The organism is Mucilaginibacter sp. KACC 22063 (genome assembly GCF_028736115.1).
In the GTDB taxonomy this organism is placed as follows: Bacteria; Bacteroidota; Bacteroidia; order Sphingobacteriales; family Sphingobacteriaceae; genus Mucilaginibacter.
Genome location: NZ_CP117877.1, coordinates 1,268,502 through 1,326,172, shown reverse-complemented (window position 1 = coordinate 1,326,172; position 57,671 = coordinate 1,268,502). Strand labels below are relative to the sequence as shown.

General features: G+C 42.2%; 55 protein-coding genes (1 of these 55 only partly in view). 22 read left to right on the top strand and 33 right to left on the bottom strand.

Going from position 1 to position 57,671, the window contains the following annotated elements; all coding sequences use genetic code 11:
- Positions 1-62 precede the first annotated feature (62 nt).
- Positions 63-1,448: a M16 family metallopeptidase gene (locus PQ461_RS05910; protein WP_274302442.1), complete on the top strand. Its 1,386-nt coding sequence runs from the start codon at positions 63-65 to the stop codon at positions 1,446-1,448.
- A gap of 95 nt (positions 1,449-1,543) precedes the next feature.
- A complete protein-coding gene (locus PQ461_RS05905) occupies positions 1,544-2,854 on the top strand; it encodes a M16 family metallopeptidase (protein ID WP_274302441.1) in 1,311 nt (436 codons plus the stop codon).
- Here the strand turns inward: PQ461_RS05905 and PQ461_RS05900 are convergent.
- From PQ461_RS05900 to PQ461_RS05885, 4 genes are all read right to left on the bottom strand, one after another.
- Entirely contained in the window at positions 2,848-3,312 is a 465-nt protein-coding gene (locus PQ461_RS05900; RefSeq protein ID WP_274302440.1) for a DoxX family protein, read from the bottom strand. The genes PQ461_RS05905 and PQ461_RS05900 overlap by 7 nt on opposite strands.
- 88 nt (positions 3,313-3,400) lie before the next feature.
- On the bottom strand, positions 3,401-4,258 hold the full coding sequence (locus tag PQ461_RS05895) for an SDR family oxidoreductase (protein WP_274302439.1): 858 nt from the start codon (positions 4,256-4,258) through the stop codon (positions 3,401-3,403).
- Between the two features lie 151 nt (positions 4,259-4,409).
- Positions 4,410-4,988, bottom strand: coding sequence for a Crp/Fnr family transcriptional regulator (locus PQ461_RS05890; protein ID WP_274302438.1), 579 nt, complete (start codon positions 4,986-4,988; stop codon positions 4,410-4,412).
- Positions 4,989-5,002: 14 nt separating this feature from the next.
- Positions 5,003-6,622, bottom strand: a complete 1,620-nt coding sequence (locus PQ461_RS05885; protein ID WP_274302437.1) for a M28 family metallopeptidase — start codon at positions 6,620-6,622, stop codon at positions 5,003-5,005.
- Between the two features lie 52 nt (positions 6,623-6,674).
- On the opposite strand from PQ461_RS05885, the gene PQ461_RS05880 reads away from it, so the two are divergent.
- Positions 6,675-8,489 (top strand): UbiD family decarboxylase, encoded by a 1,815-nt coding sequence (locus tag PQ461_RS05880; protein WP_274302436.1) that lies wholly within the window; start codon positions 6,675-6,677, stop codon positions 8,487-8,489.
- 333 nt (positions 8,490-8,822) lie between these two features.
- Positions 8,823-9,704: a 4-hydroxy-tetrahydrodipicolinate synthase gene (dapA, locus tag PQ461_RS05875; protein ID WP_274302435.1), complete on the top strand. Its 882-nt coding sequence runs from the start codon at positions 8,823-8,825 to the stop codon at positions 9,702-9,704.
- 199 nt (positions 9,705-9,903) lie between these two features.
- On the opposite strand, the gene PQ461_RS05870 is transcribed toward dapA, so the two are convergent.
- Positions 9,904-10,089 carry a CsbD family protein gene (locus tag PQ461_RS05870; RefSeq protein WP_274302434.1) on the bottom strand — a complete coding sequence of 62 codons (186 nt, stop codon included), beginning with the start codon at positions 10,087-10,089 and terminating at the stop codon, positions 9,904-9,906.
- 74 nt (positions 10,090-10,163) lie between these two features.
- Positions 10,164-12,074 carry an acetate--CoA ligase gene (acs, locus tag PQ461_RS05865; RefSeq protein ID WP_274302433.1) on the bottom strand — a complete coding sequence of 637 codons (1,911 nt, stop codon included), beginning with the start codon at positions 12,072-12,074 and terminating at the stop codon, positions 10,164-10,166.
- Between the two features lie 268 nt (positions 12,075-12,342).
- Here acs and rpmB point away from each other — a divergent pair, with 268 nt between their 5' ends.
- The 7 genes from rpmB to PQ461_RS05830 all read left to right on the top strand — a co-directional run bounded on the left by rpmB (position 12,343) and on the right by PQ461_RS05830 (position 18,633).
- On the top strand, positions 12,343-12,576 hold the full coding sequence (gene rpmB, locus PQ461_RS05860) for a 50S ribosomal protein L28 (protein WP_274302432.1): 234 nt from the start codon (positions 12,343-12,345) through the stop codon (positions 12,574-12,576).
- A gap of 106 nt (positions 12,577-12,682) precedes the next feature.
- Positions 12,683-12,865: a 50S ribosomal protein L33 gene (rpmG, locus tag PQ461_RS05855; RefSeq protein ID WP_074490316.1), complete on the top strand. Its 183-nt coding sequence runs from the start codon at positions 12,683-12,685 to the stop codon at positions 12,863-12,865.
- A gap of 102 nt (positions 12,866-12,967) precedes the next feature.
- A complete protein-coding gene (locus PQ461_RS05850) occupies positions 12,968-13,129 on the top strand; it encodes a DUF4295 domain-containing protein (protein ID WP_274302431.1) in 162 nt (53 codons plus the stop codon).
- 181 nt (positions 13,130-13,310) lie between these two features.
- Positions 13,311-14,276 (top strand): signal recognition particle-docking protein FtsY, encoded by a 966-nt coding sequence (ftsY, locus tag PQ461_RS05845; protein ID WP_274302430.1) that lies wholly within the window; start codon positions 13,311-13,313, stop codon positions 14,274-14,276.
- Positions 14,277-14,405: 129 nt separating this feature from the next.
- Entirely contained in the window at positions 14,406-15,740 is a 1,335-nt protein-coding gene (gene rimO / locus PQ461_RS05840) for a 30S ribosomal protein S12 methylthiotransferase RimO (protein ID WP_274302429.1), read from the top strand.
- Between the two features lie 121 nt (positions 15,741-15,861).
- Positions 15,862-17,460 (top strand): bacillithiol biosynthesis cysteine-adding enzyme BshC, encoded by a 1,599-nt coding sequence (gene bshC, locus PQ461_RS05835; protein WP_274302428.1) that lies wholly within the window; start codon positions 15,862-15,864, stop codon positions 17,458-17,460.
- A gap of 96 nt (positions 17,461-17,556) precedes the next feature.
- Positions 17,557-18,633 carry an Ldh family oxidoreductase gene (locus tag PQ461_RS05830; RefSeq protein ID WP_274302427.1) on the top strand — a complete coding sequence of 359 codons (1,077 nt, stop codon included), beginning with the start codon at positions 17,557-17,559 and terminating at the stop codon, positions 18,631-18,633.
- Here the strand turns inward: PQ461_RS05830 and PQ461_RS05825 are convergent.
- The 4 genes from PQ461_RS05825 to PQ461_RS05810 form a co-directional block, all read right to left on the bottom strand.
- Positions 18,630-19,067, bottom strand: a complete 438-nt coding sequence (locus PQ461_RS05825; protein ID WP_274302426.1) for a sterol desaturase family protein — start codon at positions 19,065-19,067, stop codon at positions 18,630-18,632. The genes PQ461_RS05830 and PQ461_RS05825 overlap by 4 nt on opposite strands.
- A 1-nt stretch (position 19,068) precedes the next feature.
- The gene (locus PQ461_RS05820) at positions 19,069-19,710 is read right to left on the bottom strand and encodes a TlpA family protein disulfide reductase (protein WP_274302425.1); all 642 of its coding nucleotides are present in this window, start codon (positions 19,708-19,710) and stop codon (positions 19,069-19,071) included.
- Between the two features lie 75 nt (positions 19,711-19,785).
- The gene (lpdA, locus tag PQ461_RS05815; RefSeq protein WP_274302424.1) at positions 19,786-21,189 is read right to left on the bottom strand and encodes a dihydrolipoyl dehydrogenase; all 1,404 of its coding nucleotides are present in this window, start codon (positions 21,187-21,189) and stop codon (positions 19,786-19,788) included.
- An 87-nt stretch (positions 21,190-21,276) separates the two neighbouring features.
- Complete coding sequence (locus PQ461_RS05810; protein ID WP_274302423.1) at positions 21,277-21,822, bottom strand: pyridoxamine 5'-phosphate oxidase family protein; 546 nt, start codon at positions 21,820-21,822, stop codon at positions 21,277-21,279.
- Between the two features lie 165 nt (positions 21,823-21,987).
- On the opposite strand from PQ461_RS05810, the gene PQ461_RS05805 reads away from it, so the two are divergent.
- The 4 genes from PQ461_RS05805 to PQ461_RS05790 all read left to right on the top strand — a co-directional run bounded on the left by PQ461_RS05805 (position 21,988) and on the right by PQ461_RS05790 (position 27,478).
- The gene (locus PQ461_RS05805; protein WP_274302422.1) at positions 21,988-23,853 is read left to right on the top strand and encodes a CocE/NonD family hydrolase; all 1,866 of its coding nucleotides are present in this window, start codon (positions 21,988-21,990) and stop codon (positions 23,851-23,853) included.
- A gap of 84 nt (positions 23,854-23,937) precedes the next feature.
- Positions 23,938-25,593: a M1 family metallopeptidase gene (locus PQ461_RS05800; RefSeq protein ID WP_274302421.1), complete on the top strand. Its 1,656-nt coding sequence runs from the start codon at positions 23,938-23,940 to the stop codon at positions 25,591-25,593.
- Between the two features lie 45 nt (positions 25,594-25,638).
- On the top strand, positions 25,639-26,655 hold the full coding sequence (gene murB / locus PQ461_RS05795; protein ID WP_274302420.1) for a UDP-N-acetylmuramate dehydrogenase: 1,017 nt from the start codon (positions 25,639-25,641) through the stop codon (positions 26,653-26,655).
- Between the two features lie 283 nt (positions 26,656-26,938).
- Positions 26,939-27,478, top strand: a complete 540-nt coding sequence (locus PQ461_RS05790) for an RNA polymerase sigma factor (RefSeq protein WP_274302419.1) — start codon at positions 26,939-26,941, stop codon at positions 27,476-27,478.
- Positions 27,479-27,558: 80 nt separating this feature from the next.
- Here PQ461_RS05790 and PQ461_RS05785 read toward each other — a convergent pair whose 3' ends face one another.
- Entirely contained in the window at positions 27,559-29,049 is a 1,491-nt protein-coding gene (locus tag PQ461_RS05785) for a phytoene desaturase family protein (RefSeq protein WP_274302418.1), read from the bottom strand.
- 86 nt (positions 29,050-29,135) lie between these two features.
- Between PQ461_RS05785 and PQ461_RS05780 the strand changes: the two genes are divergently transcribed.
- Genes PQ461_RS05780 through PQ461_RS05765 form a run of 4 tightly spaced genes read left to right on the top strand, consistent with a single transcriptional unit; the run spans position 29,136 to position 31,427 of the window.
- Entirely contained in the window at positions 29,136-29,969 is an 834-nt protein-coding gene (locus tag PQ461_RS05780; RefSeq protein WP_274302417.1) for a phytoene/squalene synthase family protein, read from the top strand.
- On the top strand, positions 29,969-30,508 hold the full coding sequence (locus PQ461_RS05775) for a hypothetical protein (protein ID WP_274302416.1): 540 nt from the start codon (positions 29,969-29,971) through the stop codon (positions 30,506-30,508). The genes PQ461_RS05780 and PQ461_RS05775 overlap by 1 nt, the downstream gene beginning before the upstream one ends.
- Complete coding sequence (locus PQ461_RS05770; RefSeq protein WP_274302415.1) at positions 30,505-31,191, top strand: lycopene cyclase domain-containing protein; 687 nt, start codon at positions 30,505-30,507, stop codon at positions 31,189-31,191. Before PQ461_RS05775 ends, PQ461_RS05770 begins: the two co-directional genes overlap by 4 nt.
- Complete coding sequence (locus tag PQ461_RS05765) at positions 31,188-31,427, top strand: cytochrome b5 domain-containing protein (RefSeq protein ID WP_274302414.1); 240 nt, start codon at positions 31,188-31,190, stop codon at positions 31,425-31,427. Before PQ461_RS05770 ends, PQ461_RS05765 begins: the two co-directional genes overlap by 4 nt.
- 84 nt (positions 31,428-31,511) lie before the next feature.
- On the opposite strand, the gene PQ461_RS05760 is transcribed toward PQ461_RS05765, so the two are convergent.
- The 15 genes from PQ461_RS05760 to mraZ form a co-directional block, all read right to left on the bottom strand.
- A complete protein-coding gene (locus PQ461_RS05760) occupies positions 31,512-31,694 on the bottom strand; it encodes a histone H1 (protein WP_274302413.1) in 183 nt (60 codons plus the stop codon).
- 280 nt (positions 31,695-31,974) lie between these two features.
- Positions 31,975-33,222, bottom strand: coding sequence for an aminotransferase class I/II-fold pyridoxal phosphate-dependent enzyme (locus PQ461_RS05755; protein WP_274302412.1), 1,248 nt, complete (start codon positions 33,220-33,222; stop codon positions 31,975-31,977).
- Between the two features lie 144 nt (positions 33,223-33,366).
- Complete coding sequence (gene ftsZ, locus PQ461_RS05750; RefSeq protein ID WP_274302411.1) at positions 33,367-34,980, bottom strand: cell division protein FtsZ; 1,614 nt, start codon at positions 34,978-34,980, stop codon at positions 33,367-33,369.
- 124 nt (positions 34,981-35,104) lie between these two features.
- The gene (gene ftsA / locus PQ461_RS05745) at positions 35,105-36,454 is read right to left on the bottom strand and encodes a cell division protein FtsA (protein WP_274302410.1); all 1,350 of its coding nucleotides are present in this window, start codon (positions 36,452-36,454) and stop codon (positions 35,105-35,107) included.
- Between the two features lie 2 nt (positions 36,455-36,456).
- A complete protein-coding gene (locus tag PQ461_RS05740) occupies positions 36,457-37,317 on the bottom strand; it encodes a cell division protein FtsQ/DivIB (RefSeq protein WP_274302409.1) in 861 nt (286 codons plus the stop codon).
- Complete coding sequence (gene murC / locus PQ461_RS05735; RefSeq protein WP_274302408.1) at positions 37,310-38,665, bottom strand: UDP-N-acetylmuramate--L-alanine ligase; 1,356 nt, start codon at positions 38,663-38,665, stop codon at positions 37,310-37,312. The genes PQ461_RS05740 and murC overlap by 8 nt, the downstream gene beginning before the upstream one ends.
- A gap of 3 nt (positions 38,666-38,668) precedes the next feature.
- A complete protein-coding gene (gene murG, locus PQ461_RS05730) occupies positions 38,669-39,772 on the bottom strand; it encodes an undecaprenyldiphospho-muramoylpentapeptide beta-N-acetylglucosaminyltransferase (protein ID WP_274302407.1) in 1,104 nt (367 codons plus the stop codon).
- Positions 39,773-39,825: 53 nt separating this feature from the next.
- Positions 39,826-40,986 (bottom strand): FtsW/RodA/SpoVE family cell cycle protein, encoded by a 1,161-nt coding sequence (locus PQ461_RS05725; protein WP_274302406.1) that lies wholly within the window; start codon positions 40,984-40,986, stop codon positions 39,826-39,828.
- A gap of 136 nt (positions 40,987-41,122) precedes the next feature.
- Positions 41,123-42,511 (bottom strand): UDP-N-acetylmuramoyl-L-alanine--D-glutamate ligase, encoded by a 1,389-nt coding sequence (murD, locus tag PQ461_RS05720; RefSeq protein ID WP_274302405.1) that lies wholly within the window; start codon positions 42,509-42,511, stop codon positions 41,123-41,125.
- 81 nt (positions 42,512-42,592) lie between these two features.
- A complete protein-coding gene (gene mraY, locus PQ461_RS05715) occupies positions 42,593-43,834 on the bottom strand; it encodes a phospho-N-acetylmuramoyl-pentapeptide-transferase (RefSeq protein ID WP_274302404.1) in 1,242 nt (413 codons plus the stop codon).
- A 24-nt stretch (positions 43,835-43,858) separates the two neighbouring features.
- Entirely contained in the window at positions 43,859-45,322 is a 1,464-nt protein-coding gene (locus PQ461_RS05710) for a UDP-N-acetylmuramoyl-L-alanyl-D-glutamate--2,6-diaminopimelate ligase (RefSeq protein WP_274302403.1), read from the bottom strand.
- On the bottom strand, positions 45,319-47,418 hold the full coding sequence (locus PQ461_RS05705) for a penicillin-binding protein (protein ID WP_274302402.1): 2,100 nt from the start codon (positions 47,416-47,418) through the stop codon (positions 45,319-45,321). The genes PQ461_RS05710 and PQ461_RS05705 overlap by 4 nt, the downstream gene beginning before the upstream one ends.
- On the bottom strand, positions 47,415-47,849 hold the full coding sequence (locus PQ461_RS05700) for an FtsL-like putative cell division protein (RefSeq protein ID WP_274302401.1): 435 nt from the start codon (positions 47,847-47,849) through the stop codon (positions 47,415-47,417). The genes PQ461_RS05705 and PQ461_RS05700 overlap by 4 nt, the downstream gene beginning before the upstream one ends.
- A complete protein-coding gene (rsmH, locus tag PQ461_RS05695; protein ID WP_274302400.1) occupies positions 47,846-48,751 on the bottom strand; it encodes a 16S rRNA (cytosine(1402)-N(4))-methyltransferase RsmH in 906 nt (301 codons plus the stop codon). The genes PQ461_RS05700 and rsmH overlap by 4 nt, the downstream gene beginning before the upstream one ends.
- Positions 48,744-49,208 carry a division/cell wall cluster transcriptional repressor MraZ gene (mraZ, locus tag PQ461_RS05690; RefSeq protein ID WP_274302399.1) on the bottom strand — a complete coding sequence of 155 codons (465 nt, stop codon included), beginning with the start codon at positions 49,206-49,208 and terminating at the stop codon, positions 48,744-48,746. Before mraZ ends, rsmH begins: the two co-directional genes overlap by 8 nt.
- 341 nt (positions 49,209-49,549) lie before the next feature.
- Here mraZ and PQ461_RS05685 point away from each other — a divergent pair, with 341 nt between their 5' ends.
- A complete protein-coding gene (locus tag PQ461_RS05685; protein ID WP_274302398.1) occupies positions 49,550-50,188 on the top strand; it encodes a YceH family protein in 639 nt (212 codons plus the stop codon).
- On the opposite strand, the gene PQ461_RS05680 is transcribed toward PQ461_RS05685, so the two are convergent.
- Both PQ461_RS05680 and PQ461_RS05675 read right to left on the bottom strand, forming a co-directional pair.
- Positions 50,189-50,815, bottom strand: coding sequence for an outer membrane beta-barrel protein (locus tag PQ461_RS05680; protein ID WP_274302397.1), 627 nt, complete (start codon positions 50,813-50,815; stop codon positions 50,189-50,191).
- A 96-nt stretch (positions 50,816-50,911) separates the two neighbouring features.
- Positions 50,912-52,774 carry a CocE/NonD family hydrolase gene (locus PQ461_RS05675; protein ID WP_274302396.1) on the bottom strand — a complete coding sequence of 621 codons (1,863 nt, stop codon included), beginning with the start codon at positions 52,772-52,774 and terminating at the stop codon, positions 50,912-50,914.
- Positions 52,775-53,016: 242 nt separating this feature from the next.
- On the opposite strand from PQ461_RS05675, the gene PQ461_RS05670 reads away from it, so the two are divergent.
- Entirely contained in the window at positions 53,017-53,445 is a 429-nt protein-coding gene (locus PQ461_RS05670; protein ID WP_274302395.1) for a hypothetical protein, read from the top strand.
- 91 nt (positions 53,446-53,536) lie between these two features.
- On the opposite strand, the gene PQ461_RS05665 is transcribed toward PQ461_RS05670, so the two are convergent.
- From PQ461_RS05665 to gap, 5 genes are all read right to left on the bottom strand, one after another.
- On the bottom strand, positions 53,537-53,833 hold the full coding sequence (locus PQ461_RS05665) for a hypothetical protein (RefSeq protein WP_274302394.1): 297 nt from the start codon (positions 53,831-53,833) through the stop codon (positions 53,537-53,539).
- 39 nt (positions 53,834-53,872) lie between these two features.
- Complete coding sequence (locus PQ461_RS05660) at positions 53,873-54,301, bottom strand: GNAT family N-acetyltransferase (protein ID WP_274302393.1); 429 nt, start codon at positions 54,299-54,301, stop codon at positions 53,873-53,875.
- 66 nt (positions 54,302-54,367) lie between these two features.
- Positions 54,368-55,558 carry a phosphoglycerate kinase gene (locus PQ461_RS05655; RefSeq protein WP_274302392.1) on the bottom strand — a complete coding sequence of 397 codons (1,191 nt, stop codon included), beginning with the start codon at positions 55,556-55,558 and terminating at the stop codon, positions 54,368-54,370.
- A 263-nt stretch (positions 55,559-55,821) separates the two neighbouring features.
- On the bottom strand, positions 55,822-56,256 hold the full coding sequence (locus tag PQ461_RS05650; RefSeq protein WP_274302391.1) for a GNAT family N-acetyltransferase: 435 nt from the start codon (positions 56,254-56,256) through the stop codon (positions 55,822-55,824).
- Between the two features lie 26 nt (positions 56,257-56,282).
- Complete coding sequence (gene gap / locus PQ461_RS05645; RefSeq protein WP_274302390.1) at positions 56,283-57,299, bottom strand: type I glyceraldehyde-3-phosphate dehydrogenase; 1,017 nt, start codon at positions 57,297-57,299, stop codon at positions 56,283-56,285.
- Between the two features lie 122 nt (positions 57,300-57,421).
- On the opposite strand from gap, the gene PQ461_RS05640 reads away from it, so the two are divergent.
- A protein-coding gene (locus PQ461_RS05640) for a hypothetical protein (protein WP_274302389.1) crosses the window boundary here: on the top strand, positions 57,422-57,671 show its 5' end (the start). Its footprint extends 1,331 nt past the window's final position; the window shows 250 of its 1,581 coding nt (coding positions 1-250); the start codon lies at positions 57,422-57,424; its stop codon lies off the right edge, out of view.

Below are 57,671 nucleotides of genomic sequence, written 5' to 3'. Positions count from 1 at the left end.
CCATTTTGTAATTTTATAATTTTCTAAACAGAAATACCTACTTTAAGCGTTTATTCTGCTATATGAGATTTAAACACTTATTGCTGCTGGCTTTTTCTTTTTTAACAGTTGCTGCCTTTGCACAAAACAAGCCTAAACCTAAACCGCTGCCATCAAACATTTTTTTACACAAGCTGCCCAACGGGCTTGATGTATTGGTAATTGAAGATAACAGTGTGCCTTTGGCCACGGTAATGATCACCTGCAAAAACGGTTCATTTACCGAAACGCCCAAGTTTAACGGGCTAAGCCACCTTTACGAACACATGTTTTTTAAAGCGAATAAAGACTACCCTTCACAGGATGATTTCATGAACAGGATAAGTGAATTAGGTATTGAGTTTAACGGCTCAACCACTTTTGAAAACGTAAACTATTTTTTCACCCTACCGAGCAAGAATCTTAATGCAGGTCTTAGTCTCATGAATTCGAGTATACGATATCCGCTGTTTACCCCGCAGGAAATGGCAAAGGAAAATATCGTTGTGGACGACGAGTTTCAGCGCCAGGAATCAAACCCGGCTTTTGCTTTGATCAATGCGATGGACCACCACATGTGGGGCAAATTATATAGCCGTAAAAACCCAACCGGCGATCACCAGGTGATCCGCACTGCCACACCTGCCATGATGGATTCTATCAAAAACAAATACTATTATCCTAACAACGCCCTGCTTACCATCGGCGGTGATGTTAAGCACGAACAGGTATTTAAACAGGTGGAAGCTTTATTTGGCAGCTGGAAACGCTCGCCATTTGATCCTTTTAAAAAATGGCCAATATCTGAGTTTAAGCCGCTTACCAAAAACGATTACTTTGTCGTAAAATCTGAACTGGCCAATGTACCTATCATACAAATGAGCTGGTTTGGCCCGGATACCCGTACCGATTTAAAATCGACCTATGCGGCTGATGTATTCTCTTATATACTCGACCAGAACTCTTCTAAATTAAGTAAAGCTCTTATACAATCTGGCTTGGCTTTACAGGTTGATTTTGGCTATTTAACGCTTAGCCACGTAGGCCCAATCACCCTTACTGTGGTGCCTAACCCTGATAAGGTTGAAGCCTGCATGAACGAGATCAAACACCAGATCTCGATGTGGGACAGCCCTGATTATATCACCAACGAGCAACTGGAAACATCTAAACGAAAGCTGGAAATTAAACAGGTACAGGAAGCCGAGGTAACAAGCGACTTTACACAGGTGCTGGCTTTTTGGTGGGCATCAGCATCGTTAAATTATTTCAATACTTATAACGACAACCTGAAGAAAATGACCCGCGCTGACCTACAGGCTTATGTGCGTAAATACATTAAAGACAAACCACATTGCGCAGGGCTGCTGATCAATCCGCAAATGGAGCAGCAAATAGCGCCTGAAAAGTTTTTTACAGCATCTAACTAAGAAGTAAAGACAAGAAACCAGAGAACAGAAACAAGTATCAAGACAAACTTTAAAGATTCTGTTCATTCATAAATTTTGAAAAATTCTGATTTGAAATGAAGAAGATATATAACCTAATACTGCTCACTTTTTTCACGTGTTCAGTTTTTGCACAATCGCCGGGTGCAGCCACATCATTTACGGTAAACGGTTTAAAAGTAATATTTAAGCCAACCGTTAAAGAAGTGATCAGCGTACGCATGTACTTTCGCGGCGGCGTATACAACTACCAGGCACAACAGGCTGGTATAGAAAACCTGACTTTTAAAGCTGCTACAGATTGCGGCACAAAGCAATACACAGCTGATGCATTCAGGGACACCAGCGACACTTATGGCATTTCTATCGGCGGTTCATCCACCTACGACTATGGCAACATCGGCATGGAATGTATTTCAAAATACTTTAACCAGGCATGGAATTTATTTGCCGAAGCCATTAATAACCCTGTGTTTGACGACAGCCAGGTGCAGCTTCTGAAAAGCAAGCTGATTACCCAGGTTACAAGCACCATGAGCGATCCCGACAGGCACTTAGACGATCTGCTTACACAAAATGCTTTTGCGGGTACGCCTTATGCCATAGACCCTGACGGCACGCCGCAAACCTTGCAAGCACTTACAGCTGCTGATCTTAAAAATTACTATTACAAACTGGTTAATAAACAGCGCATGTTTATTGTAGTGGCAGGAAAGATCAGCCGCGAATTACTGGAACAGAAAATCAAAGCGGCTTTTGCCAACCTGCCCGATAAGCCTTACACCGCTCCTGCTAGGCAAACACCAAGCTGGACGGAAAATAAGCTGAATGTAGAGAACCGTGCTTTGGCTACTAACTACATTGCAGCTGCCTTTAACGCGCCACCTGCTGACAGCAAAGACCTTCTGGCATTCCGCATGGGGGTTTCCGCATTAGGCGGCTCATTATTCAGCCAGTTGCGTACAAAAATGAATTTGTCTTATGATCCGGGCGCATCAACATCATTAACATTAATTCCTTACGGCGAAATGCAGGTAAGTACCAATTATCCTAAAGAAGCTGTAACAGCTATGGTTGAGGTAGTAAACCGTGCAAGGGCGCTGGGCATTTCTGCCGATGGGCTTAACTACATTAAAAGCGGTTTTATTACCACCAACTTTATTAAACAACAAGGCTCGGGTGCCGTAACAGCCAACCTGGGTTCGGCAGAGATAAACGGCGGTTGGGAATATGCCGAGAAACTTCCTGAATTGATAAACGCCGTTACCGTTGATGATATTAATAACGCCATGCAAACTTATATCAAAGGCTTGCAATGGACTTACCTTGGTGATGCCAAACTTGCCGAAGCTGCGGCAGAAGCATTTAAGCTAAAAGTTACTCAATAAGGGTGCATAATACAGAAGAACAGCGCCCAAAATATCAATAGTATCTGAAACGGTATACGTATCCAAAGGTAATGTGTACCCGGGCCGCTGTGGTCGCCTTCTTCCAGGTTCACCTTTTGCTGTGCCGCATAAATATTGGCCGGTAAAATGGCAATAAAGAAGGCAATCAGTGCATAACCTGTAATTACACGGGTTGGCTGAAACATAATACCTATAGCACCCGCAATTTCGAGTAAGCCTGTAATCAAAATCACCATCTTTTTAAGTCCGGTAGGCACAAATGGCGGCATCATTAAACACATCCCTTTAATAAAAATAAAGTGCGCTAATGCCGTAAAAAGCAGCATGACGGCAAGCGCTACCCTGCCGCTTATGTAGTATTGCTCCTGCTGGTAAAAGGCATAAGTAACAAGCAGGCACAACAGAAAAGACGATATCAGAACAATTAAAGGTCTCATAGCGTAAGTGTTAATAATTGGTTAACACAAGTTAATTATTATACTTCACACTTACTATCCATTATTTCTTTTTGTGCCCGCCCGATAATTAATTACTATAAGCAGCCAGCCACTTAGCTTTAATATCAGCACGTGCTTTAATAAACTCTTTATCTGTTCCCTGAGCAATGGCATCAAGCGGGTAACGTAATGGCCTTTCTCCTTTTTTCATATTAACCAGGTTGAGTATCCCGTCGGCAATGGTTTGCGGATCCATTTTAAATTGATCCATTTTACCAAATAGTGCCGCACCTAAAGCATTGAATTGTTGTGTGGCAGCATCTCCATAAGCAGCAATAATTTCTGGCTTATCAGCATCAACACCAGTTTTAGCGCCATTAGTCATTTCTGTAGGATATACCCCTGGCTGTATGCTTACATTCTCAATACCATAATCTTTCAGCTCGTCTTGCAAGCCTTCGGTTATGCTTTCAACAGTAAATTTTGAAGCAAGATAAGGAATCATAAATGGTAAAGTATGGCCGCTTGCCCCTGAAGTAATATTAATGATCAGGCCATTTTTAGCTTCACGCATAGCAGGAAGTACAGCCTGGTAGGTACGTAATACCCCATAAAAATTCACTTCAAACATTTTGCGTACCTGCTCTAAAGAGAAAGCTTCAAGTAAACCGAATCCGCTAACCGCTGCATTGTTAATTAACACATCGATATGGCCATATTTATTCAATACTTTCTCAAAAGCGAGTTTAACCGACTCATCACTGGTAACATCAATTTCAACTACTTCTATGTTAGCAATAGCGCCTAATTCTTCTGCTGCAGATTTATTTTTGCCTGTTACGTTACGCATACCGGCAATAACATTGTGCCCTGCCTTGGCCAAGGTAACAGCGGTTAATTTTCCAAATCCTGTACTTGTTCCTGTAATAAAAATTGTTTTTGACATGGTTCCTATTTTAAATGTTTTGTAATTGTTGTTTCGAACATTACAAAAGTGCCTCATCACAGAAACCTGTACATTGATTTAAGATAAGAAAGGAATTGATTTAGATCAATCAGTTACAGTAGACGGCGGCATACACCCCACCCTTTCTGTATTATTTCTTTGCTACCACTCCTCTAATTCGGCTAAGGGTTTCAGGTGTCATTCCCAGGTAAGATGCAATCATACTTTGAGGTATGCGAATAGCAAAGCCCGGATATTTGTTAAGGAAATTAAGGTATTTTTCTTCGGCCGTATAACTTAATGCAGCATGTATACGGCTTTGACCAGTCACAAAACTTCTTTGCAAAATGGTATTTACCATATTATTGAAACTTGGAATTTCTTCACAAAGCTGCTCAAAGTTATTATGCGTAAACAATATCAGTTCGCTGTCCTCAACTGCATCAATATTAAAGCGCGATGGCTGGCCCGACATCAGACTTTCCCTGTCGCCAGTCCACCAGTTCTCAATAGCAAAATTTATAACGTGCTCGCTACCTTTATCATCAACCGAATAAGTACGCAAACAACCTTTAGCTACAAAAGCATCATATTTCCAGATGTCGCCCTCCTGTAACAGGTACTGCTTTTTACGCAGTTTTTTTGCGAAACTTACCGATTTGATTTTCTCACTTTCCTCGGGTGTAAACAACGCTTTGCTGTTAATATAATTCTGAAATATATCGTACACAATACAAATATAACTTACGGCCTTAAATGCTTAAACTCTGATCCCTGTTTCCATTTTGGCCAGGTATCGCTGTAAGCCAATTTCTTACCTACGGCAAAAAGCAATTGCAAGTCCTGCAAGGTTCCGCTTACATCCCACGAGGCATTGTATTGATCGTTGGGTTTATGATAAACCGTCGCCGTATAATTATCGTGCATTTGTTTACCAACTGCTTTTCCTTTGCCAAGCAGATCGGTCCCGGTTTCGATGTATAACGCTGGCACGCCAACTTTCGCAAAATTAAAATGGTCTGAACGGAAATACATGCCTTTCGCCGGGTCTGATTCCGGCTCAATTACCCTGCCCTGTGTTTTTGCCGCTTCTGCCAGGTAATCTTCTAACTCCGACTGCCCCACGCCTACTACCGAAACATCATTGGTTTTACCATAAGGGTAAAACATATCCATATTGATGTCCGCAACAGTTTTCTTGATTGGGTAAACCGGGTTTTCGGCATAATAAGCCGAACCCCATAAGCCCTGCTCTTCGGCAGTTACCGATAAGAAGATGATTGTACGCTCGGGTTTTGTCTTTAAGCTTTTAAATCCTTTGGCAAGCTCCAACAAGGCGGCCGTACCGCTGGCATTATCAACTGCGCCATTGTAAATACTGTCGCCTTTTGCGTCAGGTTTGCTGATACCAAAGTGATCCCAATGCGCCGAATATATCACCGTTTCTTCCGGGTGCTTTGTCCCTGTAATTTTGGCAATCACATTATGCGATTGATTGTACTTAACGGTAGTAGTTAATCCGGTAGAAACTTTTAAAGGCAATGCTTCGCCTTTAAAGCCTGGCTGCAATGCTTTGTTAAGCAATGTTTTATAATCGGTACCGGCAGCAGACAAAAGCTTCTCGGTAGCTGGCAAAGTCAGCCAACCTTCAATAGCACATTTATAACTTTCGTGGCCGCGGCTGTCTAAGTATAATTTAGATGCCTTCCAACTGTTTTGCACTACGGTAAAACCATAAGCAGCCGGGCCTGTATCATGAATAATCAAACACCCTTTTGCACCACGACGGGCAGCCTCATCATATTTATAAACCCACCGGCCGTAATAGGTCATGGTTTTGCCTTTAAACTGCTTTGCATCATAATATCCCGGATCGTTTACCAGTACCACTACAATTTTGCCTTTAACATCAAGCCCTGCATAATCATCATGATGAAATTCCGGAGCAGATATACCAAAGCCGGCAAATACCAGGTCTTCGTTTTTCAACTCAATTTTAGGATCTGTTCGGCGTGTCCATATCACATAATCTTTTAACCCTTCCAAGTCAATGTTTCCTTTAGGCGTTGTTACTTTCATCTGCGCATCTGGATTGGTATAAATTGATACCATTGGCACCGGCTGCAGATAACTGCCTTTATTCCCTGGCTCCAATCCCAATGCTTTAAACTGTTGTTCGAGATAATTGATGGTAGCGGTTTCGCCCTTGCTGAATGGCAATCGCCCCATTAATTGGTCAGAAGCTACCTCGCTTACATATTTACGATAACTGGTTTCGGTCATGCCGTTTTGTGCCTGAGCGGTATTTAACAAGCCGCCGAGTAATGCAGCTATAGAAAGTGTTTTGCAAAGCTTAAAGTCCATACAGCCAAAATACATAATTTAGCTCTCAATATGCTTACTTTTGCACACAGAAATGGGCTATAAAAATTTACACGATTGCATTACCGACCTTGAAAAACATGGTCACCTGATCCGCATTAAAGAAGAGGTTGATCCTTATTTGGAAATGGCAGCCATACACCTGCGCGTTTTCGAAAAGCAAGGACCTGCAATCTATTTCGAGAAAGTAAAAGGAAGCAAGTTCCCGGCGGTATCAAACCTGTTTGGTACGCTTGAACGTTCAGAGTTCATTTTTCGCGATACGTTAGAGAAAATAAAAACACTGGTCGATCTGAAAAATGACCCGATAAAAGCATTCAAAAACCCATTTAAAAATGCTGGTGCAGCGCTTACGGCATTTTCGGCGCTGCCGTTAAAGCTTAGTAACAGCAGCATTAAAAACTTTGCCAAAACCACCATCAGTGAGCTTCCGCAAATTGTAAACTGGCCAATGGATGGCGGCCCTTTTGTGACCATGCCGCAGGTTTACACCGAGGATATTGACAACCCCGGCATTATGAATGCCAATTTGGGTATGTACCGCATTCAGTTAGGTGGAAACGAGTACATACAGAACCAGGAAATTGGTTTGCACTATCAATTGCACCGTGGCATTGGCGTACACCAAAGCAAGGCTAATGCAAAAGGCCAGCCTTTAAAGGTGAGCATATTTGTAGGTGGCCCGCCTTCGCATCCGGTAGCTGCAGTAATGCCTTTGCCCGAAGGCCTATCTGAAATGACCTTCGCGGGAGCATTAGGTAATCGCCGCTTCCGGTACTTTTATGACCCGGAAGGTTTTTGCATTTCTGCCGATGCCGATTTTGTGATCACCGGCACAGTAATGCCGCATGACAACAAACCTGAAGGACCGTTTGGTGATCACTTAGGTTATTACAGTTTAAAGCATCCATTCCCGCTGATGAAGGTGCATAACGTATATCACCGCAAAAATGCGATCTGGTCTTTCACCGTTGTTGGCCGCCCGCCGCAAGAAGACACCAGCTTTGGCGCGTTGATCCATGAGATTACCGGCTCGGCTTTGCCGAAAGAAATTCCCGGACTGCATGCCGTTAATGCGGTGGATGCCGCAGGCGTACACCCGCTACTTTTTGCCATAGGCAGCGAACGCTACACGCCATATATTAAAGAGCGTAAGCCACAGGAAATACTAACTATTGCCAATCATATACTTGGTAAAAACCAGCTTAGCCTGGCTAAATATTTATTTATTGCAGCGAAGGAGGATGATCCGTCGCTTGATGTAAATAATATTGAAGACTTTCTGAAACATATCCTCGAGCGTATTGACCTTACCCGCGACCTGCACTTTTATACTAAAACTACTATTGACACCCTCGACTATAGTGGCGGCGGGTTAAACAGTGGTAGTAAGGTTGCTATCACGGCAGCCGGACCTATAATAAGAGAACTATTGACTAAAGCACCTGCTGGTTTTAACCTGCCAGATATCTTTGCTAATCATAAAATAGCAATGCCCGGTGTGTTAGCCATTACTGCACCCCAATATCAAAATGAGGAGCAGACTAACAGGGAAATTTATCAGCTGAATGAAGCTTTAAAAGATAAAGACCTTAATGGCTTGCCAATGTTGGTCTTGTGTTACGATGCAGACTTTACCGCTGCTAATATTAACAACCTGGTGTGGGTTACTTTCACCCGTAGCAATCCGTCGCATGATATATATGGCATTAACAGCTTTACAGAACACAAACATTGGGGCTGCCGCGGACCAATAATTATTGATGCTCGTAAAAAGCCGCATCATGCGCCTGAGTTAACTAAAGACGCGGAAGTAGAGAAAAGGATAGATAGGATTTTGAGTGCCTGAGGTGCGAGGAATGAGTATCTGAGTTGCGAGCGTTTAGATGTCCGAGTGACTGAGGTATGAATTTCTGATGTGTCTGTTGCATGAATCGTGTGGTTTGAGTATTCAAGGAGTGAGGTAAGAATCACAAATTATAAATAACTTATATATATCTTTTGTCTTTGTTCTTTATTCCACAAAGCTTTTCACTTTAAACTTTCAACTTTTTACTCCATACTTTGAACTTTAGGCTTTAAGCTTTCTGCTTTTACTTTTAACCTTCTACTTTAAACTTTCAACTCCTACCTCTACTCATAATCGGTTTATTCCATTAACTTAGCAGACTTTTTATTTAAAATGAACAGATTTTATGGTACAGGAGTAGCTATGGTTACTCCATTTGACGGAAGCGGGCAGGTAGATTACGCTTCGCTTCGTAAGTTGATTGACCACCTGATTGATGGCGGCATTGATTATTTGGTTTCATTAGGTACTACCGGCGAGAGCGCCACTTTAAATAAAGAAGAAAAGAAGAAGGTTTGGGCTTTTACTGCTGAAGTGAACAACGGCCGCTTGCCATTGGTTGCAGGCATTGCCAGCAATAACACCCACGAAGTAGTAGAGGCCATTCAGCATTTTGAGACTAACGGCTACGATGCTATTTTATCGGCCAGCCCATATTATAACAAACCAAACCAGCGCGGCATTTACGAGCATTACAAAGCAATTGCAGAGGCTGCGCCGCTGCCTGTGTTTTTATATAATGTTCCGGGACGTACGGGCAGTAATATTTCTTCTGAAACTACGGTTAAGCTGGCACACGATTTTAAGAACATCATAGGTACCAAAGAAGCGTCTGGCAACTTTGATCAGTTTAACCACATCATGCGTGATAAACCGGAAGACTTCCTGTTTATCAGCGGTGATGATCCGGTTACTTTACCGATGATTGCTTTAGGCGCCGTAGGTGTGATTTCTGTTGTAGGCAATGCATTGCCGCGCCAGTTTTCAGACATGATTCGTTTATGCCTTGAAGGTAAATTCCAGGAGGCGCAAAAGGCCCATTTTGACCTGATCGAATTTACCCGCCTTATATTTGCAGATGGCAGCCCGGCTGGCGTAAAAACAGCATTAAAGCAGATTGGCATTTGCGAAGAAAAAGTACGCTTACCTTTGGTAAATGTAAACGATGAGGTTGCTGCAAAAATCATTGCAGAAGTAAAAAGGATAGTAGGGTAACACTATAAATCATAAGGTCATGCCGGACTTGTTTCGGCATCTCACAGGATATGCTTATTGCCTAGCACTTGGGATCCTGAAACAAGTTCTCCGAAGGAGTCCATCAGACAGGATGACAGACAATAATAACCAAAGCAGCCCGGCGAAATTCGCCGGGCTGCTTTGGTTATCCGAAATCGGAAATCCGATCTCCGAAATGCTATAAACTGTTAATCCATTTAACCAGTTCGTCGCGGCCTTTGCCTGTTTTCTGCTGTAATTTGCCTAACAGTTCGTCGTCTTTACCTTCTTCGTGGGTTAAATCGTCATCTGTCAGGTCTCCGTAGGCTTGTTTGATCTTTCCTTTCAACTCGTTCCAGCCACCTTTTATTTCTAATTTGTCCATGATATGTTTATTTAATAGATGTATATAAATAACATGCTTTAAATAAAATGGTTTTACATCATGTACAACAGCAGTTATAATGCTCCGTTCTTAATTTCTTCAACCACTCCAGGGTCAAGCAGTGTGCTTGTATCGCCCAGGTTTGAAGTTTCGCCTTCGGCAATCTTTCTCAAGATACGGCGCATAATTTTGCCTGAACGTGTTTTCGGCAAACCACTCACAAACTGAATTTTATCAGGTTTTGCAATGGGACCGATGATGCGCGATACCGTCATGATGATATCTTTACGGGTAAGCTCTTCATCTCCGTGTTTGTTAGGGCTTACCACAAACGCATACACACCCTGCCCTTTAATATCATGCGGATAACCCACCACTGCCGATTCTACTACCCCACTGTGCATGTTAATGGCGTTTTCAACTTCGGCAGTACCCAGGCGGTGGCCCGATACGTTTAACACGTCATCAACACGACCGGTAATTCGGTAATAGCCATCGGCATCACGCAGGGCGCCGTCACCGGTAAAGTACATATTTTCATAAGTGGCAAAATACGCCTGACGGCAACGCTCATGGTCACCATAGGTAGTGCGGATAATGCCCGGCCAAGGGAATTTGATACAAAGGTTACCGCTAACGTCGTTACCCTCTATCTCCTTACCATTTTCATCAACCAACACCGGCTGTATGCCCGGTAACGGTAAACTGGCATAACCAGGTTTAAGCGGTGTAACATTGGCAATAGGTGAAATCATGTGCCCGCCATTTTCCGTCTGCCACCAGGTATCTACAATTGGCGCTTTGTTATGGCCGATGTTATCATCAAACCAGTGCCATGCCTCTTCATTTATTGGCTCCCCTACTGATCCAAGCACCCTGATCGAACTCAAGTCTTTACTTTTCGGAATATCTGTACCAAAACCCATTAGCGAGCGGATGGCTGTAGGCGCCGTATAAAGAATGCTTACTTTATATTTATCAACAATATCCCACATTCTGCCCGCATCAGGCCATGTTGGTATACCTTCAAACATTACTGAAGTAGCTCCTTGCGAAAGCGGTCCGTACAGTATATATGAGTGGCCGGTTATCCACCCAATATCTGCCGTACAGAAATAAATATCGTCGGGTTGATACTGGAATGTGGTTGCAAATGTATAACCGGTGTAAACCATGTAACCACCGCAGGTATGCACCACCCCTTTAGGCTTACCGGTAGAACCTGATGTATAAAGAATGAACAGCATATCCTCTGCATCCATTTCTTCAACCGGGCATTCTGGGTTACCCTGTGTTTCTACCTTTTTAATTTCATCTTCCCACCAAACATCGCGCCCTTTAATCATGGACACCGGTGTATGACTGCGGGTAAGTACAATTACACGTTTAACCGACGGGCATTGCACCAATGCATCATCAATAATTGGTTTTAATGGCAGGTCTTTATTTCCACGGAAACCACCATCCGCGGTAATTACCAAAGCACAATCTGCATCCTTAATACGGTCGGCAATAGATTGCGCCGAAAATCCGCCAAACACTACCGAATGTATAGCGCCTATGCGTGCGCAAGCCAACACAGCGATAGCCAGCTCCGGAAGCATCGGCATATAGATACAAATGCGGTCGCCTTTCTTTACGTCATTATTAATCAGCACATTGGCAAACTGGCATACTTTATCATGTAGTTGCTTATAAGTAAGTATACGATGATCTTCTGAGGGGTCATTGGGTTCCCAGATAATGGCAGGCTTGTTACCCAAAGTTTCCAGGTGGCGGTCGAGGCAGTTTTCTGTGATATTGAGCTTCGCACCTTCAAACCATTTTACATCAGGATCGGTAAAGTTCCAGCGCAATACATTGTCCCACTTTTTACGCCACTGAAAGGTATCTGCTACATCGGCCCAAAATGCTTCGGGCTGCTCAACACTATATTGGTAAATCTTTTTGTATTCGTCGAAAGAATTGATCTTAAAAGTATTCATAAACTTGGTTAGAATGGTACGGCAAATTAGTAATTTCAAATAAATACCTGCCTATATGCCTGTTAATTTTTAAATTAGGGCATTGTTCACAACACTGTGTGCGATTTAATTGCATAAGCAATACCATTAGAATTACAGCTTATTATCAACATTTAAGCCTGTGAATATCTTTTTGAATTATTTTTCGTACGCTGTTGATTTTTAAAGATAAAACACCGATATTTGCAAACTCTTTGAGAAAAAGCGTAATCAATATAAAAGATTTGTCATGTCAAGAATTTGTGATTTAACCGGAAAAAGCCCAATGAACGGCCATAACGTTTCTAATTCAAACGTTAAAACCAAACGTAAGTTTTATCCAAATTTAAAGATCAAGAAGTTCTATATACCTGAAGAAGATAAATGGATCACTTTAAAGGTATCTACTTCAGCAGTAAAAACCATCAGCAAAAATGGTATTTCTGCTTGCATCAATAAATTTGTTAAAAAAGGATACATATAGCAGGGCTAAGCGTTTGACGCTGGGACGTTAGACGTTTTTATTCATTTAACTAATAAAGATTAATAACGTAATACGTAGCACGTAAAACGTACAATACAATAAGAAAATGGCAAAAAAAGGTAACAGAGTTCAGGTGATTTTAGAGTGCACCGAGCATAAAGAAAGCGGTATGCCAGGTATGTCTCGTTACATCACCACCAAGAACAAAAAAAATACAACTGAGCGTTTAGAGTTAAAGAAATTTAACCCTGTATTACGTAAAGTAACCGTTCATAAAGAAATTAAGTAATTATTGGTTATTTAGTTCATTAAGTTAACCAGTGTATTAAGTTGTAAAAAACTTATAACTCATTAACCTAATAACTCAAGTAACTATAAACCGAATAAAGAAATGGCAAAGAAAGTAGTTGCAACCCTGAAAACCGGTAAAGGTAAAGAGTACTCAAAAGTGATTACCATGGTTAAATCACCAAAAACCGGTGCATATTCATTCAAAGAACAGATCGTACACAACGATCACGTTAAGGATGCTATCACAGAAGCTAAAGCTTAATTAAGCCTTTAGTAAAAGCATAAAAGCCGTCTTGCAGTTGCCAGAGGGCTTTTTTTATTTATCACTCCCCCCAACCTCTCCAGAGGAGAGGGAGTTTTAAAATATAAAACAATATCTTTGAAGTCCTCGCCCCCGGGAAGGATTAGGAGGGATTTATCATTACATCCGCACATCAAAAGCTATGGGTTTATTTGATTTTTTTAAGAAAAAAGAAAGCACTCCGCAAGAACAGCAGGCATTAGATACAGGTTTAGAAAAAACGAAAGACAGCTTTTTATCTAAAATATCTAAGGCTATAGCAGGTAAATCGACTGTTGATGATGATGTACTGGATGAGCTGGAAGAAATACTGGTTACATCAGACGTTGGTGTAACTACCACCCTGAAAATTATTGAGCGTGTACAGGAGCGCGTTGCACGCGACAAATATGTAAGCACGACTGAGCTAAACACACTTTTGCGCGATGAAATTCAGCAGCTACTTGCCGAAAATAACAGCAACGACTTTAATAACTTTGAGTATGGCAACCATAAACCATACGTTATTATGGTAGTTGGCGTAAATGGCGTGGGTAAAACTACCACCATTGGTAAGCTTGCCCACCAGCTTAAGCAAGCCGGTAGTAAAGTGGTGCTTGGTGCTGCTGACACCTTCCGTGCTGCGGCGGTTGACCAGATACAGCTTTGGGGCGACCGTGTTGGTGTACGTGTTGTGGCACAGCCAATGGGGTCAGACCCGGCATCGGTAGCTTATGATACATTAAGATCAGCCGTGGCCAATGGCGAAGATGTAGCTATCATTGATACGGCCGGCCGTTTGCATAACAAAGTTGGACTAATGAACGAGCTGACAAAGATTAAAAATGTAATGCAAAAGGTTATTCCGGGTGCACCGCATGAAATATTGCTGGTACTGGATGCCTCAACCGGGCAAAACGCTATTGAGCAATGCAAGCAGTTTACCCAGGCTACAGATGTTAACGCGCTTGCCTTAACCAAGCTTGATGGTACAGCCAAAGGCGGTGTTGTAATAGGTATATCAGATCAGTTTAAGATCCCTGTAAAATATATCGGTGTTGGCGAAGGCATGAACGACCTGCAACTATTCGACCGCAAGGGGTTTGTAGATTCGTTATTTAAAAAGTAGAAGATATACCCTATTTGTCATTGCGAGGCACGAAGCAATCTCTTAGCTTCCAAGCATTAGACGAGATTGCCGCGCTATCACTCGCAATGACAAATTAGATGATACGTGGAGAAGGATTAAGAAAAGTTAATGAAGACAAAATCAATAGACAAAACAGTAACAATAGAAAAACCACGTGTTAACGTTGTAACCCTGGGCTGCTCAAAAAACATTTACGATTCGGAAGTATTGATGGGCCAGCTGAAAGGCAACTTGTTTGATGTAGTACACGAGGCTGACCGCGTGGGCAAAAACGATATTGTGGTAATTAACACCTGCGGTTTTATTGATAATGCCAAGCAGGAATCTATTGATACTATTCTTCAGTACAGCGAGCTTAAAGAACAAGGCAAGGTGGGTAAGGTAATTGTTACCGGCTGCCTTTCTGAGCGCTATAAACCCGAACTGGAAAGCGAAATCCCGAATATTGACGCATACTTTGGCACAAACGATCTGCAAGGCGTATTGCAGAGTATCGGTGCCAATTACAAATATGAGCTATTGGGCGAACGCCTTTTAACTACCCCATCACACTTTGCGTACTTTAAAATTGCAGAAGGCTGTAATCGCCCCTGCTCTTTTTGTGCTATCCCGCTAATGCGCGGCAAGCACGTAAGTACACCGATGGATCAGTTGGTAAAAAACGCAGAATCACTGGCCAAACAAGGCACAAAAGAATTGATCCTGATTGCTCAGGACCTTACCTATTATGGCTTGGATCTGTACGGCAAACGTAATCTGGATGAATTGCTGCGTCGCCTGAGCGATGTAAACGGCATTGAGTGGATCCGCTTACAGTACGCCTACCCTTCTGGCTTCCCAATGGAAATTTTGGATGCCATGAATGAGCGCGACAACATTTGCAAGTACCTGGATATGCCTCTACAGCATATCACTGATAACATGCTGAAATCAATGCGCCGTGGTATTACCAAGCAAAAAACCATCGACATTGTAAACCAGATCCGCGAGAAAGTTCCGGGCATTGCTATGCGTACCACGCTAATCACAGGCTACCCTGGCGAAACAGAGCAGGATTTTGAAGAAATGGCACAATGGGTTGAAAATACCCGATTTGATCGCCTGGGTTGTTTCACTTACTCGCACGAGGAAAAAACTGCTGCACATAATTTAGTGGATGATGTACCCGAAGAATTAAAGCAGGAACGTGCAGATGCCATTATGGAAATTCAGCAAGGTATTTCTTACGAGAAAAACCAGGAAAAAATCGGCAATAGCTATAAAGTACTAATCGATAAAATCGACGGTGGTTACCTTACCGGCCGTACTGAGTATGATTCGCCGGAAGTAGATAATGAGGTATTAATTGATGCTTCTTCTCAATATGCAGCTGTGGGCAGCTTTGTTAACGTAAAAATTGACAGTGCTGAAGACTTTGACCTTTATGGACAAATTGTAAAATAAGCTTTGTCCATGTTTATTTTAGAAATTTAAAATCTAATTTCGAAACCTTTATAGCGGTTAAGCTATATTACAATAGGTTGGAAACTAAATCCGGAGCAATATTCGGATCCGAAATTAAAACATGGACGCTACCTGTATCAGTTACAAAGACACCGGCTTTTTTTCTAAAACGGTTATTGATTACCTTGAGGATCAACCAGACCTGCGGTCGTTTTACAGTTACAGGCCAACGCTCGAGGGCTTTGCTCAATTATTTAATGATAAAAAGGTAATTGCTGACCGTGCTTTGCTAAGCACTGTTTTAACCGAGCAATACAGCGCTATTACCGATGTCGATACATCTGCCGTTATACCTACAGCCAACATACAAGCATTAATAAACGAGAACACTTATACAGTTACTACAGGCCACCAGCTTAACATATTTGCTGGCCCATTGTACTTCGTATACAAGATTGTAACTGCTATAAAGCTGGCACAACAGCTTAAAGATGCTTTCCCGGATAAGGAGTTTGTGCCGGTTTACTGGATGGCTACCGAAGATCATGATTTTGCGGAAATCAATTACACCAATATTGGCGGCAAAAAAGTACAATGGAACCTTGATGCCACGGGTGCAACCGGACGTTTAGACACCAAAACCATTCGCGATGCCCTGAACCAATATAAAGGGGTTTTAGGGATGGAAGGCCACGGCGAAGAGCTGGCAAACATTATTGAAACCGCATACGGCAAATTTAAAACCCTGGCACAAAGTACAAGGTACCTTGCCAATGCCCTATTCGGCAGATATGGTTTAGTAGTTGTTGATGGTGACGATGCCCGGCTGAAAAAGCAATTTGCATCAATCATCACCAGTGATGTGATAGAGCAAAACAGCTACAAACATATTTCTGAAACCAATAAACTGCTCGAAAATCTTAATGTACACATTCAGGTAAATCCGCGGGAGATCAACTTCTTTTACCTTACTGATGACCTGCGCGAGCGTATTGTGTTTGAAGATGGCGTTTACAAAGTTTTAAATACCGAGATCAGCTTTAGCGAAGCAGAACTGAAGCAAGAGATCGAAAACCACCCGGAACGTTTTAGCCCTAACGTAACCATGCGCCCGCTTTACCAGGAATGCATATTACCAAATATAGCTTACATTGGTGGCGGTGCCGAATTAGTTTACTGGTTAGAACTTAAAGGCGTTTTCGACCATTACAAGGTCACATTTCCGATTCTGATCTTACGAAATTCCGGGTTAATCATGAGCAATGAAACTTCTGCTAAGATTGATAAAATCGGTTTACGTGCGGCAGAGATTTTTAAAGCAACTGATGCGCTTAAAACTGATTGGATAAGAAATAACTCACAATATGATCTGTCATTGAATGATGAGTGGCGCGAGATGCAGCACATTTTTGATAAGATCAGGTTGCGTTCATGCAAAATAGATGAAACATTGTCGGCTTCTGCAAGTGCTGTACAGGCACGCTTAAAGCATGCGATGGACAACCTGGAGAAAAAACTGATCCGTGCCGAAAAACGCAACTACAGTACCCGCCTCGAACAGATTGATCATATCAAAGCTGATCTATTCCCTAATAATAGCTTACAGGAGCGTACGCAGAATTTTGGCTTATGCTATGTAAAATGGGGACAACCCTTTATTGACGAACTGATCCGCAACTTTGAACCGCTTGAGTTTAAGTTTACGGTATTGAAGGGATAAAACTTTACCTCGTGTCATTTCGAATGAAATGAGAAATCCTAAGTAATATAGATTTCTCACATGCGTTCGAAATGACAGGCTTATTATCTTTACCACATGACCGTTTCCGAATCTACCCTCCGCACCTTTGCTAAAAACATATTCTTAGCTATTGGCTGTAATGCCGAACATGCCACACTTACTGCGGATGTATTGCTCAAAGCTGATTTGCGTGGGATTGACTCGCATGGTGTAGCCCGTTTAAGCGGCTATGTAAGGCTGTGGGAAAAGAAACGCATCAATGCCAATCCTGATATAAAAATAGTGCATGAAACTGCAACTACGGCAACAATTGATGGCGATGCAGGTTTAGGTTTGGTTGTCGCGCCCTTCGCCATGAAGCTCGCTATTAAAAAAGCAGAGCAGTACGGTTCGGGATGGGTAGCTGTTCGTAATTCCAATCATTTTGGCATTGCAGGCTACCATGCATTAATGGCGGTAGAAAAGGACATGATCGGTTATGCGCTTACCAATGCCAGTCCACTGGTAGCGCCTACCTTTTCAAACGAGCGCTTGTTAGGCACTAACCCTATTTGTTATGCTTTCCCGGCAGGCAAGTATCCGCCGTTAATTGTAGATATGGCAACCTCTGCTGCGGCTAATGGCAAATTGGAAATTGCACAGCGAAAAGGCATTGATGTTCCGGAAGGATGGCTGCAGGATAAGCAAGGTAATACCGTGACCGACCCACACGCGCTAAAGTCGGGCGGCTCACTGCTCCCTTTAGGTAGCGACCGCGAACATGGCAGTCATAAGGGTTTTGGGTTAAGTGCTACGGTAGATATCCTATCGGGTGTTTTACCAGGTGCAGGCTTTGGCCCCTGGGTGCCTCCCTTTGTCGCATTTTTAGATCCATTGCCCAATCCTCCGGGTCAGGGTATTGGCCACTTTGTTGGCGCCATGAGGGTTGACGGTTTTCGCCCTGCCGAAGAATTTAAAGCAGACATGGATATTTGGATTGAGCGGTTTAAAGCAGCAGAACGTATTAATCCCGATCAACCAATTATCATTCCCGGCGAGCCGGAACTGGAAGCAGAACATGAGCGTAAACTAAATGGCATTCCTTTAGTTGATGCCGTAGTAAATGATCTGAATGAGTTGGCAGAACGATTTGGCGTGGAAAGGCTGGCTTAGTTCGCTTTTTTCTTCGCCACAACCAATAATCCAAATTCTTCAGAAGGCCATTTCTCGGTCGACTTATGATGCATCTTATGTGCCCTCCTGATTTTTTGCAGGTAAGCATTATTGCTTTTAAAAGCTTTAAAGCGGTTATGTATAAACCAATCGTGAAAGATAAAATAAATGATACCGTATAAACTGATGCCCAGGCCTATCCACAAACGGTAATCCAAATTAAAGTGGCCAACCCACATTAGCCACAAAGAAATAACTGCAAAAAGGATACTGAATATATCGTTCAGTTCAAACCAACCATGCCTTTGCTGGTGATGTGTTTTATGAATAAACCACAACGGGCCATGAAACAGGTATTTGTGCATTCCCCATGACATAGCCTCCATACCTGCAATGGTGAGCAATACGATTCCAATATTTATTAAATAATTCATTCTATTTTGCTGCGAGCGCCTTTTGTATCGCTTTATTTATTTCCTGCTTATAAAAGTTTTTCTGTTCGCTTGTATAACCTGTTTTCTGATAAACAATCTTACCATTTCTGTCTGCAATAATAACTGTAGGATAGCCCCTGAAATGAAATAACATATCCGGGCATTTGGTTTCATCATCAGGATTTTTTGAAGGATATTTAGTATCACCAGTATAAATCCTTTCGTTACAATGCGGAATAAAATAGGTAGGCAAGGCATATTTCTTTTGCTTACTATAATCATGAAACCAACTTGTAAAGGTGGCCAGATGAGGATCGTGCTGAATAAACTTTCTGAACACAGCTGTATCGCTTCTGCATATACTAATTACCTGCACATCTTTGCTATTGTTGTACTTATAATATAGCTCATGCATCAACTCCATTTCCCTGAAACAGGGCGGGCATGGTATAAACCAGCAATCAATAATGGTAACCTTGCCCTTACTTACGTTAGGAAGTGTAGTATGCCTATTGTTAAGATCATAAATCTCTACAACAGGTATTTTTTTGAGAGGTGGTTTTGTCCTTTTGCTATGTGTAACAATAAAACCACTGGTTAATAAAAATATACCGATAAACAGTGCAGTGTATTTAGTTAACATAGGCTCAGGATAAATTGGTTTAATAACAAAAGAAGCGGCACTGTGGCCGCTTCTAATATATGCTATTTACTAACATTAAATGTGTATAGCCCTGTTTTCTGTAGCAGCTAAACAAGCCTCGCGCATGGCTTCTGTATAAGTTGGGTGAGCGTGGCTCATGCGTGCAACGTCTTCTGCACTTGCACGATATTCCATCGCTACCACAGCTTCAGCAATCATATCTGCAGCACGCGGGCCAATCATGTGTACACCTAATATCTCGTCGGTTTTGGCATCAGCCAAAACTTTAACAAAACCATCAGTATCCATACTTGCACGGGCGCGTCCACTCGCTTTGAATGGGAACGATCCTGCTTTGTATTTAACACCCTGCTCTTTTAACTGCTCTTCTGTTTGACCAACAGATGCAACTTCCGGCCAGGTGTAAACCACACCCGGGATCAGGTTATAATTGATGTGCGGTTTTTGTCCGGCAATACTTTCGGCAACTAAAGTACCTTCTTCTTCGGCTTTATGGGCTAACATAGCGCCACGGATTACGTCGCCTATTGCATACACACCCTTTACCTTGGTTTCCAGGTGCTCGTCTACCGTAATTTTACGGCCACGCTCTTCAACGGTGATGCCGATATTTTCAAGGCCTAATCCATCTGTATAAGCAACACGGCCTACGGCAACCAGGCAGTAATCACCTTTAAGTTCTTTCTTCTCCCCTTTCGGATCGTCAAACGTTACGGTAACTTCATCTCCGCTAACAGTAGCGCCCGTTACTTTGTGACCCAGGTAAAACTCCATGCCTAATTTTTTAAGCACTTTCAGCAGTTCGCGGCCTAAGCTTTTATCCATAGTTGGGATAATAGAATCCATGTATTCAACCACCGAAACCTTAGCACCCAGACGAGCATAAACAGAACCCAGCTCTAAACCAATAACACCACCACCAATCAGGATCATGTGCTTAGGCACTTCAGGTAATTTAAGGGCCTCGGTCGAGCTGATGATACGTTTTTTATCGATCTTTAAAAATGGCAGGCTTGCAGGTTTTGAACCTGTAGCAATGATCACATTTTTACCGGTGATGGTTTGCTCGGTGCCATCATCCTTTTTTATTTTGATGGTATTTTTATCTACAAATGAACCCATACCCTGGTACGATTCAATTTTGTTCTTCTTGAACAGATAAGCGATACCGCTGGTATTTTCAGACACAACCTGGTCTTTGCGTTTAAGCATCTGATCAAAATCAACAGACAGGTTATCAAGATTAATACCGTGAGTTTTAAAAGTATGTGTAGCATTATGAAAATGCTCAGAAGAATCCAGTAAGGCTTTTGAAGGGATACAGCCTACATTTAAACAGGTGCCCCCAAAAGTTGAATATTTTTCGATACAGGCCGTTTTTAAGCCTAACTGAGCTGCACGGATAGCAGCCACATAGCCACCAGGTCCGGAGCCGATAACAATCACATCGTATTGCATAGTAGTGTTTTAAAAGTGATGCAAAGGTAATATTATCGTTAAGGATAAGGATAATTTTTTGGTAAACTTTCAGGGTTCCGAAACGCGTTAATAAAGTGCCGTTGGCAGGCCATCCATACTTATCTTATTTTTCTCTTCGCGATAAGCTGCAAGCCCTTCATCACCTTTGTTTTCAGCCCATTTATAAGATTGATCCCTTTCGCCGGTATATTCAAAAAATGGTACACCGAAACCGCAGGAGGTTTGTACCTTATCTACATCAGTAACAATAATTTGCCGTGTGGACGGATGCAATTCAAAAAGTGCGGCTAAATCAGCCCATTCCTCCTCATGCGGTAAAACCGTGCTGCCGTGCCCATAAAGCCTTAAAATATTAGGTGCGCCATCAAAAGCACAAAACATCATAGTGATCCTGCCATTTTCAAGCAGATGCGCCGAAGTCTCGTTTCCGCTACCGGTGATATCCAGGTAGGCCACCTTATTTTCAGAAATTACCCGGAAGCTATCCAAACCTTTAGGTGAAATATTGACATGCCCATCAGCACTTAAAGGGGCACTGGCTACAAAATAGATCTTCTGCCTTTCTATAAACGCCCGGTGATGATCATTAATGAAATCAAAAAACTTACCCATAATTCAACTGATAATGTCCTTTATTCAAATATAAGGCTTTAAAATCTAAGAGCACTTATCCGCAGCATCGCTCTAACACATAAATATTTGTAACACTATCGTGTATTTTTTCTCACCCTGCAATTATCTTATTAAATTGGACGCTTAATTAACTGAAAACTCTTCATGAAGAAATTATTGTCTTTATTAGTGGCAGTTTGCTGTTTTACCCAACTTTTTGCACAATACGGCAGCAACTACGCTAAAGAACACTACACCAAAAAAGAAGTATACATTACCATGCGCGATGGTATAAAGCTTTTCACAGCTATTTATACCCCGAAAGATGCCTCTGCCAAAAACAAGTACCCTATTGTAATGCAGCGTACCTGCTATAGCGTTGCACCTTACGGCGAGGACAAAATTCCGGCACGCCTTGGCCCTTCTGATATTATGATGAAGGAAGGCTACATTGTGGTTTACCAGGATGTACGCGGGCGTTACAAAAGCCAGGGTATCTGGACCAACATGACACCGGTTGTTGAACATAAAACAAAAAAGGATGTTGACGAAGGCACCGATACTTATGACACTATTGACTGGCTGGTAAAAAATGTACCTGCCAACAATGGCAAGGTAGGCCAATGGGGTATTTCATATCCCGGCTTCTATACAGCCGCAGGTATTCTATCAAACCACCCTGCTTTAAAAGCGTCGTCTCCACAGGCGCCTATTTCAGATTTCTGGTTTGATGATTTCCACCATAATGGTGCTTTACTGGAGTCTTACTTTTTCACTTACCCGGTTTTTGGCGTACAAAAGAAAGACACCACCAGCAAAGCATGGTATGGTGATCAGAATATAAAAACCAATACCCGCGATGGTTATCAGTTTCTGTTAGATATGGGTCCGCTGAAAAACGCTGATAAGTATTATAAAGACAATTTCTACTGGCAGGAAACAGTTAACCACCCTAACTACGACGAGTTTTGGCAATCGCGCAGCTTGCCGCGCCATTTTGGTAAAGTAAAACCAGCGGTGATGTTTGTGGGCGGCTGGTATGATGCCGAAGATTTAAGCGGCCCATTGGATATGTTTAAACGCATCAACAAAACTGACCCTTCTGCCTATAATACTATAGTAATGGGTCCGTTTGGCCATGGCCGCTGGTCGCGTGAAACCGGGCATACCATGCATAGCAACGTGTACTTCGGCGATAGCATAGCTACCTATTATCAACGCGATATCGAGGCTAAGTTTTTTGCACACTTCTTAAAAGGCGATGGCAGCAAAGATTCGGGTTTACCAAAAGCATACATGTATGATACCGGTAAAAAAGAATGGGAGAAATTTGCACAATGGCCTGCGGCAAATACAGAGAACAAAAAAATGTATTTAGCTGCTAACGGAAAAATAGAGGATAATGCACCTGCACAATCAGGTTCGGTATCTTACATCAGCGATCCGCTAAAACCGGTTCCTTATACTGAAGATAACAGCACTACAATGGGCTTTACCCCTCATAATTACATGAGCGAAGATCAGCGTTTTGCTGGTCGCCGCCCGGATGTACTGGTATTTGAAACTCCTGTATTAACGGACGATGTTACTTTGGGTGGGCAGATTATGGCGCACTTAAAGGTAGCTAACACCAGCACCGATGCCGACTACATTGTTAAACTGATCGATGTTTATCCTCCGGATGAAAGGAACAACGATTACATGCCAAATAAGAACATCATCCTGAGCAATTACTGGCAAATGGTACGTTCTGAAATTATGCCGGCACGTTTCCGCAACAGCTTTGAAAAACCGGAACCAATGGTTCCAGGTCAAAAAACGGATGTGAACGTACGCTTACAGGACGTTCTGCATACCTTTAAAAAAGGACACCGTATTATGATACAGGTACAAAGCACCTGTTTCCCGCTGTTTGCACGTAACCCGCAAAAATTTGTAGAGAACCCTTACAAAGCAAATGAAAGCGATTATGTAACCGCTACAGAAACTGTTTACAACGACAGCTACGTAGACGTACAGGTTTTAAAATAAATTTGACTGAAAACAACAAGAAGGCCTCCGATTTTACGGAGGCTTTCTTGTTTTATATTAGATTTGTGCTATTACTACTCAGCTATGCTTAAAAAATCAATTGCCTTAGTTGCCATCCTGTTTATTTCATTAAGTTCATTCGCACAATTACTTCAAAAAAAAGAAGTATTTACAAAAGCCGATACACTTCGTGGTGCGTTAAGCCCCCTACGTACCTGTTATGATATTAATTACTATCACCTTGATGTGAAGTTTGATATCGCGAATAAGTTTATCAGCGGCAGCAACTTGTTTAAGTTTACAGCTACGCAGGATTTCAAGAAACTGCAATTTGATCTTTTCGCAAACCTGAAAATTGAACGGGTAGTATATAAAGGCAAAGACCTGCAATTTACCAGGGAATATAATGCGGTATTTATCACCTTCCCGCAAACCATTGCCAAAGGCAGTAAAGACGAGTTTACGGTTTTCTATTCGGGCAACCCGCAGGTGGCAAAGCATGCGCCCTGGGATGGTGGTGTTGTTTATACCGCCGACTCGCTTGGCAATGCCTGGGTAGCAACCGCCTGCCAGGGACTGGGTGCAAGCGTTTGGTGGCCTAATAAAGATCACCAAAGCGACGAGGTAGATAGCATGTTGATCAGCATCAGTGCACCATCAAACCTTAAAGATGTATCTAACGGCCGACTGCGTAAGGTGACCAAATTAAAGGATGGCTACACCCGTTATGATTGGTTTGTAAGTAATCCGATCAATAACTATGACGTAGAAGCCAACATTGGCAACTACGTTCATTTTAGTGACACCTATAACGGCTTAAAAGGCAAACTGACTTTAGATTACTGGGTGCTATCTTACAATATTGATAAAGCTAAAAAGCAATTTGGTGCTAATGTTAAACCAATGCTTAATGCTTTTGAACACTGGTTTGGCCCTTATCCTTTTTATAAAGATGGCTATAAACTGATAGAAACACCGCATTTAGGCATGGAACACCAAAGCGGTGTTGCCTATGGCAACAAATATCATAATGGCTATTTGGGTAGGGATCTTTCAGGAACCGGACGTGGACTGGACTGGGACTTTATCGTGGTGCATGAAAGCGGACACGAATGGTTCGGTAACAACATCACTTCAAAGGATGTGGCCGACATGTGGATACACGAAAGCTTTACCAATTATTCTGAATCATTATTCATAGAAAGCCGTAGCGGTAAACTTGCAGGACAAGAATATGTGCATGGTACACGTATGGCCATACAGAATGACGGCCCCATTATTGGCCCTTACGATGTGAATAAAGAAGGTTCGGGTGATATGTATTATAAAGGCGGCAACATGCTGAACATGATACGCACTATAATTAATAATGATGAAAAGTGGAGAAGTATATTAACCGGCTTAAACAAAACCTTCTACCACCAAACGGTTACTACCGGGCAGGTTGTTGATTACATCAACCAGCAGTCGGGCATGAACCTGACCAAGATCTTCGATCAATACCTGCGTTTTAGGAATATACCTACGCTCGAATTCAGGTTTGTGGGTGGCAAAGCATATGCCCGTTGGATAAGTGATGTTGACGGATTTGATATGCCAGTACGCGTTCGTGTAAAAGGCGGCGAGTATCAATTTATAAAACCTGTAAACACTTTTAAACCTATACAGGTTGAAGGTTTAACAAAAGATAACTTGGAGGTGGATACTTTTGACTACTATATAGGCGTATTGGTTGATTAATTTCTGTCCTTCACAGTTAATCAATTATTTTACGAAATTCGCTGCATGCTGCAAATAGAACAAAACGTTTCGCTTAAAAACTTTAATACGTTTGGTATTGATGCCAAAGCTCGCTACTTCACAGAAATAAATCAGGAAGATGATTTAGTGGAGTTGTTCTTAGATGAGCAATGGAAAAACATGCCTCGTTTAATTTTAGGCGGCGGCAGCAATATGCTTTTTGTAAAAGATTTTGATGGCATCGTTATCCGCATGAATATCCGCGGAATTGAGCATCGCATTAATCATGACGAAGTTATTGTTGAAGCAGGTGCCGGCGAAGTTTGGAACGGGCTGGTTAATTACTGTGTTGACCACGACTTTGCCGGCATGGAAAATTTAAGTTTAATCCCCGGTTCTGTCGGCGCATCGCCTATTCAAAATATCGGCGCTTATGGTGTAGAGCTGAAAGATGTATTTCACAGCTGCAAAGCATTTGAAATAGCAACAGGCATTTTTAAAACCTTTACCAAGGATGAATGCGGCTTTGGTTACCGCGAAAGTGTCTTTAAAGCCGAACTAAAAGGGCAGTATATCATAACACATGTTAAGTTTCAGCTTTCGCAAACACCGCATTTGAAACTTACTTACGGTGCCATTGAACAAGAACTTACTAACCGTGGCATTACCGAGCCTACCATAAAAGATGTATCAAAGGTGGTATCCCACATACGGGTGTCTAAACTACCAGACCCATCTACCATTGGTAATGCAGGCAGCTTTTTCAAAAATCCTGTAATTAGTACAGATCAGTTTGCCCAATTGCAAGCGCAACATCCTGATGTTGTGAACTATCCTGCCCCAAATGGTGTAAAGTTAGCTGCAGGCTGGCTCATAGAACAATGCGGCTGGAAGGGTAAAACCGTAGGAAATACAGGCACCTGGAAAAACCAGGCACTGGTTTTAGTGAATCATGGCGGTGCAACCGGACAAGAGGTGTACAAATTATCGTCGCAAATCATAGACAGTGTGTACACTAAATTTGGCGTATCACTGGAGCGCGAAGTGAATATTATCGATTAATTATTTTTCTTAATAAGATAATTGAAAATAATTTTCCATCACATTCTTGTTACAATCAAACAAATTACTTTGTTTTTAGTCCTAATAAATATTTATTTCTTAAAGATTTTCAATCAATTACAGCTGCGACGCCCGTTTTTATACAAATTCTGATTTTAGTATAGCAGCTATAACTATTTAAGTAGTTTTTAATGAAAATTGATATTTAACAATATCCTAACATCAATTTCTGGTAAACGGTATCATGTTTGTCTGTTAGTATGTACACAAAACTTTTGAAAACATGACTAAGATTGAGTTTAACGCCATGGTGCTTCGTCAAGCCAGTTCACTACGTTCATACGCATTGCACTTTACACATGATGCAGATGATGCTAACGATCTGGTACAGGATACAATGTTAAAAGCGATAACTTATTACAATAAGTTTAAAGAGGGTACTAATTTAAAAGGATGGTTATATACCATCATGAAAAACACTTTTATCAACAACTACCGTCGCTTTGTAAAAATGAGCACCTTTGTAACTAAATCAGAAGAAATATCTTCTGCGAATTTAGTTTTCAGCTCAACCAAAAATCAGGGTGAGGCAAAGTTTGTAATGGATGATATCCGTCGTGCTTTGGACAGGTTGCCTGAAGATTACTATGTGCCATTCACAATGTATTTTGAAGGGCATAAATACCACGAAATTGCCGACTATTTAACTATACCAATTGGTACTGTTAAAACACGTATACACGTTGCGCGTAAATTATTAAAGAAAAACCTGAAAGCTTATGATAATGGTGTGAAAAAACCTATTTACGCTGAAGAAGATTAATCATTTAATTATATTAAACTCCATCATATAAATAAGAAGGTCTGCTTTATTACGGCAGACCTTTTTTTGTGCAACGTTATTTACTTTTCTTCAAAGTATTTGATCACCTCCCCTGCCGCTACCTGACCCGATATGAGCGCTGGTGGCACCCCTGGCCCGGGAACGGTAAGCTGACCGGTATACAACAGGTTCTCTACTTTTTTAGAACGCATAGCAGGCTTAAAAAAGGCTGTTTGCGACAATATATTCGACAAACCGTAGGCATTCCCTTTAAAGGAATGATAATCGGCTTTAAAGTCGGCTAAAGCATAGCTGCGCTTAACTACAACATGATTACGAATATTGTTACCTGTAATTTGCTCAAATCTATTTAACAAGATATCGAAATACTTTTCGCGCAGCTCTTCTGTATCCGTAAGGCCTGGTGCTATCGGCATCAAGAAAAATAAGTTCTCCCCATCAGCCGGGGCAACAGAATCATCAGTCTTTGAAGTGCATGAAACGTAAAACAGCGGGCGCTCTGGCCACTTAGGATCTTTATAGATCTCGTCGGCATGTACATCCAGATCTTCATCAAAGAAGAGGTTGTGATGCTGAATATTATCCACCTTACAATTTGTACCTATATAGAAAAGCAGGCTCGATGGCGATAACACACGTTTTTCCCAATACTGGGGAGTATAGTTTCGATCCGCCTGTTTTAACAGCGACTGATCTACATGCTCATAATCAGCACCTGCTACCACAAAGTCGGCCATAAAGTCGCCTTTATTAGTTTTAAGTAATGATACCTTTCCACCTGCTGTTTCAATGGCGCTTACCTCTGTATTCAGCTTAATTTCCACCCCGTGTTCCTCAGCTACCTTTACCATGGCTTTTACAATTTCATTCATGCCCCCATCCGGGTACCATGTCCCCATTACCAGGTCGGCATAGTTCATCATAGTATACATGGCGGGTATGTCTTTAGCCGTGGCACCCAAAAACAATACAGGAAACTCCAGCAGTTTTATCAGTTTCGGATTCTTAAAATATTTACGCACATGCTTTGCCACACTGGTAAGCAGCTGCATACTTACACTTTTACGAATCAGGTTAAAATCAATAAATTCTGTAATGGTATGCGATGGCCTGAACACATATTCACCCATGCCTACCTTATATTTATATTCGGCCTGATCTAAAAACCTGGCTAACTGCTTGCTACTTCCCGGTTCAATAGAATCAAACAGGGCATCCAGCTCTTTTCTGTCTGCGGGTACATCAATAAAATCATCTTTACCAAAATAAACGCGATAACCCGGCTCAAGTCGCTTCAACTGGTAGTAATCGGAAACGTTATGATTAAATAAGGCGAAGTAGTTTTCAAACACATCGGGCATCCAATACCAGCTTGGCCCCATGTCAAACTTAAATCCGTCTTTTTCCCACACCCTTGCACGCCCACCAGCCTGATCATTTTTTTCAAGTATAATTACTTTAAAACCTTGTTTTGCAAGCAACGACGCCGCGGCAAGCCCGGCAAAGCCAGCACCTATTACGATAATCTGTTTAGTTGTATTGTTTTTCATGTAGAATTCCTCACAAAATACGCATTTGTTTGTTCCACCCTAACTAATGCGTACTAAATACGTATAATTAGTTATATTGCTGCTGAATGAACCTTTATGAGAAAACCTGTTTCGAGTGTAGTAAGCTGATCACTGAAAACTATAGTACATCATTCAGCCAAGGCATCAAATCGTTTCATAAACGGTTTAGATTCCCCATTTACGCCATTTATGGCTTTGTGCGCTATGCAGACGAAATAGTGGATACTTTTCATGATTTTGATAAACAACAATTAATCGCTGATTTCCGTGCAGATACCTTCAAAGCTATAAAAGCCGGGATCAGTATCAACCCGGTATTGCAATCATTTCAGTTGGTAGTTAATCAATACCATATCGATAATGAGCTTATTGATGCTTTTTTGCAATCCATGGAAATGGACCTGCAGAAGCAAAGTTACAATCGCGAAAACTTTAACCTTTATATCTATGGCTCGGCAGAGGTTGTTGGCCTGATGTGTTTAAGGATCTTTTGCGAGGGGAATGATGAGATGTATCAGCGCTTGCTGCCCAAGGCACGCAGCCTGGGCGCGGCTTTCCAGAAAATAAATTTCCTGCGTGATGTAAAAGCTGATTTGGAAGAGCGCGGCAGGACCTATTTTCCGGGCGTTAACTTTGCCGATTTTACGGAAGCTGACAAAAAACAAATAGAGGAAGAAATAGGTCGTGATTTTTCAGATGCGCTTGAAGGCATCAGGCAATTACCTGATGGTGTACGCTCCGGGGTATATGTGGCTTACATCTATTACCTGCAGCTATTTAAAAAAATAAGCAAAACCCCTGCAAGTGTTATTCTGCAAAAACGGATACGCGTTTCAGACACACAAAAAGCTGCGCTATTTATAAAAGCGATGCTTCATCAAAAACTTAAAGTAATCTGATGCTCAAATATTTTGCGGGCATATTGATAGTTTTAAGTGTTTCCATATCTTTTTCGGTTAAAGCACAAAATACAGATACCTGGCGTTTACAATTAAGGAGGGCTATTGACAGTGAAGCCGTTACAGACTCGTTATTTGATAAACTTGATAAAGTATCGCCAAAGCCACCTTTGGTAGGCGGATATTTAGGTGCGCTGTACGGGTTAAAGGCTAAATATACCTGGAACCCCTACAGCAAATTAAAGTATGTTGACAATGCACAGGATGCGTTTGCGGCTGCTGTTAAAAAAGATCCTCACAATATGGAGATCCGCTTTTTAAGACTATCTGTAGAAGTAAACCTTCCCGCTTTCTTGCGGATGTCGCGCCATGTAGATGAGGATAGGGTACAAATTATTGAACAGCTGCAAGCCAAAAATTATCCGGGCAATAACAACAGGGACCTTACAATTACCATTATTAAATATGTGATGGAGAACGGACGGTGCAGCCCGGAAGAAATTGAAAGACTAAACGAACAACTTGCGCTATTAAAGTGAAATACGCTTATCTGCTTATTAATATCCTGACTATCTTTTTCCCGATAGTTTTATCTTTTGATAAACGCGTAGCCTTTTATAAGCGTTGGAAGTTTATATGGCCGGGAATGCTGATTACGGGAGTGCTATTTCTATTTTGGGATATTCTTTTCACCATACACGGCGTATGGTCTTTTAATGACCGATATATTATTGGCGTCCGTATTATGGATCTTCCCATCGAAGAGATCATGTTCTTTCTTACCGTACCGTTCGCCTGTATCTTTATTTACGAATGTTTAAACTACTACGTTAAATGGCAGCTTCCGGATGGCGTTACTAAAAGCATATCTGTAATAATTATTATTTTAAGTGCGATACTTACCGTTGTTTATCATAATCATTGGTACACGGTAATTACCTTTGGGCTGCTGTTTGTTATATTGATCATCTTCCAGTTTGTGTTAAAGTCAAAATGGTTAGGCCGTTTTTGGCTGGCTTATATTGTTAGCCTCCTTCCATTTTATATTGTAAACGGTATCTTAACAGCTGTGCCTATTGTACTTTACAACAACCAGCAAAACCTGGGTATCAGGGTAGGTACTATACCATTTGAAGACCATTTTTACTCTATGGCTTTATTAGTAATGAATGTGGGCTTTTTCGAGTATTTTAAGCACCGCCAAACGCGTACCACAGCATGACAGAGCTACCCATATATACCAAATCACAATTGGCATTACATAACGGGCAAGATAAGCCGCAGATATGGGTTGCTTTTAAAGGGATTATATATGATGTAACTGAAAGCCGCCTCTGGCGCAATGGCAAGCACTATGAGCATTGGGCCGGGCAAGACCTTACCCCTGAATTAGCCGACGCGCCGCATACAGACGCTGTATTTGAGAAATTTAAGGCTGTAGGCATACTATCCTTATAACTAAAAAACCCGGCTCTTGGAGCGGGTCTTTTAGTATCGAATTTCTGAAGCCAATGCAACAGAGATCAACTGTTGAGTAAAATTTTACTTTGCCTCTTTGTTTTTAGCTTCCTGTACTTCTAAACGGATTGCCTGAGCAAGGTTTTTTAAATCCTGCATGCCTTTACGAACGCGTGTTCCGGCAGCGCTGTTGCCCTTGTTGTAGAATTTGTCAGCATCAGCTTCTAATGAGGCAATTAATTCTTTTACTTCAGTAAATTTTTTCATTTTAAGTTACTCCTTTAATTAGTTGAGGTTATTGTTTTAACTAAAGCTAATCTAAATTCTTTTTTTATTAAAAAAAAATTTAGGCTGCTAAAAACTCGCTCAATAGCAGGTTTTTAGCATTTTAAAAGGCCATATCTGCAGGATATTTTACTTTTTTAAAGGAATGAATTGATTTATTGAACTAATAATAATGATCAGCAGAAAATAATTAGTGTGTAAGGCAATAAAAAAGCCTCTCTGCAGTACAGAAAGGCTTGTATAAATGATAAATAGCGACAGCTTAGGAAGCTACTGCCATTTTGTTTTCTTTATAATATCCGGCTTTAAGTTTTTCAGATACTTCATTGAAAGCGCTAAGCGTACGGTTAACATCCTCAAGTGTATGTGCTGCTGTAGGGATTAAACGCAGCTCTATTAAGCCTTTAGGAATAACCGGATAAACCACAATTGAACAGAAGATGCTGTAATTTTCGCGAAGATCACGTGTAAGCGTAGTAGCTTCGGTTAGGTCGCCCTTTAGAAACACTGGCGTTACCATAGTATCGGTTATACCAATATCAAAGCCACGCTCTTTTAATCCGTTTTGTAAAGCAAGTGCAATGGTCCACAGTTTCTCGCGCAGTTCAGGGTTTGATTTTAAAAGCTCAAAACGCTTTTGTAAACCAATTACCATTGGCATAGGCAAGGCCTTTGCAAATGTTTGCGAGCGCATGTTATAGCGCAGGTAGCTTACAATATCATGGCTACCGGCCACAAATGCGCCAATACCTGCCATTGATTTTGCAAAAGTACCAAAGTAAACATCTACACCATCGATACAATCCTGGGCCTCATGTGTACCGGCGCCTGTTTTACCCATCGTACCGAAACCATGTGCATCATCAATCAGCAAGCGGAAATCAAAACGCTCTTTTAAAGCGATAATTTCTTTAAGCTTACCTTGTGCACCAGACATACCAAACACGCCCTCGGTAATCAACAAAATACCTCCTCCGGTTTGTTCAACCAATTTGGTAGCACGCTCTAATTGCTTAGCGCAGCTGTTAATATCATTATGTTGGTAAACAAAACGTTTACCCATGTGCAAACGCACACCATCTATGATACAAGCGTGTGATTCCGCATCGTAAACAATAACGTCATTACGGTCAACCAGCGAATCGATAATTGATACCATGCCCTGGTAACCATAGTTTAATAAGAAAGCATCTTCCTTACCCACAAATTCTGCCAGGTCGCGCTCCAATTTTTCGTGATTGTTTGAGTTACCCGACATCATACGGGCACCCATCGGGTAAGCCATACCATAATCCGCAGCTCCCTGCGCATCAGCAGCCCTTACTTCCGGGTGATTAGCTAAACCTAAATAGTTATTCAGGCTCCAAACCAAATGCTCTTTCCCTTTAAAATACATGTGCGGAGCAATTTCACCTTCCAGTTTAGGAAAAGAGAAATAACCGTGCGACCATTTCTGGTGCTGGCCAATTGGCCCGCCCATATTCTTTGCTATCTTCTTAAATAAATCCAAAACTCCGTATTTTAAATTTCGCCAATAATATACAAATATAACCCTTATTAGCCCTTGCACAAAGGTTATAACTTTTTATAATAGATTATAACAAAAAAGCCTTTGTAAAGTTATACAAAGGCTTAAATATTAGTTTTCAAACAATTAGTCAACGTTATCGTGTAAAAACGAGTTGTTTCTGCGGATCTCCGTCTGCCCGTCATTATCAGTCAGCGAGAAACGTGAGATCTGGCTTTCATCGCTTGATGGTGTTTGCTGTAACGCAATTTCTTTACGTTTATAAGCAGGTACGTTTTCCATCTCCTGTAAATTACCGTTGCGCAGTTTCATGCTCAGGTCCTTTAAACGCATAATACGTTCGCGAGATTTTCGCAATTGCTCTTCGATAGACTCGTCTGTTTTATTATCGTCAGCACCGGCAACAGGCTCAGGCTCTGGTTGAGCAACTGGCTCCTGTACGGCAACCGGTTCAAAGTTCATTACACTTTCGGTAACCTTAAAGGTAAACTCCATACCTGGCTCCTGCTCATTTACAGGTGCAGCAGGCTCTTCAGGCATCAGGCTGTGTTTGATTATCGGCGCAGATGCAGAAGATGATGATGCAGCTTCTTCTCCTTTTGCAAACAGATCAAATAGACCTGTTTGTTGTACCGGCGCTTCTTTTTTCAGGAATGGCTCAGCAGCTACAGCTTCTTCTGCTTTCGGAGTTACAAACTCGTTAACAGGCTTTACTAAAGGAGCATCTTCGGGAACAAGCATTGAAACAATCTTCTTGCTGCTTTGCTCTTTCTCGCGTTCGTCTTTAGTTTGGAAACCGGTTGCGATAATGGTAACCGATATTTTATCGCCCAATGCATCATCTTTACAGTTACCCCAGATCAGATCGGCAGCAAGGCCGGCTTCTTCCTGTATGTAATCTGTAATGATGCTTACCTCGTCCATTGTTACTTCTTTCTCGCCAGAAGTAATATTTAACAGGATATATCTTGCACCTTCAATTTCGTTATCTTTTAATAGCGGAGATGCCAAAGCACCTTCTACTGCCCGTAACGCACGGTTTTCGCCTTCGGCAGCACTGCTACCCATAATGGCAACACCACTGTCGCGCATAACGGTACGCACATCTTTAAAGTCGACGTTGATATAGCCCGGTAAAGTGATGATCTCGGCAATACCTTTTGCAGCGGTAGTTAAAATATTATCTGCCTGTGCAAAAGCCGAACCCAATGTCAGGTTACCAAATATCTGGCGCAGCCTGTCATTTGAAATCACCAAGAATGAATCGCAATTATTTTTCAGCTCTTCCAAGCCTTCTTCAGCCTGCATTTTACGGCGTTTGCCTTCAAATGAAAACGGCATAGTAACAATACCTACAGTCAGGATATCCAACTCGCGGGCTGCTTTAGCAATAATAGGGCTTGCACCTGTACCCGTACCACCGCCCATACCGGCAGTGATGAAAAGCATTTTGGTATTTGGACCAAGCATTTGCTTGATATCGTCGATATTTTCAATAGCTGAATTTTTACCAACTTCTGGTATAGATCCTGCTCCCATCCCCTCAGTAAGGCTGGCACCCAACTGTACTTTATTCGGAATCGGGCTTAACTCCAAAGCCTGCGCATCAGTATTACAGATAATGAAGTCCACACCGGTAATACCTTGCTTGTACATGTGGTTTACTGCGTTGCCGCCACCGCCGCCAACACCGATAACTTTGATGATGGACGACTTTTCTTTTAACATTTCAAACTGCATGATCTTAATTTTCAGCTAAATAATTCCCGACTCTAAGTTTAATTTGCCAATTGTAAGTATAGTGCTTTTTCCACAAGGTTTATTAACAAATGTCAATAATGTGGAAAACTTATTAATTGTTAATTTATTTTAGAAAATCTTCGTCATTGATGTCATCTTTAATAAAGCGCTTACTGGTTTCAATCAGTTTCCCGAACAAACCAAACCGCTTTTCTTCAGATGTATATTTCTGCTTTTCGATCTTAGCCTGTGCCGGTGCGCTTTGCGGAACACTGTCATATTCGTTCTTCTGAATACCCTTGATCAGCAAACCAATACCTGTAGCAAAAGTGGGGCTTTGCAGCTCCTCGTATATGTTTTTAGGCAGTACTTCATTTTTTGCAAGGTGCTCGTTAGGGTAACCTACACGGCAATCTAAACCTGTTACATACTCAACAAGCTGAGGCAAGTGTTTCAATTGTGCACCACCACCGGTGATCACGATACCTGCAATCAGTTTTTTCTCATAACCTGAAGATTTTATCTCATAATAAATATGCTCGATAATTTCTTCCATACGGGCCTGTATCACATACGCCAGGTTTTTCACTGAAATTTCTTTCGAGTCGCGTCCACGTAAACCAGGCACACATACAATCTCATTTTCTTTGTTCTCGTCGGCTAATGCAGATCCAAACCTTACTTTCAGTTGCTCGGCAATGTTGCGCATCACTGAACAGCCTTCGCGGATATCCTCTGTAACGCTGTTACCACCAAACGGAATAACGGCTGTATGACGGATAATACCTTCGTGGAAGATGGCCACATCGGTAGTACCACCACCAATATCTACCAGAACCACACCTGCCTCTTTTTCCTCGTCGCTCAAAACCGATTCAGAAGAAGCCAATGGCTCAAGTATCAATTCCTGGCTTTCCAGATGCGCCTTGTTAACGCATTTTACAATGTTTTTGATAGCCGTAACCTGGCCCGAAATAATATGGAAGTTAGCCTCAAGGCGTACGCCTGCCATACCAATAGGATCTTTAATGCCCGGCTCGTTATCCACCGTAAACTCTTGCGGCAACACGTGAATAATTTCCTCACCCGGAGGCATTACCAGATTATACATATCCTCGATCAGCTTTTCGATATCCTTACGGCTGATTTCGGAGTTAAGATCGCGGCGCGTTATTAAACCACGATGTTGTAGACTTTTAATGTGCTGGCCTGCAATGCCAACGTTAACCACCCTGATCTCTACATTTGATTGTGCACCCGCAATTTCAACAGCCTGCGTTATACCCTGCACTGTTTTATCGATATTAGAAACCATGCCGCGTGTAACACCCGCCGACTCAGCCTTGCCAATGCCCAAAATCTCTATCTTCCCGTTTTTACTGCGACGGCCAACAATAGCACAAATCTTTGTTGTACCGATATCAAGCCCTACGATAATAGGTGAACTTTTTTCTTGTGTTGAGCTTTTGTCCATATTCAATTTGTATGAGATGTATCCTGTATGCTTTTATTAATAGAATCGGCCTTTAGTGCTGATGACACCTTTGCCGAATCCGCTTTAGTTGTTTTCTTTACGCCAATTACCTGGTTGGCATATTTAATATTAATTACCTGGTAGGCATCCCAGCCCACACGCGGAATAGCCTGCTTATAAAATGCCAGCAAATTGCTGAACTTGGTTTGCAATGAATCTGCATTGCCTAATAAAATGCGGTGGTTGCCCACACGCGGTATCAGCTCCATTTCGTGCTGCTGATTAACATAAATCTGTGCAATCTGTGCGTTCCACAAACTGTCATGTGTAATGAAATCAGCAGTTTTAAAAACTTCCCTTGCCAATTGCGTATGCAGCGTATCAACCCTATTGCCAAAAGGCTCTTCAATATACCCATTGGCGGCCAGTACCCTTGCGGTAAAGTTTGCAGACAGCGGTATCTTTAAACCGTGTTCGTCAATATAAAAGTCCTGATCAAACTGGTTTAACACCCGCATAATCGGCTGCCGCTGGCTGATCTCTACCTGTATCACACCATCCATGTCTGCATATACTTTGGCATATTCTATAAAAGGGTTAGCCTTCAGTTTCCTTTCCAGGTCGTTAAGGTTAATATTTGCAATTCTTCGCCCAATCAGGTTATTGCTGTTTAACCCTAATATGTTGTCTACCTCGTCTTTATCTATAAAATACTGGCTACCCGGAATGTAGATCTTTACATCCTTACATACCATGGTTTCCTTTTTAAAGCTGATAAAGCTCATTAACACCACAACACCGCTAAGGCTGATCACCCATGCAGCCCCTATCAGAATATTACGCCATAGCTTTTTTCTATTCATAGCTTAATATCTGTTTTAAAGGTTCCACCAACTGATCTATATCTCCTGCACCTACGGTTAGCAACAATTCAGGCTTCTCTTGTTTTACTATTGCCAGCGTTTCAGCTTTGCTTAATAACTTTTTACCGGCAGAGGTAACCCTATCCAGTAACATTTTTGATGTAATTCCTTCTATCGGCAGTTCGCGCGCCGGATAAATGTCGAGTAAGATCAACTCATCGGCCATGCTTAACACCTCAGCAAAGCCATCGGCAAAGTCGCGGGTGCGTGTAAACAAATGCGGCTGAAAAACTACGGTCAGCTTTTTATCCGGGTAAATACGTTTAACTGATGAGATACATGCCCGCAATTCTTCCGGGTGATGTGCATAATCATCAATGTAAATATGCGCGTCGTTCTTCACCAGGTATTCGAAACGGCGTTTAACTCCTTTGAATGCTGTAAGCGCTGCTTTGATCTGTTCGGGTTCAACACCTACTAACAATGCAGCTTGTATTGCAGCAACAGCATTCTCCACATTATGAATGCCCGGTATACCCAAATGAATATCAGCTATGTTTACTTCGGCATTTTTAAAGTCGAAGTAGAATTCCCCTTTTTCAACCCGTAAGTTTTCGGCATAGGCATCGGCTTGTTCATTAATGCTGTAGGCAATGTCACTTTCAATCTCTAAACCTTTTTTAGCAATCACTTTACCATTAGCCTTTAGCTGACCAACAAACAACCTGAATGATTCTGCAAGGTGGCTATGGTCGCCGTAAATATCCAGATGGTCGGCATCCATTGAAGTAACAATGGCAATATCAGGGTGCAGTGTTAAAAACGAACGATCATACTCGTCGGCTTCAACCACCATGATATTATTTTTGCCATACAACACATTGGTATCATAGTTAGATGCAATGCCTCCTAAAAATGCAGAGCAATCTTTACCAGAATGTTTCAGGATGTGTGCCACCATTGTTGACGTGGTAGTTTTACCATGCGTACCGGCTACGGCAATGGCATACATGCCCTCGCTGATGATGCCCAAAACCTGCGAACGTTTGTAAAGCGTAAACCCTTTATTGATAAAAAAATTAAGGATCGACGAATCTTTTGGAATGGCCGGTGTCCAGATGATGAGTGTATGCTCATCAGGAAAATGAAAATCAGCCGGAACATTTTTGCTGTCATCCTCGTAAACAATAGCCATACCTTCACTTTCAAGTGCGGTAGTAAGCGGCGTAGAAGTTTTATCGTACCCATACACAGCGCAACCCAGGTGCGCAAAGTAGCGGGCAAGGCCACTCATGCCTATACCGCCGATGCCCACCAGGTAAACCCGTTGTATGTTATTTAACTTCATTGCTTATTTAATCAGCTTTAAAACTTCGTTTGCTATATCTTTATCTGCATTAGGCAAAGCAAGTTTGCCAATGTTGATACTTAATGTTTTTTGCTTGTCTTTATCTTTCAATAATTCAAGCGTACGGTTAACCAGTTTTGCTTCTGCATCACGGTCGGCCACTAATATTGCTGCATTTTCCTGTACCAATGCCAGCGCGTTTTTAGTCTGATGGTCTTCGGCCACATTAGGCGATGGCACCAGTATAACCGGCTTTTTAACAATGCAAAGCTCGGCTATGGTACCGGCACCCGCACGCGAGATAATTACATCTGCTGCGGCATAAGCCAAATCCATCCGGTTTAAAAACTCGGTGATCAAGATGTTAGGATGGTATTCCTTGCCTAACTCGTTAATCAGGTTTTGATAATACACCTTACCTGTTTGCCAGATCAGCTGCACATCGGAATCAATGATCTTTTGCAAACCTGCCTTAACACTATTATTTAAAGTGCGCGCACCTAAACTGCCGCCCGTTACCAGTATTGTTTTTTTGTCTGACGACAACTTCAATAACTCCAACGCTTTTAACCTCTTGCCTTCAATATCTACCGCATCCTTGCGAACAGGGTTACCTGTTTTAATGATCTTATCGGCAGGGAAAAACTTGTCCATGCCATCAAATGCTACGCAGATTTTTTTAGCGCGTTTACCTAACGATTTGTTGGTGACACCTGCATAAGAGTTTTGCTCCTGGATTAAAATCGGCACGCCTTTTAGCCATGCCGCATATAAAAGTGGACCGGAGGCATAACCACCAACTCCTACAGCCACATCAGGCTTAAACTCTTTAATTATCTTCATCGCTTTTGAAACGCTCTGAACCATTTTAAAGGGCAGCATCAGGTTTTTAACGATAGAATTACGTTGTATACCCTGAATATTTAAGCCGATGATCTTATATCCTGCCGCCGGAACTTTTTCCATTTCCATACGGCCCTGTGCACCAACAAACAAAAGCTCCGTTGCAGCATCATTTTGCTTCAATGCATTAGCAATAGATACCGCCGGGAAAATATGCCCGCCTGTACCGCCGCCGCTGATGATTATTTTGTTTGCTGATTTCACAGATGTTAAATTATGTTGCTTTTATCTTTTGTCCTTATTCTTTGATCTAAGTATTACGCCGCCACGTTCACAATCTCGCCAACCACCACTTTTTTATTTTCTTCGCTCTCGTCTATATGCTTACTTACAGAGAGTATAATACCGAATGCAACGCTTGTAAATAATATAGATGTACCACCCATACTTACCAATGGCAACGGCACACCGGTTACCGGACCTAAGCCAACCGCTACGGCCATGTTTGCAAATGCCTGTATAGTTAAGCTGAAGCTTAAACCGGCAGCGAGTAATGCACCAAACGCTTTTGGCGCTTTGTTAACGATCTTGATACAGCGATACAACAAAAACAAATAAATGCCTATTACGGCAAGGCCGCCTATCAAGCCATATTCTTCCACAATGATGGCGTAGATCTCATCAGAGAATGCCTCTGGCAAATAATTACGCTCGGTGCTTTTACCAGGCCCTTTACCGAAAATACCACCTGTAGCGATAGCTATTTTAGCATGGTTACCCTGAAACAACTTATCAGGATCTACACGCTCGGGGTGTAAGAAGGCTTCCATACGTGATGAGTGTGTTCCCTTTCTGTGGCCAAAGGTTAACATGCACGCCAGCAATACTACTCCCGCAACACATACAATTGAAATCTGCTTTACACTGATACGGCCAATAATGAGCAGCAAAACACTTACGCCAAACAGCATTAACCCTGTTGATAAGTTTGCCGGACCAATAAGTGCAAATACAACGCAAACAGCGCCCATAATTGGAATGAATGACTGTTTAACATCTTTTATATTCTCTTGTTTGCGCGATAATGAACGAGCCAGGTAAGTGATCAATGCAAGCTTAGCCAAATCTGATGTCTGGAAGCCCAAACCAGTACCCGGAATGGCTATCCAGCGGCTTGCGCCGTTGATATGAGAACCAAAAAACAAAGTAAACATCAGCAGCGGCACGGTAATTACCATCAGCAATTTGGATATACCTGCGTAATAGCGGTAGTCGAGCTTATGCGAAATATACATCAAGGCCAAACCGCCAAAGATCATCAGCATGTGCTTAAACAAGATAGACTCGACGCCAACCTGCTTAGTGTAGGCCAATGCACCTGCAGAGCTGTAAACCGCCATCATGGATATTACTGAAAGCAGTATCACGATGAGCCATATCCATCGGTCGCCTTTTGTTCTACTTAATATCTTATCCATAACTTTAATTTTCTAAATTCAGATATTATATATCGGAATTACTATTTTTCAATCCTTATCCTGAACCAGCTTTTACTGTGAGATGCTGAAACAAGTTCAGCATGACTTTTGGTTTTTCTTGATTCTTGATTCTGTTTTATAGTTCCATCACAGCTTTCTTGAACTGATCGCCGCGCTCTTCATAGTTTTTAAAAAGATCGAAGCTAGCACAAGCAGGAGATAATAAAACTGTATCACCTTTTTTAGCCAGGTGGTATGATACCCATACCGCCTCTGCTGCCGACTGCGTATCAACAATCTCAGGAACCATGTCGCCAAAAGCCTGGTGTATGCGGGCGTTATCTTTACCCAGGCATACAATGGCTTTAACCTTTTGCTTTACCAGATCATTTAACATCGAATAGTCGTTACCCTTATCAACGCCGCCCAAAATCAGGACAACACCCTTAGGCATGCTCTCTAAGGCGTACCAGGTTGAGTTTACGTTGGTGGCTTTGGAATCATTGATAAAGTTGATTCCTGAGATTTTACCCACCTGCTCAAGCCTGTGTTCGATATTTTTGAAATCGCCCATGCTTTCGCGAATGGTTTGATTACGTAACTCCAGCACCTTCGACACAATACCCGAGGCCATAGAATTGTAAGTGTTGTGCTTTCCCTGCAAAGCCAGATCGTTGATTGACATAGTAAATAGTTCTTGTTGTTCGATGTTGATGATCAGTTTATCTTCTTCCAGGTATGCGCCTGGTTGTACTTTCTTTTCTATTGAAAATGGCAGCATTTGAGCAGCAAAGCTGCGGGTCTGCATACCTTTAATGGTTTCCGGGTCGTCGGCGCAGTAGATGAAATAGTCTGCCGCGGTTTGATTCTGTACAATGCGGAACTTTGATGCCGCATAATTTTCAAGCTTGTAATCGTAACGGTCGAGATGATCTGGCGTAATGTTCAATAGCACGGCAATGTCGGCCTTAAACTCGTACATATCATCAAGCATAAAGCTGCTGATCTCTAATACGTAGTAATCAAACTTTTCTGTAGCTACCTGGTAAGCAAAGCTTTTACCGATGTTACCTGCAAGGCCTACATTCAGTCCTGCATTTTTCAGGATATGATAAGTAAGGCTTGTGGTAGTGGTTTTACCATTTGAGCCGGTAATGCAAATCATTTTTGCATTGGTGTAGCGGCCCGCAAACTCTATCTCAGAAATTACCGGGGTACCTTGCTCGCGCAGTTTTTTAACTAAAGGCGCTTTATCTGGTATACCCGGACTTTTAACTACCTCGGTTGCGTTAAGTATAGCGCTTTCGGTATGCTGTTGCTCTTCAAAGCTGAGACCCCATTGCTGCAGCTGGCTTTTATATTTATCGGCAATAACACCCATATCCGAAACAAAGACATCATACCCCTGCTGTTGGGCAAGGTATGCCGCCCCAACACCGCTTTCGCCTGCGCCAAGGATGACAAGCCGCCCCTTCTCTCCTGATGGAGAAAGATGAGATAGAGATATGTCTTTGTTTTCGTTCATTGTATTTCGCTCGTTTCAGCCTAACCCTCTCCATAGGAGAGGAAATTTTTATCGCTTTCGCTTTCTTCTTTCAGCTTCTTCTTATCTTAATTTTAATGTGATCACCGTTATTATGGCCAGGATGATACAAATGATCCAGAACCTTGTAACGATCTTGGCTTCGTGAAAACCCTTCTTTTGGTAATGGTGGTGCAGCGGGGCCATCAGGAATACCCTGCGGCCTTCGCCGAACCGCTTTTTGGTGTACTTAAACCACGACACCTGTAAAATAACCGAAGCATTTTCTACCAGGAAAATACCGCATAGTAAGGGCAGCATCAGCTCTTTACGAATCATGATGGCAAACACGGCTATGATACCACCTATAGCCAAACTGCCTGTATCACCCATAAAAACCTGTGCCGGATATGAGTTATACCACAAAAAGCCTACGCACGCCCCTACAAACGCTCCGGCAAATATCACCAACTCTCCAGAGTTGGGTATGTACATAATATTTAAGTAGTCGGCGATCATGGTGTTACCCGACACATAGGCCAAAATGGCCAGTGTGGCGCCAATAATGGCGGATGTACCCGTCGCCAAACCGTCTATACCGTCTGTTATATTCGCTCCGTTCGATATAAAAGTGATGATGAAAATGGTGAAAGCCAGGAAAACGATCAGCGCATAACGCTCGTAACCTTTACCCATAAACTTTAACACCTTGGCATAGTCAAACTCGTTGTTTTTATAAAATGGAACAGTAGTTTTGGTTGATTTAATATCCTGTGTATAAACAGGTGTATTACCTTTCATGTGGAAACCTACAGGCACATCATATTTTACCGGCAACTTTACTTCCTGACGAATGATGATGTTGCTGTTGAAGTACATGGTATAGCCCACAATAAGTGCCAAACCCACCTGACCGGTAATTTTAAACCTGCCGGCTAAACCTTCTTTGTTCTTTTTAAATACTTTGATATAATCATCAAGGAAACCGATTGCGCCTAACCAAACCGTAGTGATCAGCATCAGGATCACATAGATGTTATCCAGCTTTGCAAATAATAAAGTCGGAATAAGAATCCCAAGCAAAATAATGATACCACCCATAGTAGGTGTACCTTGTTTTTGCATCTGGCCTTCCAGACCCAGGTTACGGATGGTTTCACCAACCTGTTGGTAACGGATGTAATCAATAAGCCTGCGGCCCCAGACCGTTGTGATGATAAGCGATGTAATTACCGCCAATGCCATACGGAAAGTGATATACTGAAACACCCCGGCTCCCGGAATATTGTAGTTGCGATCTAAATAACTAAATAAATAATATAGCATCGGCGGTTGATTATCGGTGATTTATTAATTAGTTAATGTTTTAAATGCGTTCGCTAGTTCTTCTTTATCATCGAAGTGAGTCTTCACTCCTTTAATGTCCTGGTATTTTTCGTGCCCCTTGCCTGCAAGCAAAATGATATCACCTGGTTTTGCCAGGTGCACAGCCGTTTTGATGGCTTCGCGCCTGTCGACAATGCTAATCGTTTTGCGCTTGCTTGACGGGTCTACCCCTGCTTCCATATCCTTGATAATCTCAGCCGGATCTTCAGACCTTGGATTATCCGATGTCAGGATTACTTTATCGCTGCCATCGCAAGCTGCTTTAGCCATTTCAGGGCGTTTGGTTTTGTCCCTGTCGCCGCCACAACCTATTACAGTGATCACCTGCTCGTTACCTTTACGGATATCATGGATGGTGCTCAATACATTCTCTACTGCATCCGGTGTGTGTGCGTAATCAACAATACCAATAATGCGGTTAGGCGATATCACATAATCAAAGCGGCCTTCGGCACCGGTCAGCTTACTTAAACTGGTCAGCGTACGGGCTTTGTCCTGCTCAAGCAGCATCGCAGCACCATAAACTGCCGACAGATTATATGCATTGAAACTACCTACCAGCTTAAACCACACCTCTTCGTTATCAACCATCAGGTGCAGGCCGTCGAATTGATTTTCAATCACCTTCACCCTAAAATCAGCCATAGTTTTTAAGCCATAGGTCTTTTTATGCGCTTTAGTGTTCTGCAACATCACCATACCGTTTTTATCATCAGCGTTGGTTAACGCAAAAGCACTTTTAGGCAAACCATCAAAGAAGGCTTTTTTAGCTTTCAGGTAATTCTCAAAGGTTTTATGATAGTCTAAATGGTCATGGGTAAGGTTGGTAAAAATCCCACCTGTAAACTCTAAGCCCGAAATACGGTGCTGCGCAACAGCATGTGAGCTTACTTCCATAAAACAATAGTCGCAGCCTTGGGCTACCATTTCATCCAGTAACTCGTTTAAGCTAACCGGGTCAGGTGTGGTATGTGTTGACGGCACTACTTTACCATTAATCTGATTTTCGACAGTTGAAAGCAAACCGCATTTATAACCCAAGTCGATAAATAGCTTGTATAACAATGTAGCAACAGTAGTTTTACCATTGGTACCTGTAACACCTACCAGCTTTAATTTAGCCGAAGGCCGATCGTAAAAATTTGATGCCAGCTTACCTAATGCCGCAGCAGAGTCTGCAACCATTATAAAGTCAACTTCAGTTGCGGTATGTGCAGGTAAATCTTCGCATACAATGGCAACAGCTCCGCTTGCAATAGCTTTATCAATATAGTTGTGGCCGTCTGTTAAAGTACCTTTTACAGCAACAAACAACGAACCCGGAACTACCTGGCGCGAATCGGCAGTGATGTTGGTAATCTCAACATCGGCTGCGCCCTGCAATTCGGTGAATGCTACACCTTCAATTATATCGCTCAGATTTCTCATTCCAGTTCAATTGTTATTTTCGATCCTTTCGGGATTATACTTCCACCAGTAACCGATTGCCTTTTCACTAAACCACTTCCTCTTACAGCTACTTTATAACCTGCGTTACCTAATGCGTACAAAGCGTCGCTTAAATCCATACCTGTTACAGAAGGCACAGAAACTATTTTTTTCTTGGCCTGGCGCGGCATGTCGCCGGTATCGGCAATAATATCTGATGACGCACTATCCATTGCCGGATGGCTGCTTTTAACACCAAGTTTTCCGTTTACCTGCGCTAAAGCTTTTGAATTGCCAGTTTTGTATACCGCAGTACTGGTATTACTTGCATACTGCAATTGCGGCTGCTGGTTAAGCTCCATATCGCTCGCATACACACGATCTGCAATTTGGCGGAATGGCGGGCCAGCTACCGCTGCACCGTAATAGCCGTTCTTTGGATCATTAATTACCACTATCAATGAATACTTAGGCTTATCCGCAGGGAAGTACCCGCAGAAAGAAGCCTGGTATTGCCTTTTGGCACGGTAACCACGGTTAGCATCAGCTACCTGCGCAGTACCAGATTTACCGGCAATACGGTATAACGGGTTGCGGATGATATTTTTACCTGTTCCTTCGGTTACAACACCTTCCAGCATTTCCTGCATTTTTTTCAGAGTAACGTCAGAACATATTTTCTCGTTAATAACTCGTGCATGGAACTGCTCAATGGTATTGCCCAGCCTTCTGATCTCGCGAACAAATATTGGGGCAACATATTTACCGTTGTTGGCTACTGCGTTATAAAGCGACAGCATTTTTAATGGGGTAAGCTGCATTTCATAACCGTAAGCCATTTGCGGCAGTGTCATGTTTTTATTCCAGCTGCGGTTACTAGGATTCTTTACTACAGGTTGCGCTTCACCCGGTATTTGTAAGCCAAGTTTTTCATTCAGGTGCCATTCATACAGGTGATCTGTAAACTGCGACTGATTATCATGATAAGCCTGATTAACCAGGTAAGCAACCGCTGCATTTGAAGACTCCTCAAACGCTTTTTTAACTGATACCACACCAATACTTCCGTGCGAATCTGTAATGACCTTACCCGGAATTTTATAAGTACCAGTGTTAACACGCATGTTGGTATCCACTTTATGATCTTCTAAAAGCGCCATGTATGATGCCAGCTTGAAGGTAGAACCCGGATCCTGGTTACCTGCAATAGCATAGTTGAATTGCTCTTTGTATTGGCCCGGCCCAACTTTAGTGTAATTAGCAACTGCCCTTACCTCGCCGGTAGCAACTTCCATTAGTATCACACAACCGTGATCAGCATCGCTTTTAATCAGCTGTTGCTCAAGTGCGGTTTGCGCCACATCCTGAAAGTTTACATCGATAGTCGAAATTATATCCGCTCCATCTTTAGGCGAAATTTCTTCTTCAGAATTTACAGGCATCCAAACACCGCCTGTAATACGCTGCATTAATCGCTTACCATTCTCCCCGTTAATGTAATCGGTGTAAGCACCTTCAAGCCCTACACCATTTTTAACGTTCTCGTTTTTATAACCAATTGTACGGGCAGCTAATTCGCGAAACGGCAGAATACGTCTGTTCTTTTGCACCACCACTAAGCCACCTTTGTATTTACCCAAATTGAAAATCGGGAACTGGCGGATCTTCTTTAACTCCTGGTAGGTTACTTTACGGCGAAGCAATTCATAACGTGAGCTATCACGACGGGCATCACGCAGCATGCGAGAATAATCTTTTGCAGAACGGTCGCCGAAGAGCTGCGACAGTTTTAAAGCCAGTGAATCAACCTTCGAATAAAATACTTTATCATCGGCAATGCCACCTGCCAGCATATCCATGTGCAACTCGTATTCAGGCACAGAAGTAGCCAGCAAACTGCCGTCTACTGAAAAGATATTTCCCCTTGCAGCTTCCACATTCATGTACCTGGTAGACATACTTTGCGCCATAGCGCGCCATTTATCGCCCTGTACAAACTGAACGCGAAAAAGCTGTATCACTACAGCCAGCGCAAACAGCAGGATTAAGCCGAAAGCGAGGTAAACCCGCATCAGGATGTTAGTCCGGATACTCATTTGTCGCCCTCCTCTTTAACTACCAGTTTTTGCGGCGGATCAACTGATACCTTTACGCCAAGCGTATCAGCACGTTTTGCCACCTCAGTAAGTGTACTTTTAAACGCCAGATCAGCTTTTGTACTTTTATAATCCCAACTCAACTCCTTCACCTCTTTACTGATCTTATCTATATCGCGTATGTTTTTTTCTGTAATGTGCCTGTTGGCGATGTAGATCATCCCCAACAATGACAGGTATAAAATAAAAGGCAATGCACGGGTAGCATCCTCAGACGAGATAAAACCCTTTTTCAAAAAAGCAGTAAACACATTATCATGCGCTACATTTACACCCGCTTTTTCCTGCGCTATCTTTTTAGATGGCTTTTCTGCAACAGCAACTTCTGGCTCTGCAACTTCTTCTTCGATATCTGTAAGCAACCTGTTCATTTTTTTACAGCTATTCTAAGTTTCGCACTGCGTGCCCTGTTATTTAATTTTATTTCATCTTCCGACGCTGTAACAGCGCCGCGGCTAACCGCATCAAACGGGCGATTATCATTGCCGTAAATATCTTTCTCTAACTCACCGCTGAATTTTCCTTTAGCGATGAAGTTTTTTACCAACCGGTCTTCAAGCGAATGATAGGACATTACCACCAACCTACCTCCTGTAGCCAGCACATCTGCGCTTTGCATCAGAAAATCCTTCAGCACTTCCAGTTCCTGGTTTACCTCGATACGCAAAGCCTGAAAAACCTGGGCCAGGTATTTATTCTCCTTACCACGCGGAATAAGTGAAGAGATGGTGTTTTTAAGATCGGCGATAGTATTGATAGAACCATTCAACCTTGCGGTAGCAATGGTTTTAGCCAACGATTTAGCATTCTGAATTTCTCCGTAAATACCGAAGATCCTGTGCAAATCAGCCTCACTGTAATTATTAACGACCTCTTTAGCTGTAAGGCTGCCAGACTGGTTCATGCGCATATCCAGTTCGGCATCAAAGCGAATGGAAAAACCACGGTCGGCCTCATCAAACTGATGTGACGATACACCCAGATCAGCCAGGATACCATCAACAGGAACGGCGCCATGCAAACGGCAGAAATTTTTAAGGTAACGGAAGTTTTGATCAACAAAGGTAAAACGCTCATCGTCGATCAAATTTCTTTGCGAATCAACATCCTGGTCAAAAGCAATCAACCGGCCGTTCTCGCCCAGGTGCTTCATAATTTCGCGCGAGTGGCCACCTCCGCCAAAAGTAACGTCTACATAAGTACCATCAGGTTTAATAGCTAAACCCTCAATACATTCTTTCAGCATTACCGGAACATGGTAAGTTTCAGACATCGCTCCTCCTTCCTGCGCCGCCCATTACTTCTTCAGCAAGGTTTGCAAAGTTTTCAGGCTCGCTATCCATCTGCGCATCATAAGCTTTCTGATCCCAAACCTCAATTTTGTTGAATTGACAAGCCAGCACTACATCAGCACCGATACCTGCATATTCCAGCAAAGATTTTGGCAGCAAAACCCTACCTGCTGCATCAACTGATAATTCAGTTGCGCCGCGGGTAAAATATCTTATAAATTCGCGGGTTCTTTTTTCGTACTGATTTAGCTTGCTCAGGTCTGTAACTATCGTATCCCACTCTTTCCGGGTATAAATAACCAGATGTTTTTCAAAGCCACGATTGATCACAAGCCCCTCACGCTCAGCTTCTGGAAGCTGACGCTTGAGGCCTGAAGGGATCGATAATCGTCCTTTGGCATCCAGCTTACACTCAAATTCACCTAAAAAGTGGGACATCTACAGAGTTTTGGTAAAATTCTAATGTAAAAGTAAGAGACATTCTCCACTTTATACCACTTTCTCCCACTAAAAGTTTTCAACAATTTTAACCTTTACAAAATATACCGGTCACATAGCAACTCCATTAGTTGTAAGCGCCTAATTACTTGTATTTTATGAGTTAAATAAATTAAACATTAGTTTATAAAATCTTACCATTTTGAGAAGCTTAAAAGCTTGATAAAAACTGGCAGTTCCCACTACAAATACAAGTCACCGATGCAGGCACTTTAAGGTGATCAGATTTTTTTGCTGTTAAGGATTCAATGTGCTTACTTAGCTACAATTTACTATTGAATATGGATAGTCTACCCAAATTAAGCAACGAAGAAATACGTGTATTAGGTTCATTGATGGAGAAAAGCCGCACTACTCCTGATTACTACCCCATGACCCTGAATGGATTAGTAGCCGCATGCAACCAAAAGTCATCACGCAGGCCAGTTGTTGATTACGATGATGACACCGTAATTAAAGCGCTCGACTCGCTAAAAAAGAAGGGCTTAATTTCTACAGCAACGGGCGGCAGCAGTCGTGTGGTAAAATACAAACACAACTTTGCCATTGTTTTCCCGGTTATACCAAGCGAGGTAGCCATTATTTGCCTGCTCCTGCTTCGCGGACCTCAAACGCCAGGCGAGATCAATACCAATTCGGGCAGATTGTGGGAATTTGAATCGCTGGATGAAGTGCAGGAAATTTTAGAGAAACTTAGCAGCGGCGACATGCCTTACCTTACGCTATTGCCAAAGCGCGCAGGGCAAAAAGAGCAACGTTACATGCACCTGTTAGGCGAAACACTTGAGATCCCTGAAGATGATATTATAGAAACATCAGCGCCAGCCGGAAGATCAAACTCCGAATTGGAAGCACGTGTTACTAAACTTGAAGAAGAGTTAGCTGCCCTAAAAGAGGCGCTAAAGGATTTACTACAATAATTAACCACCCCAGTTTTCTGAACGCCTGCGGCGGTGATACATTCCATAGGCGTTAGACCTACTACCGCCACCAAAGAAAAATCCCGCTTTAATACCCAGATATCCTGTTTTTTGTGGCAGGATATTATAATCTGCAGATAAGCGGAAATGCCCTATTTCTACCCCTGCTTCGGGCACTACACCAAACTTGGTTTTTGATGGAACGGTATAGGCATAAGTATCAATATCACTTTCGTAATGTACAGATGCCTGTGTGAAAGCACCCACTCCCATGCCAACAAAGGGCCTTATAAATGAGTCAGTTAAATAATACTCGCCGGTAAGTATATAAGAGCTGGTGACACTATAAACGGTTTCCAGGTATGGCGCGTCAAAAAACTGTACAAGCTGCGCACGGCCCAAAACTGCACCCTCCAAACGCAAACCTACAGCTAATGCATCAGACAATCGGTAATGTGGCTGCAAGGTAAATGACACGCCGCCCTTCATGCCACCATCAGAAGAACCCTGAGGTGATGCATAACCAGCTCCAAAATCAACTTTAAACGCCCTGTAATTTTCAGATTGCGCCTTTACGGCAGATGTTAGTGTAGTAAGCAGCCCTGCTGCTAATAGAATCTTTTTCACAATAAGGTTTATCAAATAGTTTACTGTAAAAATAAAAAAGTGGCCGGCATTGTCAAACAATGCCGGCCACTTTCTATAAATTATATGTATAATACCTTATTGCATTACACGTACTTTTAAAAAGCTTGGGTTTTGCTTTGATGTATAAACCCGGTGTGTTGCTTTCTGAAAATCCTTCTCGGTCGCTTTCATGATATCCACAAATTTTTGAGGGTTACGGTCAATAAGGGGAAACCAGGTACTTTGCACCTGCACCATAATGCGGTGTCCTTTTTTAAAGGTGTGCAAAACGTCTTGCAACTCAAAGTTTACCGGAGCAACTTTACCCGGCACAAATGGTTCAGGATGCCCGGTATTGTTGCGGTATTTGCCACGCATACTTTCGCTGCGCACCATTTGCTGATAGCCCGACATATATACATCCTTGCCGGTCCATTTATTATTCTTTGCAGAGTCGGGATAAACGTCGATCACCTTTACCACCCAATCGGCATCTGTGCCGGTGGTAGCTACTTTAAGGTTTGCCCAGATGTTACCCGCAATGGTTACATCATTTGCAAGGGTATCGGTTTGCCAGGTAAGCACATCAGGGCGACGGGCTGCAAAACGCTGGTCGCCGGTCATATACTCACGCTTCATATCCATATCAATGCCATTTATAAACGGCACCGGATGCCACGGATCAGATATAAACTCCTCGTAACTGTTAGTTGTAGCAGACGGGGCGGCAAAAGAAAGCTTTCCGTTTGACAGCAAGTACAGATTTTTATCTTCTGCCTCTTTTGGCGGCCATGTTTTGTAGGTTTTCCACTGGTTAACGCCGGTTTCAAATGTATTTACCTTGGCGATATTCAAATCGGTACCTTTTAGGTAATGACTAAAAAAGGCAAATTCAATCTTCTCGCGGTAATAAGGTCCAGTTGGGGCACCAAAGTCTACATCGCCTAAATGATCACCGTCGCCACGTGACCAGCCCCCATGCACCCACGGCCCCATAGCAAAATATACCGGCGTAGCGGGGTTCTTTTGGACCAAAGTTTTGTAGGTATTAATAGCGCCGTACAGATCTTCGGCATCGTACCAGCCGCCGGTTACCAATACTGCTGTTTTAATATCATGCAGGTGTGGCAGTACGTTGCGGTCTTTCCAGTGCTGGTCGTAATCCGGGTGATCCAGCATCTCGTTCCACAAGCGGATGGTATCCTTGTAATATTTATCATTGGTATTGCGGGTTGGGCCCATGCGCATAAAAAACTCGTATCCATCCTCGGTGCCGCTGTCAAAGCCGCGTGCACGGCGTTGCGTAGGCTTATCATCCTGGCGGTTGGTAAAGCCAGGGTAAAAACCAAAGTTGGCTACCAGGAAGAAAGCGCCGTTATGCCAGCCGTCATCGCGCCAAAGATCAGCAATTGGTGCCTGCGGCGAAGCTGCAACCAGCGCAGGGTGGCGGCTTAACAAAGCGGTGGTGGTATAAAAACCGGGATATGAGATTCCCCACACGCCTACCTTACCGTTATTATTCGGAATGTTTTTGATCAGCCAGTCGATGGTATCATAAGTATCAGTCCCCTCGTCTATGTCCTTATTGGTTTTATGAACTTCCAGTTCAGGTGTCATCTCCTGATAGATACCCTCGCTCATCCAGCGGCCGCGCACATCCTGGTAAACAAAGATGTAACCATCATGCAGGAACAGAGATGACGGGCCAAGGCCGCCTTTGTACTTATCCGTACCATACGGTGCTACGCTATAGCAGGTACGGTCCATCATGATGGGGTACTTTTTCGACTGGTCTTTAGGTACATATACCGAGGTGAACAGCTTTTTACCGTCGCGCATCGGGATCTGGTACTCGTACTTGGTATAATTTTGCTTTACATACTCGGCATCATTACCGGGTTGCTGTGCAAAAGTAGCCGCTGCAACCAGCAGCAGGCAAAGCGTAAAAATTTTATGCATAAGTTATTTGATATACTAAAATAGTAAAAGAAGAAAGTTGAGTGACGATGCAATTGCCGTAATGTTTTAAGCACGCAATGCAATCGCAAGCGAAAATAAATTATAATCTTTTAAAATACAATGGATTTATAGCTGAAAAAAAAGTCATTTTAAAGCTAATAATTATCGATATAACATTAATTATCAGTTGTTTCTAAAAAGAAAAACCAAGTCTTATATTGTGATAACTAAATTTTATTATCATGAAAAAAACTGCACTTTTATGTAGCATTTGCCTATGCTGCTTATCGGCTTTTGCCCAAACCTCAAACAAAACAGATGGCTTAAACTGCGATGTAACTGCAACTGTGGCACAGCCTCAAACTGAAAACAAGGTTGCACTAAAGCTTCCTACTTATACACCTTACCTTGTAGGTTCATCAACAGTTTATAATGGGCAAGCCTACACATATAGCGTTGATGGTGCAGCCCCGGGTTCTACTTATTCGGCATGGAGCTCTAATCAACCGTTTGTTACATTAATTAGTTCAAGTGGCCCGGAAGCAACCTTTCAGATCAGCGGAACAGGATCTTTTACAATTTATGTGCAGGTTAATAGTGGTGGCACAATCTATTACCTGAGTATGGCATCTACGGCAACCACATGCCGCAACTGCCCAGTAAATAAATAAGTTCTCATTAATTCATATTAAAAGAGGCTGCCTGGTGTAGTCTCTTTTGCTTTTAGCTATGCTTAGCTTTCTCTGCCAAGAAATGACAAAGCTAATTCTCAAATAAGAACACACTATCAGTCCCTTTTTTAATCAGCTTGTAAACTGTAGAATTTTTACGCTTAATGAGGGAGTCGCCTTTAGATATTTTATATTCAAAATTATATCCGCCAATCAAATGGTACTGCTTATCATGCACCATGACAGACGGCATCCCCTTCACATTATATTCTACTTTTTGAACGATACCGTTGAATGAGTTTGACAGGTTTTCAATATCAGCAGCCTTGTTATTTATATAATTATGCCATGTAAATATTCCCAAAAACAACAGGAATATTCCCAGCATAATCCTTCTGTATCTTACCGAATTTAAAAACATTAAATCTTATACTTTGCTCATTAAATAATAGTCGCCTGCTTCATCAGCTTCTTTAGCTTCTATATACCAACCTAATTTGATGTAAAACTCAAAAGCATCTACATTTTTTGCAAGGCATTTCAATGTAAGTGGAGCAGCAGTATTGCTTTCGGCTTCTTTCAATAAAGCCCTACCTATTCCTTTGCCCTGATATTGCTTATAAATATATAAATGATGTACAAAACTATCCGGCAACCAAACGCTTATAAATCCGGCTATTGCACCCTCAATCTCGGCAACCCAAATATCTTCATCACGTGTATCTTTAACAAAGTCAGCAATTGTAAATGCATCAGTATCCATCCAACTAAATGTATCCTTTCTTACAGAAAGGTAAAGATTTCTTAGTTCTTCTATGTCCGTTTTCCTGAATTTACGAATCAATATTTCTGACATATCGTTCAATTAACAAAAAAGGCTTCGGTATCCCGAAGCCTTCAAGTATTAAAGTAAAATTTAAGCTTATTCATTAATGGCTTTAACGCCTGGTAATTCTTTGCCTTCCATATATTCAAGCAAAGCACCACCACCGGTTGATACGTAGCTTACTTCGTTGGTTAAACCGAATTTAGCTACCGCAGCAGCAGAGTCGCCACCACCGATAAGGGTAAAGGCTCCGTTTTGCGTTGCTTTAACAACTGCATCGGCAACTGCTTTAGTGCCTTTATCAAAGCTCTCCATCTCGAACACACCCATTGGGCCATTCCAAAGTACAGTCTTTGATTCTTCAATCACTTTGCTGAAAGCCTTTACAGTTTCAGGGCCAATATCAAGGCCTTCCCAATCATCAGGAATTTCTTTGGTTGATGACACTTTCTTGTTTGCATTGTTAGAGAAATCATCGGCAATAACGGTATCGGTTGGTAACAACAGGTTTACACCTTTAGCTTTTGCCTTTTCAATTAAGCTTAAAGCTAGTTCCTGCTTATCGGCTTCTAACAAAGATTTACCAATGTTACCGCCTTGTGCTTTAGCAAAGGTATAAGCCATACCACCACCAATGATCAGGTTATCAACCTTCTCTAATAAACGTTCAATCAGCTGAATTTTGTCTGATACCTTGGCACCGCCCATAATAGCCGTGAAAGGTTTAGTAGCGCCGTTTAATATTTTTTCGGCATTGTCTAACTCAGCTGCCATCAGGTAACCAAAGTATTTACCTTCAGGGAAAAACTGTGCAATAACAGCAGTTGAAGCGTGTGCACGGTGCGCGGTGCCGAAAGCATCGTTCACGTATACATCACCAAGACGCGCTAATTTCTCAGCAAAGTCTTTATCGCCTTTTTCTTCTTCTTTATAAAAACGCAGGTTCTCTAACAATAGAACCTCGCCTGGTTTAAGCGCTTTGGCTTTTTCAACCGCTTCGTCGCCAATGCAATCATTGGCAAACTCTACTTGCTGGCCCAACAGGTCAGACAGATGAGGCACCAGGTGTTTAAGCGAGTACTTCTCGGTAGGGCCATCTTTTGGCCTGCCCAGGTGCGACATCAGGATAACAGCGCCACCTTCTTTCAAAATTTTCTGAATAGTAGGCAATGCAGCCGTCATACGGTTATCGTCCGTAATTTTAAAGTTCTCATCAAGAGGAACATTAAAGTCAACACGGATAAGGGCTTTTTTACCCTGGAAGTTTACTTGATCTATTGTTTTCATGTCGATTTTTGTAGCGTCAGTATTCGGTTCCAAATCTGGCAAATTAATTCTGAAACAGAAACGGATATTTAAAAAAGGTGTTTGAGAAATTATTGAAACGTATCTTTTGCTTGAACCAAAGGAGTATCGTTATTGCGATCCGCGAACAGTTGAGAAGCAATCTTCTGCATAATACCATTTACTTGTTGAAAAAGATTCTTCACCTTCGTTCAGAATGACAAGTTGTTACCCCCTCTCCATTTAGAGAGGGTTGGGGTGAGGTACTACTGTATCTTCAGATACATCACATAGTGCGGGCCAATACCGGGGATATCAAACTCATTAGATACAATCTCAAAGCCCAATGACGAATAAAAATTAGCTGCTTTTTTACGGGCATTGCACCATACATAGCTCACCCTTTGCCCGCGCATGTAGGTAATGGCAAAATTAACCAGCTGGTTACCGATGCCTTTACCTTGATAGGCAGCAAGTGTTGCCATGCCACGTAATTGATAACCTATACCCTGAAAATCCTTATATCCCGTTTTATGAAATGATGCGATGCAAACCAGTTGCTCATCTGCAAAGTAGCCTAAATGGAACGACTCGGAATCATCATCACCCGGCCAGCGGCATTCGTCAAGTGTTAAACGCCCCTCGCGCAACACCTCATTGCGGATGGGCAGCACATCATCATTTGTTATAAATTTTACCATTTTATTTCTGTAGCAGATTTTTATCTTTACTGGTTCTTGTCTCTTGATTCTGGTTTCTCAGAAATAATACGATCAACCAAATCAGCCAGCCTGCTCGAGTAGCCCATTTCATTATCATACCAACCCACAACCTTGGTTAAACCGCCTACTACAGATGTTAACTGCGCATCAAAAACGCAACTATGCGGATTGCCTAAAATATCTGTCGACACAATCGGATCTTCGGTATATTCCAAAATATCTTTCATAGCCCCTTCAGATGCAGCTTTAAACGCAGTGTTGATTTCTTCTACGGTAGCCGGTTTATTCAGCTCGCAGGTAAAGTCTGTTAATGAACCGTTTAACACTGGCACCCGTATTCCTGCACCACCAAGCATACCATCCAAATGCGGAAATATGGATGTAATGGCCTTTGCCGCTCCTGTGGTTGTGGGTATAATTGACCCCGATGCTGCCCTTGCCCTGCGCAGATCTTTATGTGGCGCATCGTGTAGGTTCTGGTCGCCGGTCATAGAGTGTACAGTTGTAATGTAACCTTCCTTCACGCCCCAGTTATCATCCAGCACCTTTACCATAGCAGCTACATTATTAGTAGTGCATGAGGCATTTGATAGTATCGGCGAATTAAAATCTATACGGTCATCATTTACACCTAAAACCACAGTAGGTACATCTTTGGTAGCCGGTGCAGATATAATTACCTGCTTTGCTCCTGCTTCCAGGTGCATTTGGCCGCCTTCGGCTGTTGCAAACTTGCCTGTCGACTCAACAACCAAATCTATATCCAGATCTTTCCATGGTAAAAGTTTAGGGTCGCGTTGAGCCAAAACTTTTATCGTTTTGTTGTTAATATATAAATTATCGGCATCAGCGGTTACCGTACCTTTAAACCCCCGGTGTACCGAATCATACTTAAATAAATGCGCCAGGGTTTGGGTATCTGTAATATCGTTAATAGCTATTACTTCTATCCCTTCGCGCTGTAATATATTTCTTAAAAAGATGCGCCCAATGCGGCCGAATCCATTTATGGCAATTCTCATTCTGATATTTAATATGAGGCAAACTTAAATAAATATGCCCATTTAGCTAACAACTGTGTATGAATACAAAAAGCACCTTAAAAATAAATATTATAAATTCGCCCTTTTTAAAACATCCATCTATGCCAGAAAAACAATTGTCACGTATCATTTTTGCCACGTTAATTTTATTGACGGTTATAGCAGGTATCGCTGTATACCTGCACCCAATGGCTTTATTTCCTGATCCGAGCTGGGGTTTCCAGGTGATGCGTTCTATGGAACGCGGGGGTGGCTTTAACATGCTGATTAATCCAGACCATGATAATATAGCACACAATTACGGCGAATTTCTAAGTTGGTGGTCGCCGGGACAGTATCTTGTGCCTTATT

Coding starts and splice junctions, on each gene's coding strand:
- PQ461_RS05910 (WP_274302442.1), top strand. CDS start 63: ATGAGATTTAAACACTTATTGCTGCTGGCTTTTTCTTTTTTAACAGTT.
- PQ461_RS05905 (WP_274302441.1), top strand. CDS start 1,544: ATGAAGAAGATATATAACCTAATACTGCTCACTTTTTTCACGTGTTCA.
- PQ461_RS05900 (WP_274302440.1), bottom strand. CDS start 3,312: ATGAGACCTTTAATTGTTCTGATATCGTCTTTTCTGTTGTGCCTGCTT.
- PQ461_RS05895 (WP_274302439.1), bottom strand. CDS start 4,258: ATGTCAAAAACAATTTTTATTACAGGAACAAGTACAGGATTTGGAAAA.
- PQ461_RS05885 (WP_274302437.1), bottom strand. CDS start 6,622: ATGGACTTTAAGCTTTGCAAAACACTTTCTATAGCTGCATTACTCGGC.
- PQ461_RS05880 (WP_274302436.1), top strand. CDS start 6,675: ATGGGCTATAAAAATTTACACGATTGCATTACCGACCTTGAAAAACAT.
- dapA (WP_274302435.1), top strand. CDS start 8,823: ATGAACAGATTTTATGGTACAGGAGTAGCTATGGTTACTCCATTTGAC.
- PQ461_RS05870 (WP_274302434.1), bottom strand. CDS start 10,089: ATGGACAAATTAGAAATAAAAGGTGGCTGGAACGAGTTGAAAGGAAAG.
- acs (WP_274302433.1), bottom strand. CDS start 12,074: ATGAATACTTTTAAGATCAATTCTTTCGACGAATACAAAAAGATTTAC.
- rpmB (WP_274302432.1), top strand. CDS start 12,343: ATGTCAAGAATTTGTGATTTAACCGGAAAAAGCCCAATGAACGGCCAT.
- rpmG (WP_074490316.1), top strand. CDS start 12,683: ATGGCAAAAAAAGGTAACAGAGTTCAGGTGATTTTAGAGTGCACCGAG.
- PQ461_RS05850 (WP_274302431.1), top strand. CDS start 12,968: ATGGCAAAGAAAGTAGTTGCAACCCTGAAAACCGGTAAAGGTAAAGAG.
- ftsY (WP_274302430.1), top strand. CDS start 13,311: ATGGGTTTATTTGATTTTTTTAAGAAAAAAGAAAGCACTCCGCAAGAA.
- rimO (WP_274302429.1), top strand. CDS start 14,406: ATGAAGACAAAATCAATAGACAAAACAGTAACAATAGAAAAACCACGT.
- bshC (WP_274302428.1), top strand. CDS start 15,862: ATGGACGCTACCTGTATCAGTTACAAAGACACCGGCTTTTTTTCTAAA.
- PQ461_RS05830 (WP_274302427.1), top strand. CDS start 17,557: ATGACCGTTTCCGAATCTACCCTCCGCACCTTTGCTAAAAACATATTC.
- PQ461_RS05825 (WP_274302426.1), bottom strand. CDS start 19,067: ATGAATTATTTAATAAATATTGGAATCGTATTGCTCACCATTGCAGGT.
- PQ461_RS05820 (WP_274302425.1), bottom strand. CDS start 19,710: ATGTTAACTAAATACACTGCACTGTTTATCGGTATATTTTTATTAACC.
- lpdA (WP_274302424.1), bottom strand. CDS start 21,189: ATGCAATACGATGTGATTGTTATCGGCTCCGGACCTGGTGGCTATGTG.
- PQ461_RS05810 (WP_274302423.1), bottom strand. CDS start 21,822: ATGGGTAAGTTTTTTGATTTCATTAATGATCATCACCGGGCGTTTATA.
- PQ461_RS05805 (WP_274302422.1), top strand. CDS start 21,988: ATGAAGAAATTATTGTCTTTATTAGTGGCAGTTTGCTGTTTTACCCAA.
- PQ461_RS05800 (WP_274302421.1), top strand. CDS start 23,938: ATGCTTAAAAAATCAATTGCCTTAGTTGCCATCCTGTTTATTTCATTA.
- murB (WP_274302420.1), top strand. CDS start 25,639: ATGCTGCAAATAGAACAAAACGTTTCGCTTAAAAACTTTAATACGTTT.
- PQ461_RS05790 (WP_274302419.1), top strand. CDS start 26,939: ATGACTAAGATTGAGTTTAACGCCATGGTGCTTCGTCAAGCCAGTTCA.
- PQ461_RS05785 (WP_274302418.1), bottom strand. CDS start 29,049: ATGAAAAACAATACAACTAAACAGATTATCGTAATAGGTGCTGGCTTT.
- PQ461_RS05780 (WP_274302417.1), top strand. CDS start 29,136: ATGAACCTTTATGAGAAAACCTGTTTCGAGTGTAGTAAGCTGATCACT.
- PQ461_RS05775 (WP_274302416.1), top strand. CDS start 29,969: ATGCTCAAATATTTTGCGGGCATATTGATAGTTTTAAGTGTTTCCATA.
- PQ461_RS05765 (WP_274302414.1), top strand. CDS start 31,188: ATGACAGAGCTACCCATATATACCAAATCACAATTGGCATTACATAAC.
- PQ461_RS05760 (WP_274302413.1), bottom strand. CDS start 31,694: ATGAAAAAATTTACTGAAGTAAAAGAATTAATTGCCTCATTAGAAGCT.
- ftsZ (WP_274302411.1), bottom strand. CDS start 34,980: ATGCAGTTTGAAATGTTAAAAGAAAAGTCGTCCATCATCAAAGTTATC.
- ftsA (WP_274302410.1), bottom strand. CDS start 36,454: ATGGACAAAAGCTCAACACAAGAAAAAAGTTCACCTATTATCGTAGGG.
- PQ461_RS05740 (WP_274302409.1), bottom strand. CDS start 37,317: ATGAATAGAAAAAAGCTATGGCGTAATATTCTGATAGGGGCTGCATGG.
- murC (WP_274302408.1), bottom strand. CDS start 38,665: ATGAAGTTAAATAACATACAACGGGTTTACCTGGTGGGCATCGGCGGT.
- PQ461_RS05725 (WP_274302406.1), bottom strand. CDS start 40,986: ATGGATAAGATATTAAGTAGAACAAAAGGCGACCGATGGATATGGCTC.
- murD (WP_274302405.1), bottom strand. CDS start 42,511: ATGAACGAAAACAAAGACATATCTCTATCTCATCTTTCTCCATCAGGA.
- mraY (WP_274302404.1), bottom strand. CDS start 43,834: ATGCTATATTATTTATTTAGTTATTTAGATCGCAACTACAATATTCCG.
- PQ461_RS05710 (WP_274302403.1), bottom strand. CDS start 45,322: ATGAGAAATCTGAGCGATATAATTGAAGGTGTAGCATTCACCGAATTG.
- PQ461_RS05705 (WP_274302402.1), bottom strand. CDS start 47,418: ATGAGTATCCGGACTAACATCCTGATGCGGGTTTACCTCGCTTTCGGC.
- PQ461_RS05700 (WP_274302401.1), bottom strand. CDS start 47,849: ATGAACAGGTTGCTTACAGATATCGAAGAAGAAGTTGCAGAGCCAGAA.
- rsmH (WP_274302400.1), bottom strand. CDS start 48,751: ATGTCTGAAACTTACCATGTTCCGGTAATGCTGAAAGAATGTATTGAG.
- mraZ (WP_274302399.1), bottom strand. CDS start 49,208: ATGTCCCACTTTTTAGGTGAATTTGAGTGTAAGCTGGATGCCAAAGGA.
- PQ461_RS05685 (WP_274302398.1), top strand. CDS start 49,550: ATGGATAGTCTACCCAAATTAAGCAACGAAGAAATACGTGTATTAGGT.
- PQ461_RS05675 (WP_274302396.1), bottom strand. CDS start 52,774: ATGCATAAAATTTTTACGCTTTGCCTGCTGCTGGTTGCAGCGGCTACT.
- PQ461_RS05670 (WP_274302395.1), top strand. CDS start 53,017: ATGAAAAAAACTGCACTTTTATGTAGCATTTGCCTATGCTGCTTATCG.
- PQ461_RS05665 (WP_274302394.1), bottom strand. CDS start 53,833: ATGCTGGGAATATTCCTGTTGTTTTTGGGAATATTTACATGGCATAAT.
- PQ461_RS05660 (WP_274302393.1), bottom strand. CDS start 54,301: ATGTCAGAAATATTGATTCGTAAATTCAGGAAAACGGACATAGAAGAA.
- PQ461_RS05655 (WP_274302392.1), bottom strand. CDS start 55,558: ATGAAAACAATAGATCAAGTAAACTTCCAGGGTAAAAAAGCCCTTATC.
- PQ461_RS05650 (WP_274302391.1), bottom strand. CDS start 56,256: ATGGTAAAATTTATAACAAATGATGATGTGCTGCCCATCCGCAATGAG.
- gap (WP_274302390.1), bottom strand. CDS start 57,299: ATGAGAATTGCCATAAATGGATTCGGCCGCATTGGGCGCATCTTTTTA.